The sequence below is a fragment of the Streptomyces sp. NPDC056987 genome, assembly GCF_042673865.1.
Classification (GTDB): domain Bacteria; phylum Actinomycetota; class Actinomycetes; order Streptomycetales; family Streptomycetaceae; genus Streptomyces.
In genome coordinates this window covers 114,145-155,404 of record NZ_JBHURV010000025.1, presented here as the reverse complement: position 1 = coordinate 155,404, position 41,260 = coordinate 114,145, and the positions used below count along the sequence as shown (strand labels likewise).

At 71.6% G+C, this 41,260-nt stretch carries 36 protein-coding genes and 1 pseudogene (1 of these 37 cut by a window edge); 15 read left to right on the top strand and 22 right to left on the bottom strand.

Annotation, left to right across the window (positions count from 1 at the left end; translation table 11 throughout):
* Positions 1-760 precede the first annotated feature (760 nt).
* On the top strand, positions 761-1,789 hold the full coding sequence (gene trpS, locus ACFTZC_RS26680) for a tryptophan--tRNA ligase (protein WP_382893858.1): 1,029 nt from the start codon (positions 761-763) through the stop codon (positions 1,787-1,789).
* A gap of 17 nt (positions 1,790-1,806) precedes the next feature.
* On the opposite strand, the gene proC is transcribed toward trpS, so the two are convergent.
* The 6 genes from proC to ACFTZC_RS26650 form a co-directional block, all read right to left on the bottom strand.
* Positions 1,807-2,616, bottom strand: coding sequence for a pyrroline-5-carboxylate reductase (gene proC / locus ACFTZC_RS26675; RefSeq protein WP_382893856.1), 810 nt, complete (start codon positions 2,614-2,616; stop codon positions 1,807-1,809).
* Between the two features lie 115 nt (positions 2,617-2,731).
* Positions 2,732-3,625 (bottom strand): ABC transporter permease, encoded by an 894-nt coding sequence (locus tag ACFTZC_RS26670; protein ID WP_382893854.1) that lies wholly within the window; start codon positions 3,623-3,625, stop codon positions 2,732-2,734.
* The gene (locus ACFTZC_RS26665) at positions 3,622-4,389 is read right to left on the bottom strand and encodes an ABC transporter ATP-binding protein (protein WP_382893870.1); all 768 of its coding nucleotides are present in this window, start codon (positions 4,387-4,389) and stop codon (positions 3,622-3,624) included. Before ACFTZC_RS26665 ends, ACFTZC_RS26670 begins: the two co-directional genes overlap by 4 nt.
* 89 nt (positions 4,390-4,478) lie before the next feature.
* Complete coding sequence (locus ACFTZC_RS26660) at positions 4,479-5,300, bottom strand: class I SAM-dependent methyltransferase (RefSeq protein ID WP_382893852.1); 822 nt, start codon at positions 5,298-5,300, stop codon at positions 4,479-4,481.
* Positions 5,301-5,348: 48 nt separating this feature from the next.
* Positions 5,349-5,966 (bottom strand): hypothetical protein, encoded by a 618-nt coding sequence (locus tag ACFTZC_RS26655; RefSeq protein WP_382893851.1) that lies wholly within the window; start codon positions 5,964-5,966, stop codon positions 5,349-5,351.
* A 67-nt stretch (positions 5,967-6,033) separates the two neighbouring features.
* Positions 6,034-6,405, bottom strand: coding sequence for a hypothetical protein (locus ACFTZC_RS26650; protein ID WP_382893849.1), 372 nt, complete (start codon positions 6,403-6,405; stop codon positions 6,034-6,036).
* A gap of 125 nt (positions 6,406-6,530) precedes the next feature.
* Between ACFTZC_RS26650 and ACFTZC_RS26645 the strand changes: the two genes are divergently transcribed.
* Complete coding sequence (locus ACFTZC_RS26645; RefSeq protein ID WP_382893847.1) at positions 6,531-8,975, top strand: protein kinase; 2,445 nt, start codon at positions 6,531-6,533, stop codon at positions 8,973-8,975.
* Positions 8,976-9,035: 60 nt separating this feature from the next.
* Here the strand turns inward: ACFTZC_RS26645 and ilvD are convergent, their stop codons facing one another.
* The 4 genes and pseudogenes from ilvD to ACFTZC_RS26625 all read right to left on the bottom strand — a co-directional run bounded on the left by ilvD (position 9,036) and on the right by ACFTZC_RS26625 (position 13,720).
* Positions 9,036-10,886 (bottom strand): dihydroxy-acid dehydratase, encoded by a 1,851-nt coding sequence (ilvD, locus tag ACFTZC_RS26640; RefSeq protein ID WP_382893845.1) that lies wholly within the window; start codon positions 10,884-10,886, stop codon positions 9,036-9,038.
* A 188-nt stretch (positions 10,887-11,074) separates the two neighbouring features.
* A complete protein-coding gene (locus ACFTZC_RS26635) occupies positions 11,075-11,692 on the bottom strand; it encodes a TetR family transcriptional regulator (RefSeq protein ID WP_382893844.1) in 618 nt (205 codons plus the stop codon).
* Positions 11,693-11,868: 176 nt separating this feature from the next.
* A pseudogene (locus ACFTZC_RS26630) lies at positions 11,869-12,693 on the bottom strand (sugar phosphate isomerase/epimerase family protein); the annotation flags it as partial.
* A 97-nt stretch (positions 12,694-12,790) separates the two neighbouring features.
* Positions 12,791-13,720 carry a Ppx/GppA family phosphatase gene (locus tag ACFTZC_RS26625; protein WP_382893842.1) on the bottom strand — a complete coding sequence of 310 codons (930 nt, stop codon included), beginning with the start codon at positions 13,718-13,720 and terminating at the stop codon, positions 12,791-12,793.
* Between the two features lie 39 nt (positions 13,721-13,759).
* On the opposite strand from ACFTZC_RS26625, the gene ACFTZC_RS26620 reads away from it, so the two are divergent.
* Positions 13,760-14,584: a hypothetical protein gene (locus ACFTZC_RS26620; protein ID WP_382893840.1), complete on the top strand. Its 825-nt coding sequence runs from the start codon at positions 13,760-13,762 to the stop codon at positions 14,582-14,584.
* Positions 14,585-14,599: 15 nt separating this feature from the next.
* On the opposite strand, the gene ACFTZC_RS26615 is transcribed toward ACFTZC_RS26620, so the two are convergent.
* On the bottom strand, positions 14,600-16,522 hold the full coding sequence (locus tag ACFTZC_RS26615; protein ID WP_382893868.1) for a hypothetical protein: 1,923 nt from the start codon (positions 16,520-16,522) through the stop codon (positions 14,600-14,602).
* A 243-nt stretch (positions 16,523-16,765) separates the two neighbouring features.
* Between ACFTZC_RS26615 and radA the strand changes: the two genes are divergently transcribed.
* Together radA and disA are read left to right on the top strand one after the other, a co-directional pair.
* Positions 16,766-18,172, top strand: coding sequence for a DNA repair protein RadA (radA, locus tag ACFTZC_RS26610; protein WP_382893838.1), 1,407 nt, complete (start codon positions 16,766-16,768; stop codon positions 18,170-18,172).
* A gap of 44 nt (positions 18,173-18,216) precedes the next feature.
* Entirely contained in the window at positions 18,217-19,341 is a 1,125-nt protein-coding gene (gene disA, locus ACFTZC_RS26605) for a DNA integrity scanning diadenylate cyclase DisA (protein ID WP_382893836.1), read from the top strand.
* Positions 19,342-19,494: 153 nt separating this feature from the next.
* Here the strand turns inward: disA and ACFTZC_RS26600 are convergent, their stop codons facing one another.
* On the bottom strand, positions 19,495-20,391 hold the full coding sequence (locus tag ACFTZC_RS26600) for a hypothetical protein (protein WP_382893834.1): 897 nt from the start codon (positions 20,389-20,391) through the stop codon (positions 19,495-19,497).
* A 169-nt stretch (positions 20,392-20,560) separates the two neighbouring features.
* Between ACFTZC_RS26600 and ACFTZC_RS26595 the strand changes: the two genes are divergently transcribed.
* From ACFTZC_RS26595 to cseC, 6 genes are all read left to right on the top strand, one after another.
* Positions 20,561-21,217: a phosphatase PAP2 family protein gene (locus ACFTZC_RS26595; protein ID WP_382893832.1), complete on the top strand. Its 657-nt coding sequence runs from the start codon at positions 20,561-20,563 to the stop codon at positions 21,215-21,217.
* Positions 21,218-21,421: 204 nt separating this feature from the next.
* Positions 21,422-22,396: an A/G-specific adenine glycosylase gene (locus ACFTZC_RS26590; protein WP_382893830.1), complete on the top strand. Its 975-nt coding sequence runs from the start codon at positions 21,422-21,424 to the stop codon at positions 22,394-22,396.
* Between the two features lie 203 nt (positions 22,397-22,599).
* Positions 22,600-23,205 carry a SigE family RNA polymerase sigma factor gene (locus ACFTZC_RS26585; RefSeq protein WP_382893828.1) on the top strand — a complete coding sequence of 202 codons (606 nt, stop codon included), beginning with the start codon at positions 22,600-22,602 and terminating at the stop codon, positions 23,203-23,205.
* Positions 23,193-23,912: a hypothetical protein gene (locus ACFTZC_RS26580; protein ID WP_382893826.1), complete on the top strand. Its 720-nt coding sequence runs from the start codon at positions 23,193-23,195 to the stop codon at positions 23,910-23,912. The genes ACFTZC_RS26585 and ACFTZC_RS26580 overlap by 13 nt, the downstream gene beginning before the upstream one ends.
* Before the next feature lie 119 nt (positions 23,913-24,031).
* Complete coding sequence (gene cseB / locus ACFTZC_RS26575; protein ID WP_382893824.1) at positions 24,032-24,736, top strand: two-component system response regulator CseB; 705 nt, start codon at positions 24,032-24,034, stop codon at positions 24,734-24,736.
* Positions 24,733-26,058 (top strand): two-component system sensor histidine kinase CseC, encoded by a 1,326-nt coding sequence (gene cseC, locus ACFTZC_RS26570; RefSeq protein WP_382893822.1) that lies wholly within the window; start codon positions 24,733-24,735, stop codon positions 26,056-26,058. Before cseB ends, cseC begins: the two co-directional genes overlap by 4 nt.
* Positions 26,059-26,156: 98 nt before the next feature.
* On the opposite strand, the gene ACFTZC_RS26565 is transcribed toward cseC, so the two are convergent.
* Positions 26,157-27,848 carry an MDR family MFS transporter gene (locus tag ACFTZC_RS26565; RefSeq protein WP_382893820.1) on the bottom strand — a complete coding sequence of 564 codons (1,692 nt, stop codon included), beginning with the start codon at positions 27,846-27,848 and terminating at the stop codon, positions 26,157-26,159.
* A gap of 145 nt (positions 27,849-27,993) precedes the next feature.
* Between ACFTZC_RS26565 and ACFTZC_RS26560 the strand changes: the two genes are divergently transcribed.
* Positions 27,994-28,575: a TetR/AcrR family transcriptional regulator gene (locus ACFTZC_RS26560; protein ID WP_382893818.1), complete on the top strand. Its 582-nt coding sequence runs from the start codon at positions 27,994-27,996 to the stop codon at positions 28,573-28,575.
* A 65-nt stretch (positions 28,576-28,640) separates the two neighbouring features.
* On the opposite strand, the gene ACFTZC_RS26555 is transcribed toward ACFTZC_RS26560, so the two are convergent.
* Positions 28,641-29,315: a M23 family metallopeptidase gene (locus tag ACFTZC_RS26555; RefSeq protein ID WP_382893816.1), complete on the bottom strand. Its 675-nt coding sequence runs from the start codon at positions 29,313-29,315 to the stop codon at positions 28,641-28,643.
* A gap of 363 nt (positions 29,316-29,678) precedes the next feature.
* On the opposite strand from ACFTZC_RS26555, the gene ACFTZC_RS26550 reads away from it, so the two are divergent.
* Entirely contained in the window at positions 29,679-30,062 is a 384-nt protein-coding gene (locus ACFTZC_RS26550) for a trypco2 family protein (protein ID WP_382893814.1), read from the top strand.
* Positions 30,059-33,289 carry an NACHT domain-containing protein gene (locus ACFTZC_RS26545; protein WP_382893812.1) on the top strand — a complete coding sequence of 1,077 codons (3,231 nt, stop codon included), beginning with the start codon at positions 30,059-30,061 and terminating at the stop codon, positions 33,287-33,289. The genes ACFTZC_RS26550 and ACFTZC_RS26545 overlap by 4 nt, the downstream gene beginning before the upstream one ends.
* 106 nt (positions 33,290-33,395) lie before the next feature.
* Here the strand turns inward: ACFTZC_RS26545 and ACFTZC_RS26540 are convergent, their stop codons facing one another.
* Positions 33,396-35,918, bottom strand: coding sequence for an ATP-dependent Clp protease ATP-binding subunit (locus tag ACFTZC_RS26540; protein ID WP_365806116.1), 2,523 nt, complete (start codon positions 35,916-35,918; stop codon positions 33,396-33,398).
* 460 nt (positions 35,919-36,378) lie between these two features.
* On the opposite strand from ACFTZC_RS26540, the gene ACFTZC_RS26535 reads away from it, so the two are divergent.
* Positions 36,379-37,134, top strand: a complete 756-nt coding sequence (locus ACFTZC_RS26535) for an SCO3374 family protein (protein ID WP_382893811.1) — start codon at positions 36,379-36,381, stop codon at positions 37,132-37,134.
* On the opposite strand, the gene ACFTZC_RS26530 is transcribed toward ACFTZC_RS26535, so the two are convergent.
* The 7 genes from ACFTZC_RS26530 to nadC form a co-directional block, all read right to left on the bottom strand.
* Positions 37,113-37,448 (bottom strand): Lsr2 family protein, encoded by a 336-nt coding sequence (locus tag ACFTZC_RS26530; RefSeq protein WP_365806118.1) that lies wholly within the window; start codon positions 37,446-37,448, stop codon positions 37,113-37,115. The genes ACFTZC_RS26535 and ACFTZC_RS26530 overlap by 22 nt on opposite strands.
* 143 nt (positions 37,449-37,591) lie before the next feature.
* A complete protein-coding gene (locus ACFTZC_RS26525; RefSeq protein ID WP_365806120.1) occupies positions 37,592-38,146 on the bottom strand; it encodes an amino-acid N-acetyltransferase in 555 nt (184 codons plus the stop codon).
* A 9-nt stretch (positions 38,147-38,155) separates the two neighbouring features.
* The gene (locus tag ACFTZC_RS26520; protein ID WP_382893808.1) at positions 38,156-38,674 is read right to left on the bottom strand and encodes a BlaI/MecI/CopY family transcriptional regulator; all 519 of its coding nucleotides are present in this window, start codon (positions 38,672-38,674) and stop codon (positions 38,156-38,158) included.
* A gap of 176 nt (positions 38,675-38,850) precedes the next feature.
* The gene (locus tag ACFTZC_RS26515; protein WP_365806124.1) at positions 38,851-39,036 is read right to left on the bottom strand and encodes a hypothetical protein; all 186 of its coding nucleotides are present in this window, start codon (positions 39,034-39,036) and stop codon (positions 38,851-38,853) included.
* A gap of 14 nt (positions 39,037-39,050) precedes the next feature.
* Positions 39,051-39,761 carry a hypothetical protein gene (locus ACFTZC_RS26510; protein WP_382893866.1) on the bottom strand — a complete coding sequence of 237 codons (711 nt, stop codon included), beginning with the start codon at positions 39,759-39,761 and terminating at the stop codon, positions 39,051-39,053.
* Positions 39,762-39,970: 209 nt separating this feature from the next.
* Entirely contained in the window at positions 39,971-40,768 is a 798-nt protein-coding gene (locus ACFTZC_RS26505; RefSeq protein WP_365806125.1) for a type III pantothenate kinase, read from the bottom strand.
* On the bottom strand, positions 40,768-41,260 hold the 3' portion of the coding sequence (gene nadC / locus ACFTZC_RS26500; protein ID WP_382893805.1) for a carboxylating nicotinate-nucleotide diphosphorylase. The gene runs 569 nt beyond the window's last position; 493 of the gene's 1,062 nt are visible here — the last part of the coding sequence; the start codon falls outside the window, past its right edge — the gene reads right to left on this strand; its stop codon occupies positions 40,768-40,770. The genes ACFTZC_RS26505 and nadC overlap by 1 nt, the downstream gene beginning before the upstream one ends.

Below are 41,260 nucleotides of genomic sequence, written 5' to 3'. Positions count from 1 at the left end.
AACATTCCGGGAGGTCGGGGTATCAACATATCTGGCGTTGACTTTTGGCACGCTGTTGAGTTCTCAAGGAACGGACGCTTCCTTCGTACTCACCCGCAGACCGTGTCTGGGGTTTTCCTCCGGGCGCTTCCCTTCGGTGTTTCATTTTGTTCTGTACTTCGTTCTTGCGTTTCCGACTCTATCAGACTCTTTCGTGTCCGATTCCCCGTCGGAGCGGGGTTCGCTTTCCAGTTCTTCGCTTTCGCGTTTCCCTTTCCGGCGGTTCCGACTCTATCAGATCCTTTCGGGCCTGATTCCCAGTCAGTGGGGCTTGTCCTCCCGGCCCTGCGGCCGTTCCGACGAGTGAGACTTTAGCGGAATCCTGGGCTCCGACGCTAATCGGGGCTTCGGTGCCGACGTTCGGTTCGAGCGTCGATTCCTCATTTCGCATAGGCGTACGCAAAGCAATGCGACACGGAGTCGCTCACTCGTCGTAGGTCCTGCGGAATGACTGTCCGGGGACCGGCACAGGGCCGTTGCTCACGTCGGACAGCTCGGAGAACACTACGTTCCTGTGTGGGGCGTGTCAACTTGAGGGGTTGGGCCGGTAGTCTGCGGGGCATGACAACGCATGCGTGCGTCCTTCAGTGGTGGGCCGCCTGACGGCGGCCGCCTCACACGTATGCGTTCAACGGCCGCCGCTTCGGCGGCCGTTCGCATTTTCCCAGCTCGGGGACCGGCCGCGAGGAGTGGCTGCTCCTACCGAGAGGGTGAATCAGAGATGACGCGGATCTTCAGCGGGGTCAAGCCGACCGGGCCCCTGACGCTGGGCAACTACCTCGGGGCCGTACGCCGGTGGGTCGAGGTCGATCAGCACCGGGCCGACGCGCTGTTCAGCGTCGTGGATCTGCACGCACTGACCGTCGAACACGATCCGGCTCGCGTGCGCCGGCTCAGTCGTCAGGCCGCGACGCTGCTGCTCGCGGCCGGGCTGGATCCCGCCCTGTGCACCCTGTTCGTCCAGAGCCATGTGGACGAACACACGCGGCTCTCCTATCTGCTGGAGTGCACGGCCACCGACGGGGAGCTGCGGCGCATGATCCAGTACAAGGAGAAGAGCGTGCGGGCCCTAGCCTCCGGGGAGAGTGTGCGGTTCTCCCTGCTGTCGTATCCGGTGCTGATGGCGGCGGACATCCTCGCCTATCCCACGGACGAGGTACCGGTCGGTGACGACCAGGCTCAGCATGTGGAGCTGACGCGGGATATCGCCACCCGGTTCAACCAGCGGTACGGGCGCACCTTCTCCGTGCCGAAGGCCACCCGTCCGGCCGTGGCCGCGCGGGTCATGGATCTTCAGGAGCCGACGTCGAAGATGGGAAAGTCCCATGAGTCGACCGCCGGGATCATCTATCTGCTGGACGACGCCGATGTGGTGCGGAAGAAGATCATGCGTGCGGTGACGGACAGCGGCCAGGAGGTCGAGTACGACCCGGAGACGAAACCGGGTGTGGCCAATCTGCTGGAGATCCTGGCCGGGTGCGGGGACCCGGGTGGCGCCACCGGCGGGGAGAAGCCCGCGGATCCGGCGGCGCTGGCCGAGACGTTCACGTCGTACGGGGAGTTGAAGCGGGCCACCGCCGACGCCGTGATCGAGCTGCTGCGGCCGGTGCAGGAACGGCACGCGGTGCTGGCCGCGGACTTCGGCCAGGTGGACGTCGTACTGAAGGAGGGAGCCGCGCGGGCCAGGAGCATCGCCCGGCCCGTGGTCGACGCCGCGTACCGGGCGGTGGGCCTGCTGCCCGCCGACTGAGCCTGGGGTTCCCTGCCTCAGCCGTTGCCCGAGGCCAGGGCGCGGCTGCGGTCGCGGGCGGCTTCCAGCGCCGCGATGAGGGCGGCGCGTACCCCGTGGTTCTCCAGCTCCCGGATGGCGCTGATGGTGGTTCCGGCCGGGGAGGTCACGGCCTCGCGGAGCTTCACGGGGTGCTCGCCGCTGTCCCGCAGCATGACGGCGGCGCCGATGGCGGCCTGGACGATCAGGTCGTGGGCCTGGGCGCGGGGCAGGCCCAGGAGGATGCCCGCGTCGGTCATGGCCTCGACCAGGTAGTAGAAGTACGCCGGGCCGGAGCCGGAGAGGGCCGTGCAGGCGTCCTGCTGGGACTCGGGGACGCGCAGCGTCTTGCCGACGCCGCCGAAGATCTCCTCGGCGTGGGTGAGATGGGCCGGGAGCGCGTGGCTGCCGCCCGAGATGACGGACATGCCCTCGTCGACCAGGACGGGGGTGTTGGGCATGACGCGTACGACGGGTGTGCCGGGGGCGAGACGTTCCTCGATGAAAGCCGTGGGGATACCGGCGGCGGCGCTGATGATCAGCCGGTCGGCGGTGAGGTGGGGGGCGAGTTCGTCGAGGAGCGTGCCCATGTCCTGGGGCTTGACCGCCAGGATGAGGATGTCGGCGCGCTTGGCGGCGTCGGCGTTGGTGGCGGGCTCGACGCCGTACCGGTCGCGGAGCTCCGCCGCCCGGTCCGCGCGGCGCGTGGTGACCAGCAGGTCGCCCGCTCGCCAGCCGGCCCGGATCATGCCGCTGAGCAGGGCCTCGCCGATCTTTCCGGTGCCGAGGACTGCGACGGTCTGGGTCATGTGCGGAGTCACCTCGCCGTAAGGGGTGGGCTTTCTCCCCATCGTCGCACCGGAGGCGGTCGGCGTGCGTGCGGTGTCCGAGGGGCGGTCGCCCGAGCCGGTCTCCGCCGCGTGGTCAGGCCGTACGGCGGCGGAGGGTGGCGGCTCCCAGGCCGAGGACGAGGACGGCGCACCCCGCGACGATCACGGCGTCGCGGACGAAGTCGCCCGTGATGTCGGGGTGGCGCAGGACCTGGTTCATGCCGTCGACGGCGTACGACATGGGCAGCGCGTTGGAGATGGCCTCCAGGACGGGGTGCATGGCGGACCGGGGCGCGAAGAGTCCGCAGAGCAGGAGCTGCGGAAAGATCACCGCGGGCATGAACTGAACGGCCTGGAACTCGGAGGAGGCGAAGGCCGAGACGAAGAGGCCGAGCGCCGTGCCGAGCAGGGCGTCGAGGAGCGCGACCAGGAGGAGCAGCCAGGCGGAGCCGACGACCTCCAGGCCGAGGGCCCATACGGCGAGGCCGGTGGCGAGCACGGACTGGACGACGGCGATGAGCCCGAAGGCGAGGGCGTAGCCGGCGATCAGGTCGCTCTTGCCCAGGGGCATGGCGAGGAGGCGTTCGAGGGTGCCCGAGGTGCGTTCGCGCAGGGTGGCGATGGAGGTGACCAGGAACATCGTGATCAGCGGGAAGATGCCGAGCAGCGAGGCGCCGATGGAGTCGAAGGTGCGCGGGCTGCCGTCGAAGACGTAGCGGAGCAGGAGGAGCATCGCGCACGGGACGATGATCATCAGCCCGATCGAGCGCGGGTCGTGGCGGAGCTGGCGCAGTACGCGGGCGGCGGTGGCCAGGGTGCGGGCGGCGGAGAACGGGCGGGGGCGGGGCGCCGGGGCGAGCTGGGGCCTGGTCCCGGCCCCGGTCCCGGTCTCAGTGCCGGTCCTGGTCCTGGTCCCGGTCTCAGTGCCGGTGTCCGTGTCGGTGCCATTGGCTGTGGGGTCGCTGGTGCTGGAGTCGGCGGTCGTCATCGGGGGGTCCCCTGGAGTGCGTTGGCCTCGTCGACCAGGTGGAGGAAGGCCGCTTCGACGGTCTCCGTGTGCGTACGGGTGCGCAGGGCTTCGGGCGTGTCCTGGGCGAGGATCTCTCCCTCCCGCATGAGGAGGAGCTGGTGGCAGCGTTCGGCCTCGTCCATCACGTGGGAGGAGACGAGGATCGTCGCGGCGCGGTCGGCGGCGATGCGGTGGAAGAGGGCCCACAGGTCGCGGCGGAGTACGGGGTCGAGGCCGACGGTGGGCTCGTCGAGGACGAGGAGTTCCGGCGCGCCGAGCAGGGCGACGGCGAGGGAGACCCGGCTGCGCTGGCCGCCGGAGAGCCGTCCGGCCAGCGAACCGGTGTGGGAGGCGAGGTCGACGTCGGTGATGGCGCGGTCGACGGCCTCTCTGCGGGCGGTACGGCGGGCACGGCCGGGGTCGAGGACTGCGGCGAAGTAGTCGAGGTTCTGGCGGACCGTCAGGTCGTCGTAGACGGAGGGCGCCTGGGTGACGTAGCCGATACGGGCGCGCAGCGCGGGGTCGCCCGCGGGGCGGCCGAGGACGTCGAGGACGCCGGTGACCTGGGCCTGGGTGCCGACGACGGCGCGCATCAGGGTGGATTTGCCGCAGCCGGAGGGACCGAGGAGTCCGGTGATCCGGCCGGGCGGTACGGAGAAGTCGATACCGCGCAGGACGGCGCGGTCGCCTCGGTGGACGGTGAGGCCGCGGGCGTGCACAGCAGCGGCCGCAGGCAAATTCATCATGTGATGAATAATGGCCCCGGTGGACGGACTCGTCAAGCGCCGCACGGGGGATGGGGGACGCGTCTCTTCCGGGGCGCGGATCGACGTCAGGGGCGGCGGATGAGGGTCAGCTCCACCACGTACGCCTCCTCGACGCTCCCGTCGGGGAAGAGGGTGAGCAGCCGCGCGCGCTCGGCCGCCAGGAAGGCGGCCGTGGCCGCTTCGCCGCGCATCCGGAAGATCGAGTGGCTGCCGAGGTGGGCGAGGTGGGTGTCGAGCGGGACGCGGCGGGTCCACGTCACCCGTCGCTCGGCAGGGCGCAGCTCCGCCGGCAGGTCTCCGCCCTGGCCGGGGAGGCTGTGCGCGCCGTGGGCGCCGTCGTCGGCCCAGCGGTGGATCCGTTCGTCCTGGCCGGCGATCCAGGGGACCCCGGCGTCCGCGACGTTCCACCACAGGGCGAGCGCGCCGCCGGGCCTGAGCACGCGCAGCGCTTCGGGCAGGGAGCGGGCCGGGTCGGTCCAGTGCCAGGCCTGGGCGTACGTGATCAGGTCGGCGCAGCCGTCGGCGAGGGGCAGGGCGTCGCCGAGGCCGCGGATGAGGGGGACGTCCGGCTGGGTACGGTGCAGCCGCGCCGCCATGCCGGGGCCCGGTTCCACCGCGGTGACCCGGGCCCCCCGTGCGCGCAGCAGGCGGGTGGCGATACCGGTGCCGGCGCCGATGTCGAAGACGCGGGAGCCCCGGAGCGGGCGGCCGGTCAGTTCCTCGACCGTGTCGAAGAGGGCCGGCGGGTAGCCCGGGCGCGCCTCGTCGTACTGGTCGGCGACGGCGTCGAAGGAGAAGGCGCGCGCGTTCGGACCGGGGGAAGTGGCAGTAGGGCTATCGGCGGAGCTGTTCGCGGAGCTGCCGGCGGGAGGCGTCTGGGGAGTCATGTCCCCATCGTGGTGCCCGGGACGGGGAACGGGCCAGATGCGGTCGGGTCACGCGCGCTGGGGGTTCCCGCCCTTGTTCCCGCCTTTGTTCCTGTCGTTGCCTTTCTTCTTGGCCGCGGCTCGGGCCGCCGGGTTGCCGGCGCGGGCGGTGCGGCGGCGTTCGTACTGCGCCAGGGCCGTTTCGTACTCCTTGCGGCGCAGCCCCTCGCCCGGGGCCTCGGCCAGGGAGCGCAGGAAGTAGGCGATCAGCGAGCCCATGAAGCCGATCGCCTTGACGCTGCGCAGCGACTCCTCGTGGGCGAGGTCGGCCGGGCGGCGGGTGAAGCCGTCCCAAGTTCTGCGGAAGGCGATGGCGCTGCACACCGCGAGCATCACGACGAGGAGCAGGCCGACGAAGGAGCCCACCTTCGCGATCTCCAGGCCCTCGTAGGCGAAGCGGAGGACGAAGCAGGCGGCGACCGCGGTGGTGAGGGAGCCGAGGGCGACCGCGACGCGGCGGGCGACGTACCCGGCGCCGCGGGCGAGCCAGGTCGTCCCGAAGAACACGATGGCCTCGGGCTCCGGGCCGCCGCGGCCACGTCCGCCCCGTACGTTCCTGGTGGAGGCGGCGGACGCGGTCGCGGTGGCGTCGGCGGGGGGCTGGGAGTGCTCGGGGTGCTCGCTCACGGGGCGATTATCCCCGGCGCCTGGAGCGGGGGTTCAGGCGGAGCGAGGGCTGAGGCGCGGCGGGGGCTCAGCCGCAGCGGGGAGCGACGTAGCCGCTGCTTCCCGTGTAGACGTACGCGTCCGAGATGAACTCGCCGTTGGCGATGTTGTCCCAGAGGTTCGTCGTGCCGTACGGGCCCGTGATCCGCTCCCCCGGCTTCTGGCAGTTGATCGGCACGGTCGCGCCGTACTGGAGCACCCTGACGAGCTGGTAGTTGGTGCCCGGGCCGCTGCGGACGTTCACCCGGTAGTCCGGGTGGACCGCGTAGCGCTTGGCCGCCAGGGTCCCCACTTCCGCGGCCGTGGATGTAGCCGTGGCCGTGGCCGTAGCTGCTTCTGTCGTGGTTGTCGCGGTTTCTCCCCCGGATCTGACGGTGTTGTCAACCTCTTCGACTGCCATGCGGTCCTCCCCCATTGACGGTGTGTGCTCTGCGCCGCGCAGGCTAGCAACCCATGGCTGGATAGCACGCACCATCGACTAGGCTCCGTGCGTCGCGCTTGCGCACGAATACACGGGGGTGGGCGATGCCACCACTGCGCAACACCGGGTCGGCCCCGGAAGCGGAGCGTCCGGAGTACGCCGGGCGGTATCTGCTCGAATCAGCCCTGGGCTCCGGCGGCATGGGCGAGGTCCATCTCGCCACCTCCGCCTCGGGGCTGCGGCTCGCCGTCAAGGTCATCCATGCCAACCACGCCTCGGACCCGGAGTTCAGGGCGCGCTTCCAGCAGGAGGTCGCCGCGGCGCGGCGGGTGAGCGGGGCGTTCACCGCGCCTGTCGTGGACGCCGATCCGGAGGCCGTACGGCCGTGGATGGCGACCCTGTTCATCGACGGGCCCACGCTCTCCGAGCGGGTGAAGCGGAACGGGCCGCTGGGCACCGAGGAGTTGTTCCGGCTCGGGGCGGGGCTCGCCGAGGGGCTGCGGGACATCCACCGCGCCGGGGTCGTGCACCGTGATCTGAAGCCCAGCAATGTCCTGTTGGCGTCGGACGGGCCCAAGGTCATCGACTTCGGCATCTCGCGCCCGGCCGACAGCGATCTGCGGACGGAGACGGGCAAGCTGATCGGCACGCCGCCGTTCATGGCGCCGGAGCAGTTCCAGCGACCGCGCGAAGTCGGTCCCGCCGCCGATGTGTTCGCGATGGGCGCGGTCCTGGTGCACGCGGCGACCGGGCGTGGTCCCTTCGACTCGGACAGCCCGTACATCGTGGCCTATCAGGTGGTGCACGACGAGCCGGATCTGACGGGCGTACCAGAGCGGATCGTTCCGGTGATCAGCGGGTGTCTCGCGAAGGACCCGGCCGACCGGCCGACGCCGGACGAGGTGATGGGCGCGCTGCGTACGTCGCGGTCGACGCCGGACGGGTCTGCGCCGGATGGTGTGCTGCCGTCCACCGCGTACGACCTGCGCGGGCCGTACGGGGCGAGTGCGCTCGTACCGGCGCAGCGCGGGCCGGATCCCGTCGAGAGCGCGGGGCCGGGCGCCGGCTCCGGGCAGGGCTCGGGCGCGCGTCCTGGCGCGGGCGGCGGCGCCGGCTCCGGTCCGGGCTCCGTACCGACCAATCACGCGCGGGGCTCCGAGGCCGTCCGGTCGCCGGAACCCTCTCCTTCTCCTTCTTCTCGCGCTCCTTCTCCTTCTCCGTCTCCGTCGCCGGCGCCGTCGTCGTCCCCCGCGCGGTCACCGCGCCGCGTGCGCACGGTGGCGGGCGCGGTGGCGCTGGTGGCCGTGGCCTGTGCGGGATTCTTCGGCGTACGGGCGATGGGGGACGGCGCCCCCGCCACGACGGACGCGAGGCCATCCCGGACGTTCACGCCGTGGGAGACGACGCCGGCCGACGGTTCCGACCAGGTGCCCGTCTGCGCGGCCGACACCGCGGCCGTCTACTGCGTCGGCCCCGGTGGCACGACCACCCGGCTCGACCCCCTCGACGGCCGCACCGCCTGGTCCGTGAAGGGCGCCACGGGAGTGAAGGGCGCGAAGGGAGCCGAGGCGGCGGACGCCGAGTCGGAGGCCGACGCCGCGCCGGTCCTCTCCGGCGGGCTGCTGCACGTCGTCGCGCACGGCGCGGGCGGTAAGAAGCGGCTGGCCGCGCTCGACCCGGTCTCGGGCGCCGAGCGCTGGGGCGTCGACGTCTCCTCGTACGCCACGGTCCGGCACAGCGGTGGCTCGGTCCTCCTCGTCTCGTACGACGGGCGGGTACGGTCCCTGGACGGCGCGACCGGCGACGAGCGCTGGACGAAGGGGCTCGGCGGCACCGGCACGGTCTGGACGGCGGCGGGCGGCACCGACGGCACGCTGTTCGCCGCGACGCCCTCCGGGGACGGCTCGGCGACCGAGGTGCGTGCGATCGACCCGGCCACCGGCGTGGTGCGCTGGGAGGAGCGGCTGACGGGCGGGCTGTCCCCGGTGGGCGCCTCGGACGACGCGCTCTTCCTGCTCGCGAACGATGTCGACGGCTTCACGGAGGCGGTCGTACGGCTGGACGCGTCGAGCCGTACGGAACGGCGGGTGCCGCTGGGCGCACCCGTCGACCAGGCCCAGGCGGCCGTCATGGGCGACACCGTGTACGTCATCGGCTACTCGGGGTCGCTGCTCGCCGTCGACACGGGCGCGGAAGCTGCGGGCGCGAAGGGCTCGGGGACGAAGGACTCGGGCGCGAAGGACTCAGGGGCGAAGGCCGGCGGTGTGCGCTGGCGGCTGGAGACCTCGGTGACGCGCGCCTCACGCCCCGCCGCCACCGAGGAGCGGGTCTATCTGAGCGCGGGCGACGGCCGGCTGCTCGCCGTGGACGCGCGGCGCGGGGTGCTGCTGGGGCAGACGAAGCCGCGGATGGCCGCGGGGCCCGACACGCTCGTCCCCACGCTGCCCGCGCCCGTCCTCGCCCCCGGCTCCGACGGGACGACGGTCTTCGGGAGCGCGCCCGACGGGTCCGTCTTCGCCGTCGCCGGCCGGGACCCCGCGTCCTGGTGACACCCCGGCCCTCCGTCGTGAGGGCCGGGGCACGGGGTGTGGTGTGAGGGCGTAAGGGAGTCAGCCGAGGCGCGAGATGTCCCGGACCGCGCCCTTGTCCGCGCTCGTCGCCATCGCCGCGTACGCGCGCAGTGCCACCGAGACCTTGCGCTCGCGGCCGGCCGGCGCGTACACACCGTTCAACGCCTCGCGGCGCGCCGCGAGTTCCGCGTCGCCGACCAGCAGCTCGATCGAGCGGTTCGGGATGTCGATCCGGATCCGGTCGCCGTCGTTCACCAGCGCGATCGTGCCGCCCGAGGCCGCCTCCGGCGAGGCGTGGCCGATCGAGAGCCCCGACGTGCCGCCGGAGAAGCGGCCGTCGGTGATCAGCGCGCAGGCCTTACCGAGGCCGCGGCCCTTCAGGTACGACGTGGGGTACAGCATCTCCTGCATGCCCGGGCCGCCGCGCGGTCCCTCGTACCGGATGACGATCACATCGCCCTCGGTGATCTCCTTGCGGAGGATCTTCTCGACGGCGTCCTCCTGCGACTCGCAGACGACGGCCGGGCCCTCGAAGGTCCAGATCGACTCGTCGACACCCGCGGTCTTCACCACGCAGCCGTCGACGGCCAGGTTGCCCTTGAGGACCGCCAGTCCGCCGTCCTTGGAGTAGGCGTGGGCGACATCGCGGATGCAGCCGCCCGCGGCGTCCGTGTCGAGTGTGTCCCACCGCTCGGACTGCGAGAACGCCTCGGCGGAGCGGACGCAGCCGGGGGCCGCGTGCCACAGCTCGACGGCCTCCTCGGAGGGCGAGCCGCCGCGCACGTCCCAGGTCTGCAGCCACTCCTTGATGCCGGGGGCGTGGACGGTGTGGACGTCCTCGTTGAGCAGACCGCCGCGGTACAGCTCGCCGAGGATGGCGGGGATGCCACCGGCCCGGTGGACGTCCTCCATGTAGTACGTGCCACCCGGGGCGACGTTCGGCGCGACCTTGGCGAGGCAGGGGACACGACGCGAGACGGCGTCGATGTCACTGAGGTCGTAGTCCAGCTCGGCCTCCTGGGCGGCGGCGAGCAGGTGCAGGATCGTGTTGGTGGAGCCGCCCATGGCGATGTCGAGCGCCATGGCGTTGTCGAAGGCCGCGCGGGTGGCGATGGCGCGCGGCAGGACCGACGCGTCGTCCTGCTCGTAGTGGCGCCTGGTGATCTCGACGACCGTGCGGCCCGCGTTCTCGTAGAGCGCCTTGCGCGCGGTGTGCGTGGCGAGCACGGAGCCGTTGCCGGGGAGGGAGAGACCCATGGCCTCGGTCAGGCAGTTCATCGAGTTGGCGGTGAACATGCCGGAGCAGGAACCGCAGGTCGGACAGGCGTTCTCCTCGATACGGAGGATGTCCTCGTCCGAGACGTTCTCGTTCACCGCGTCGGAGATCGCGTTGATCAGGTCGAGCTTCCGGACCGTACCGTCCACGAGCGTCGCCCGGCCGGCCTCCATCGGGCCGCCGGAGACGAAGACCGTCGGGATGTTGAGGCGCATCGCGGCCATCAGCATGCCCGGGGTGATCTTGTCGCAGTTGGAGATGCAGATCAGCGCGTCCGCGCAGTGCGCCTCGACCATGTACTCGACGGAGTCGGCGATCAGGTCGCGGGACGGCAGGGAGTAGAGCATGCCGCCGTGGCCCATCGCGATGCCGTCGTCCACGGCGATCGTGTTGAACTCGCGGGGCACCGCGCCCGCGGCCTTGATGGCCTCCGAGACGATCCGGCCGACCGGCGCGAGGTGGGTGTGCCCGGGCACGAACTCGGTGAAGGAGTTGGCCACCGCGATGATCGGCTTGCCGATGTCCTCGCTCGCTACGCCCGAGGCCCGCATCAGGGCGCGTGCGCCCGCCATGTTGCGTCCGTGGGTGACAGTGCGGGACCTCAGCTCGGGCATCGTCTCTCGCTCCTTCAGCAGATCCTTCGGCCGAGTCCTTCGGCAGAAATGACTTCTTCGAGCGTACGCCCCGGATCCAAGATCTGGACATGCCGTCCGAGATACGGGACGCCTGTTCACCTTTCGGGCAACCGGTGCGGCTGGTGGCCCGGAACCTGGTGGCAGGGTCACGCCTCGGTGCGGCAGGGTCACGCCTCGGTGAGGTAGCGCTGGAGCGTGGGCGCGACCATGGTGATGATCTGCTCCATGTCCACCGACGCCAGCGGCTCCGCCCTGATCACGTACCGCAGGAGCGCGATCCCGACCATGTGGGAGGCGCAGAGCTCCGCGCGGAACTCGGGATCCGGTACGTCGAGCCGCTCCGCGACCTGGCCGAGCAGCCGGCGCAGCACGAACGTACGCAGCACCGCCGCCGCGGCGTCGTGCGTGAGCGCGGAACGGATGACGGCCAGCAGCGGGGTCCGGGTCGCCGGGTTCTCCCAGACGGCGAAGAACTGGCGGGCGAGCCGTTCCCCGATCGTGCCGGGGTCTCCGGCGACCACCTTGGCGGGCACCGTCAGTGCGGGTTCGAAGGAGATCTCGACGGCGGACGCGAAGACCTCGTCCTTCGTGCCGAAGTAGTGGTGGACGAGCGCGGGGTCGACGCCGGCCGCCTTGGCGATGCCGCGGACGGACGTCTTGTCGTAGCCGCGCGCCGCGAACTCCGCGCGGGCGGTCTCAAGGATCTTCTGCCGGGCGCTGGGACCGGACTCCGCGTCCTTGCGGGCGGGGCGGCCCCGGCGGCGGGGGGTGGCGCCGGTGGTCATGAGGGGCGCGCTCCGGAGGCGTCCGAGGTGCCGGTGGAGCGGGACGTGCGGGACGTGCGGGACGTACGAGGCGTACGGGGCCCCCGGCCGGCCGGCGCGCCCGCGTCGGCCGCCGCGCCCCCCGCCGCGCCCTGGGACCGCGTGGCAGAGGCAGAGGAAGCGGTTGCGGTGGGAGGAGACGGGGCCGCGGAGGCGGGGCGCGACGCGAGGTGCAGCCGCGCGAAGGCCAGCGCCTCCGCGAGGTCCGCCTCCCGCTCCGCCGCCGACATCGCGCGCCGGGTGTTGACCTCGATCACGACATGGCCGTCGAAGCCGCTGCCCGCGAGCCCCTCCAGCAGCTCGGCGCACGGCTGCGTACCGCGCCCCGGCACCAGGTGCTCGTCCTTCGCCGAGCCGTTGCCGTCCGCGAGGTGGACATGGCCCAGCCGGTCACCGATGAGGCCCGCCATCGCCACGGCGTCGCTGCGGGAGGTCGCGGTGTGCGAGAGATCGAGGGTGAAGTGCCGGTAGTCGTCCTGGGTGACGTCCCAGCCGGGCGCGTACGCGGGCATCTCGCGGTCGCGGTAGCGCCACGGGTACATGTTCTCGACGGCGAACCGGACGTCCGTCTCGTCCGCCATCCGCCAGATACCGGAGACGAAGTCGCGCGCGTACTGGCGCTGCCACCGGAACGGCGGGTGCACGACCACCGTGGAGGCGCCGAGGCTCTCGGCCGCCGCCCGCGCCCGCTGGAGCTTCACCCACGGGTCCGTCGACCAGACGCGCTGGGTGATCAGCAGACAGGGCGCGTGGACGGCGAGCACCGGGACGCCGTGGTAGTCGGAGAGCCGGCGCAGCGCCTCGATGTCCTGGCTGACGGGATCCGTCCAGACCATGACCTCGACGCCGTCGTAACCGAGGCGGGCGGCGATCTCGAAGGCCGTCGCCGTGGACTCCGGATAGACCGAGGCCGTCGACAGCGCGACCTTCGTATCCGGGATGCGCACCACTGGATCTGCCACGAGGACAGCGTACGGGCCCCGGCGGGGCGGTCGTCGGCCCGGCCGTACGGTCGACCGCGTCCGGGCGCCGCTCAGCGCCCGGTCCCCACCCGTACGGTCACGGCGCGAGCTGGTCGAGCCTCCGCAGGATCACGCCCTCGCGCAGCGCCCACGGGCAGACCTCCAGCGTCTCGACCCCGAACAGGTCCATCGCGCCCTCCGCGACCAGCGCGCCCGCCAGCAGCTGGGCCGACCTGCCCTCGGAGACCCCGGGGAGCCCGGCCCGCTGGACGGCGCTCATCGTGGCGAGGGTCGGCACCCACTCCTCCAGGGCGGTGCGGCTCAGCTCGCGCTGCACGTACAGCCCCTCGCCGGACCGGGCCGCGCCCGCCAGCCGGGCGAGCTGTTTGAAGGTCTTGGACGTGGCCACCACGTGGTCCGGGCTGCCGAACCGGGCGAACTCCCCGACCGTACGGGCGATCTGCGCCCGTACGTGGCGGCGCAGCGCCTTCACGTCGATCGGGTCGGGCGGGTCACCGGGCAGCCAGCCCGCCGTGAGCCGGCCCGCGCCCAGGGGGAGGGAGACGGCCGCGTCCGGCTCCTCGTCGATCCCGTACGCGATCTCCAGCGAGCCGCCGCCGATGTCCAGGACGAGGAGCTTCCCCGCCGACCAGCCGAACCAGCGGCGGGCGGCGAGGAAGGTCAGCCGGGCCTCCTGCTCGCCGGTGAGGACCTCCAGATCGACCCCGGTCTCGCTCCTCACGCGGGCGAGGACCTGGTCGGCGTTGGTGGCCTCCCGTACGGCGGAGGTGGCGAAGGGGAGGACGTCCTCGCAGCCCTTGTCCTCGGCCGCCTGGAGGGCGTCCGCGATCGTCGCCACGAGACGGTCGACGCCGTCGGGGCCGATGGCTCCGTCGGGGTCGAGCAGTTCGGCGAGGCGCAGCTCCGCCTTGTGCGAATGTGCCGGCAGCGGGCGGGCACCACGGTGGGCGTCGACCGCCAGCAGGTGCACGGTGTTGGAACCGACGTCCAGGACTCCGAGTCTCATGAGCGGAACGCTACTGCGATCCCCGCATACGCTGGGCATGTGCCGAAGACGAAAAAGACGAAGCCGGGCAAAGCCAAAGGCCCGAAGAACCCCGACGAGAACCGGGCCGTGCCCGACGAGAAGGGCCTGGACTTCGCCCGTGCCTGGGTCGAGTTCCCGGACCCGGCCGACGACGAGCAGGTGTTCCGCTGCGATCTGACATGGCTCACGTCACGGTGGAACTGCGTCTTCGGCAGCGGCTGCCAGGGCATCCAGGCGGGCCGCGCCGACGACGGCTGCTGCACGCTGGGCGCGCACTTCTCGGACGAGGACGACGAGGCGCGGGTCGCGGAGCATGTGGCGCGCCTCACGCCCGAGCTGTGGCAGTTCCACGAGGAGGGGACGGCCACGGGCTGGACGCAGACCGACGACGACGGGGAGCGCCAGACGCGGCGCTGGGAGGGGTCCTGCATCTTCCAGAACCGGCCCGGCTTCGCGGCGGGCGCGGGGTGCTCGCTGCACATCCTGGCGCTGCGCGAGGGCCGCGAGCCGCTGGAGACGAAACCGGACGTCTGCTGGCAGCTGCCGGTACGGCGTACGTACGACTGGATCGACCGGCCCGACGACACGCGTGTCCTCCAGGTGTCGATCGGGGAGTACGACCGCCGCGGCTGGGGGTCGGGCGGTCACGATCTGCACTGGTGGTGCACGTCGGCGACCTCGGCGCACGGCGCGGGTGAGCCGGTGTACAAGACGTACGGGCCCGAGTTGACGGAGCTGATGGGCAAGGAGGGGTACGACCGGCTGGTGGAGCTCTGCGAGCGGCGCCTGGCGAGCGAGCTTCCGCTGCTGGCACCGCACCCGGCGGACCCGCCGCGGAGCTGACCCGGCCGACGCCGGTCAGCGGGGTTCGGGACCGGCGCTGGGAGTGGCGGCGGGACTCGCATCGGAGCTGCCGGTGGGGCGCGGATCGGGCGGGTCCGGGTCGGGGGGCGGCTGCGTCGGACCGCCCGGCCCCGGCCCCGGGGCAGAGGATCCGCTGCCACTGGTCGGACCGCCGGGGCCCGGGTGCGAGGAGGCCGAGGGGCTGCCGGGGCCGGAAGGGCTCCCCGCGCCGGAAGGGCTCGCGGGGCCCGGGGTCGCGGGGCCCGGGGTCGCGGGACCGGCCCAGGTCGGCCCGCCGGGCCCGGGGCGGCCCGGGTGTCCGGGGCGCGCGGGCCTGGCCCCGTACCCGTGGATCCGTACGGCGGCGCCCGCCGGGTAGAGCGCGACCCGGGCGCTCCACGGGCCCGCCGGTTCGCGCCCGTGGTCCACGGAGACGCGGACGGTGACGGACTCGCCGGGCGCGAGCGTGCCGTAGTGGCGGCTCAGCGTGAGCCAGGGGGCCCGCGTCCCGGCCGTCCAGGCGACGCGCTCGCCGCCGGTGGCCCGCAGCGTGATCAGGGTGGCGGCACCGGCGGGCCGCGCCTCGACGGTGAGCGGGCCGGGGCCGGGGCGGCGCTCACCGGGCGGCGGCGCGCCCGTACCGTCGCCGACGATCTCGACCGGGACACCGGGCGCGCGGCCGCCCCCGGGGAAGCGGGCGCCGGGCCGGTCCTGGGCGCTGCCCGCGTTCGCGTAATGCTCGTAGCGCTCGTGGCGCTCATAGGGGGCGTCGTGCGGGTGGTCGTAGATGCCGTCGGTGCCGTCGGTGCCGTTCGGGGGATGGCCGCCCAGGACGGGCGGGCCCGCGGTCTCGGCCGCGGTGACGGAGGCGCCGTCGCGGCCCTCGCCGGTCCCCGGCGCCCCGCGGTACGCCGCCCAGAGGGCGAGGACGGGCGCGGCGACGACGGTCGCCACGACGGTGGTCGTCACGGCCCGCGCCCGCAGCCGGTCGCGGCGGGCGGCGCGGTCCTTGGGGTCCATGGGGAAGCCGTTACGGCCGAAGCGCGGGGCGGTGGCGCGGGCGCGCGGCGTCTGGATCATGGCGGTGTAGGCGGCGCCGCGCGGCGCCTCGACGAGTGGCAGCGGGGACGGCGCCTCCCCCGCGCCGGACGGGCCCGCCGGGAAGGGCGGCGTCGTGCGCGAGCCGGGCCAGGGGCCCGCCGCCTCGGCGCGCTCCGCGGCGCGGCGGCAGCGCGGGCAGTCGTCGACGTGGCGGACCAGTTCGCGGCGGAGCGCGGCGGAGAGCAGCACATGGTGGTCGCCGGTGAGCCGGGCGACGGAGGGGCAGCCGCCGGTGTCCACGACGGCGAGCGCGGCGCGGGTCCGCTCGACCTCGCAGGCGGCGGAGGCGAGCAGCTCCCGGGTCGCGGCGGGCTCCTTGGAGAGCACGGCGGCGACATCGTCCGGGCCGAGCCCGTGGCGTACCGCCAACTCCAGGACCTCGCGCTGCTCGGGCGTCGTACCGGCGGCCTCGGGCCAGGCCAGCAGGGCCAGTTCGCGCCGCCGGCGCTCGGCGGTCTCCGGCGCGACCGCGGGAGCCGGCAGGGGGGCCTGTGCAGGGGGCCGCGCGGGAGCGTGTGCGGGGGTGCGGCGCTCTGCGGTGAGCTTGCGCAGGCAGGCCCAGCGGGCGAGGGCGTAGAGCCAGGCCCTGCGCTCCCCGGCGCCGGAGGGGCAGCGGCCGTACTGGCGCTCGGAGATGGCCAGGACGTCGCCGAGCACCTCGGTGGCGGCGTCGTGGTCGCAGAGCACGGAGAGGCAGTAGGTGAACAGGCCGTCCAGATACGGCTCGTACCGCGCCGGAGGGCGCTGCGCCACCGCGCGGGGCGCCCGACGGAGCGCACGCTCTGCGCCGGTGTGTGCGCCGGTGGTGTCCGCGGAGGTTTCGGGGCTGCTGCTCATCACCTGGCGACGGTAGACACGGTCGCCCGCACCCTTCACACCCCTTGAGCACATTTAATCCTTACGGGTGAAGCTATCCCTCGAAGGGGGACACGGTTGTCGTGTTTCGATGAGTCGGAAGTGGTACAGAGCCCTCCCTTGTACGACTTACTTCGCCCGCGCACTGTCCGGGTCGCACGACGGCCGCGGCACCGCCCCGGAGGCCGGGCCCCGGGTGTCGGCGGGTCCCTATACGGTGACGCCATGGCTGCCCGTACGAAATCCAAGGACCGGCCGTCCTTCCGCTGCACCGAGTGCGGCTGGACGACCGCCAAGTGGCTCGGCCGCTGCCCCGAATGCCAGGCGTGGGGCACGGTCGAGGAGTACGGCGCGCCCGCGGTGCGGACGACGGCGGCGGGCCGGGTCTCCACGGCCGCGCTCCCGATCGGCCAGGTCGACATCCGTACGGCGACGGCGCGCTCGACCGGTGTGCCCGAGCTGGACCGGGTGCTCGGCGGCGGGCTGGTGCCCGGGGCCGTGGTGCTGGTCGCGGGCGAGCCGGGCGTCGGGAAGTCCACCCTGCTGCTGGACGTCGCGGCGAAGGCGGCCAGTGACGCGCACCGGACGCTCTATGTGACCGGCGAGGAGTCCACCAGCCAGGTCCGGCTGCGCGCCGACCGGATCAACGCGATCAGCGACCATCTCTACCTCGCCGCCGAGACGGACCTCTCCGCCGTCCTCGGCCATCTCGACGCGGTCAAGCCGTCCCTGCTGATCATGGACTCCGTACAGACCGTCGCGTCCCCCGAGATCGACGGGGCGCCGGGCGGGATGGCGCAGGTCAGGGAGGTCGCGGGGGCGCTCATCCGGGCGTCGAAGGAGCGCGACATGGCGACGCTGCTGGTCGGGCACGTGACGAAGGACGGCGCGATCGCGGGCCCCCGGCTGCTGGAACACCTCGTGGACGTCGTGCTCTCCTTCGAGGGCGACCGGCACGCGCGGCTGCGCCTGGTCCGCGGCGTGAAGAACCGGTACGGCGCGACGGACGAGGTCGGCTGCTTCGAGCTGCACGACGAGGGGATCACCGGCCTCGCCGACCCGTCGGGCCTCTTCCTGACCCGGCGCGACGAGCCCGTACCGGGTACGTGTCTCACGGTCACCCTCGAAGGGCGCAGGCCGCTCGTCGCCGAGGTGCAGGCGCTCACGGTCGACTCGCAGATCCCCTCGCCCCGGCGCACCACCTCGGGCCTGGAGACCTCCCGGGTCTCGATGATGCTGGCCGTGCTGGAGCAGCGCGGCCGGATCAGCGCGCTCGGCAAGCGCGACATCTACAGCGCGACGGTGGGCGGCGTGAAGCTGACGGAGCCCGCCGCGGACCTGGCGGTGGCCCTCGCGCTGGCGTCGGCGGCGAGCGACACCCCCCTGCCGAAGAATCTGGTCGCGATCGGCGAGGTAGGTCTCGCGGGCGAGGTCAGACGGGTCACGGGCGTCCAGCGCAGACTGGCCGAGGCACACCGTCTGGGCTTCACACAGGCGCTCGTGCCGACCGATCCGGGCAAGGTCCCGGCCGGGATGAAGGTCACGGAAGTGGGCGACATGGGGGACGCTCTGAGGGTGCTGCCGCGCCGAGGTCGGGCGGACGCCCCACGGGACGACAACGCTCGCCGGTAGACTTTGCCCTGGTCTCGCCCATCCGTACGAGCCGGAGGAGTGCAGTGGCAGCCAACGACCGGGCATCAGCACCCGGAAAGTCCGGCGCGGGCTCCGGCAACGAAGCGCTGATGCGCGCCTCCCTGAGCGCTGTCGCGCCGGGAACGGCGCTGCGCGACGGGCTGGAGCGCATCCTGCGCGGTAACACCGGCGGTCTCATCGTCCTGGGCATGGACAGGACCGTCGAGTCGATGTGTACGGGCGGCTTCGTGCTGGACGTGGAGTTCACCGCGACGCGGCTGCGCGAGCTGTGCAAGCTCGACGGCGCGCTCATCCTCGACAAGGACATCACGAAGATCCTCCGCGCGGGCGTGCAGCTCGTCCCCGAGTCCTCGATCCCCACCGAGGAGACGGGCACCCGGCACCGCACGGCGGACCGGGTCTCCAAGCAGTGCGGCTTCCCGGTCGTCTCCGTGTCGCAGTCGATGCGGCTGATCGCGCTGTACGTCAACGGGGAGCGCCGGGTCCTGGAGGAGTCGGCGGCGATCCTTTCGCGGGCGAACCAGGCGCTGGCGACGCTGGAGCGGTACAAGCTCCGCCTGGACGAGGTCGCGGGCACGCTCTCCGCCCTGGAGATCGAGGACCTGGTGACGGTCCGGGACGTGACGGCGGTGGCGCAGCGGCTGGAGATGGTGCGCCGGATCGCCACGGAGATCGCCGAGTACGTGGTCGAGCTGGGCACCGACGGCCGGCTTCTCTCGCTCCAGCTGGACGAGTTGATCGCGGGCGTGGAGCCGGAGCGGGATCTGGTGGCCCGCGACTACGTCCCCGAGCCGACCGCGAAGCGGGCCCGTACGGTCGACGAGGCCCTGGTCGAGCTGGACGCGCTCACCCACCCGGAGCTTCTCGAACTGCCCATCGTGGCGCGGGCGCTGGGCTACAGCGGCTCTCCGGAGACGCTCGACTCGGCGGTCTCGCCGCGCGGTTACCGCCTGCTGGCGAAGGTGCCGCGGCTCCCCGGGGCCATCATCGAGCGGCTGGTCGAGCACTTCGGCGGGCTGCAGAAGCTGCTGGCGGCGAGCGTGGACGACCTCCAGACGGTGGACGGCGTCGGCGAGGCCCGCGCGCGGAGCGTCCGCGAGGGCCTGTCGCGGCTCGCGGAGTCGTCGATCCTGGAGCGGTACGTCTGACGGCGGTACGCCAGGTTGGGTACGTCTGACGGCGGTACGCCAACTTGGGTACGCCTGACGGCGGTAGGCCTGACCGCGGTTACGCCTGGTCGGTCAGGCCGCGTACGCCCGTCGGCCCTGATGGTCCGACCGCGGCGCGGTCCGGCTCCGGGGTCAGTCCTTCTCCAGGCGGATCGACTGCTGCCCCTGCTTCACCGTCGCTCCCGGGGCCGCCGCCTCCACCAGATACGTTCCGGGGCCGACCGGGGCGGCGGGCGGGGTGGCGCACCGGGCCGCGCTGCGCTTGCGGTCCCACTCGACGGTGCGGGTGACGGTGTCGCCCGCCGGGACCTGGAAGAACGCGCGGCCGGCCTGGGGGCAGTCCTCGGAGGACCACACCTGCTCGTCGTCGGAGTCCGTCACCGTGAGCACCACGGCCTTCGGCCCGAAGTCCGCCTTGCACGTCGTCTCGGAGGTGTTCTTGGCGACCAGCCGGAACACGGGCTTCTCGCCCGGGCCGTACCCGACCTTCGTCGTGGAGAGGGTCAGCGTCAGGGAGCCGGGCACGCAGTCCGGCAGCGCGGAGCCCGCGGGCACCTGCCGGCCGGAGGTGGTGGTGCCGCCCCCGCCGGAGCCCGCGCCCCCGCCCGACGAGCCGGCGGAACCGCCGCCGTCCGACGCGTCGTTGCCGCCGCCCGAGCCGGCGCCGCCGCTGTCGCCGCCGGAGCCCGGGGCGCCGGTGTCGCCGTTCTTGCCGCCGTCGGCACCCGCGTCCGTACCGCCCTGGTCGCCGTCACCGTCAGCGCCACCGTCGCCGGAACCGCTCGATTCATCGCGGCCGCCCGGCTGTTCGCTGATGGCGGGGCCGGAACCGGAGGGGCCCGGGGTGATGGACGTGACGGGGTTGGCGCCGTCGCCCTTGCCATCTGTCTTCTTGCTGCCACCCCCACCGGAGGTGACGACCCATACGACCAGCAGAGCGAGCAGCGCGATCAGCGTCGCCGCTACTGCCCTCCGACGCCAGTAGATGGTGGAGGGAAGCGGCCCGACCGGATTGCGCAAAGATCCCACGGCGCAAACTGTACGAGAGATCCGGGCCAACTCCCGCCCCACATGCCGCTCATGCGCGCAAGTTTTCCGGATCATCATCCCGGAGGCGCGAGCTGGGCCGCTTTCTTCGACTGATGCGTATTCAGGTAGCGGTTGGGGGAACTCCCGGTGGCATCGGTACGTTCTCCCCATGAACAGCAGCGCAACCAGCGGCCTCTACAGCGATGTCCTCGACTTCGCGCATACGACCCCTTCCTGGTTCCAGTCCCTGGCGGAGCTATGGACGGAAGCCGGACTCCTCTTGTTCGGCGCCCTCTTCGTCATGGTCTGGTGGCAGGCCAGACCGTCCGGCTCACGTGCCGTGGCGGTCGCGGTGCTCGCCCCGCTCGGGACCGCCTTCGCCTATGTCTGCAGTGAACTGTCCAAGTCGGTGATCCAGGAGGACCGCCCCTGCCGGACCGTCACGGGATCCGTCTCCCTCATACCGTGCCCGCCCGTGGGCGACTGGTCCTTCCCCAGCAACCACGCGACGATCGCCGGGGCTGCGGCGATCGCCCTCGTCGTCGCACGCCCCGTACTCGCCTATCTGACGGTGCCGATGGCGCTGCTCATGGCGTTCTCCCGGGTCTTCGTCGGCGTCCACTACCCGCACGACGTGGCGGTCGGCCTGGTGGTGGGCGGCGTCGTGGCCCCGCTCTTCATCCTGCTCGCGGCCCGTCCCCTGCAACGACTGGTCGAGACGATGCGTTCCTCGAATTCGGGGGCGGTGCTCTGGCTGGCGGGCCCGGGACCGGGCGAGGCCGAGCCGGTGGTGGCGCGCGGACGCCACAGCGCCGGACGGAACTGACCACGGACGGAGCCGAGCACGGACGGAATTGAAGCCCGGACGGAAGGGCGTACCCCTGGGGCACGCCGGACCCGGACCCGGACACATGGCACCGCCCCGGGCGCGCAGCGCTGACCCGGGCGCGTGGTGCTGTCCGGCGTACTCCGGCGTGCGCCCGCCTGCTGCACCGTCCGCGCTCCTGCACATGTCAGGATCGGTGCTGCCATGACTGCTACCTCCGCGCACTCGACGCCCCCGACCCCACCGTCGACCCCGTCGACCCCGTCAGCTCCGTCGTCTCGGTCGACCCCGTCGCTCCAGTCCTCCCACTCCGCCCTGCACACCCCCGTCATCGCGTGGTTCGAGACGCACGCCCGCGATCTGCCTTGGCGCCGCCCCGAGGCGGGCGCCTGGGGTGTGATGGTCAGCGAGTTCATGCTTCAGCAGACCCCCGTGAGCCGGGTCCTCCCGGTGTACGAGCAGTGGCTCGCCCGCTGGCCGCGCCCCGCCGACCTGGCCGCCGAGGCGCCCGGCGAGGCCGTACGCGCCTGGGGCCGGCTCGGCTATCCGCGCCGCGCGCTGCGCCTGCACGGCGCCGCGCAGGCGATAACGGAGCGGCACGGCGGTGACGTACCCCGCGAGCACGCGCAGTTGCTCTCGCTCCCCGGGATCGGCGAGTACACGGCCGCCGCGGTCGCGTCGTTCGCGTACGGACAGCGGCACGCCGTGCTCGACACGAACGTGCGCCGCGTCCTGGCCCGCGCCGTGAACGGCGTCCAGTACCCGCCGAACGCGACCACCGCCGCCGAGCGGAAGCTCGCGCGGGCGCTGCTCCCCGAGGACGCGGCGACGGCCGCGGCCTGGGCGGCGTCCTCCATGGAGCTGGGCGCGTTGATCTGCACGGCGAAGAACGAAGGGTGCGCGCGCTGCCCGATCGCCGCGCGCTGCGCCTGGCAGCTCGCCGGGAAGCCCGCCCACGACGGGCCGCCGCGGCGCGGCCAGACGTACGCGGGCACGGACCGCCAGGTGCGCGGCAAGCTCCTCGCCGTCCTGCGGGAGGCCGTCACACCCGTACCGCAGGCCACGCTGGACGCGGTGTGGGACGAGCCGGTGCAGCGGGCGCGGGCGCTGGACGGACTGGTCGCGGACGGGCTGGTCGAACCCCTGGAGAACGCCCTGTACCGGCTGCCGCAGGGCTGACCGGGACCGGGCCCCCGGACCAGGCCTCGGGACCGGGAAGGACAGGGCGCCCGCCGGATCGCCGTTACACAACCGATGGACAGCCGTGCGTCCACCGACGGCTGTCCCGCACAGCCCCGTGACAACAGCTCCGTAGTTTCTGTGACGTCAGGGAGGCGCCGTCGGGGACGGCGCGGATGGTCACGGGGTCGGAGGCGATTGGCATGGCGCAGGGTGAGGTGCTCGGATTCGAGGAGTACGTGCGTACCCGGCAGGAGGCACTCCTGCGGAGCGCCCGTCGTCTCGTGCCCGATCCCGTCGACGCGCAGGACCTCCTCCAGACCGCGCTGGCCCGTACGTACGGCCGCTGGGACGGCATCGCCGACAAGTCCCTCGCCGACGCCTATCTCCGCCGCGTCATGATCAACACCCGTACGGAGTGGTGGCGCGCCCGCAAGCTCGAAGAGGTCCCCACCGAGCAGCTGCCCGACGCGAGCGTCGAGGACGGCAGTGAGCAGCGGGCCGACCGGGCGCTGCTGATGGACATCCTCGGGGTGCTGGCGCCCAAGCAGCGCAGCGTCGTCGTGCTGCGACACTGGGAGCAGATGAGTACGGAGGAGACCGCCGCGGCGCTCGGTATGTCGGCGGGTACCGTGAAGAGCACGCTCCACCGCGCGCTGGCCCGGCTCCGTGAGGAGCTGGAGAGCCGCGCGGCCCAGAGCCGGGAACGGGATGTCCACGCGCCGGAGAAGCCGGTGGTGGTCCGTCGTGACGCACGGGGCGGCCGGGGTGGCCGTCAGGAACGGGGGCGGGAGAGGTGCGCGGCCTGAGAGGCCCCGACCGGTCGGGCGGGAAATCGGTGGGGCGGGGTTCCCCGGCATCGGGAGGTACGGCCTCCCTGACGGGGGGTACGGTCCTGGCCGGGCTGGCCGGACTCGCCGCGCTCGGGCTGCTCGCGGCCGGCTGTTCGACGGGCGGTACGGGGACCCGCGACGAGGGCGCGGCCGTGACCGCGCCGGTCGAGCGGGGCGCCCCCACGCCCAAGGCCTCGGTGGTGACGCCCGCGACGACCGTCGACGCGGTGGCGCTGCTCAGGACGGACCCCAAGGTCAGCCGGCGGATCAAGGCCGACCTCAAACCGTGCGCCGAGGACACGTACCCGGTGGACACGTCGTACGGGAACCTCACCGGCGGCGCCGCGCCCGACCTGGTGGTCAACGTGATGACGTGCGGCGACGCCGTCGGCATCGGGACGTTCGTCTACCGCGAGAAGAACCGCGCGTACGAGAATGTCTTCACGGCCGAGGAGCCCGCGGTGTACTCCACGATCGACCGCGGCGAACTGGTCGTCACCCAGCAGGTGTACGGGAAGGGCGACCCCGTGACGTACCCCTCGGGCGAGGACGTGGTCACCTACAGGTGGAGCGACGGCAGGTTCACCGAGCGGTACCGCGTACGCAACGACTTCAACCGGGCGGTGGGCAACGGCGGCGACAACGGCCCGAAGCCCGCGCCCACGGTGGCCGACGGAGACTGACCCGCGCCGCCGGGCAGACACCGCCTGTCAGGCAGGACACACGCCGACGGCGAAGCCCCACGTGAGACCACGACCGACGACCGAGAACACCGAGAACACCGAGAACTGAGAGCCGCAGGATGGCAGAGACCCATGTCCTGTTCGTCGAGGACGACGACGTCATCCGCGAAGCCACCCAACTCGCGCTGGAGCGCGACGGCTTCGTGGTCACCGCCATGCCGGACGGACTCTCCGGCCTGGACGCGTTCCGCGCCGACCGGCCCGACATCGCGCTGCTCGATGTGATGGTGCCGGGCCTGGACGGCGTGAGCCTGTGCCGGCGGATCCGTGACGAGTCCACCGTGCCCGTGATCATGCTGTCGGCGCGCGCCGACTCGATCGACGTGGTGCTGGGCCTGGAGGCGGGCGCCGACGACTACGTGACCAAGCCCTTCGACGGCGCCGTGCTCGTCGCCCGGATCCGCGCCGTGCTGCGCCGCTTCGGCCACGCGTCCCGCCCGGCCGGGGAGCCGGACGGCCGGGACGGGCCCGACGAGCAGGGCGTGCTCTCCTTCGGCGACCTGGAGGTCGACACGGAGGGCATGGAGGTGCGCCGCGGCGGGAAGCGGGTGGCACTGACCCCGACGGAGATGCGGCTCCTCCTGGAGTTCTCGGCCGCGCCCGGCACGGTCCTCTCCCGCGACAAGCTCCTGGAGCGGGTCTGGGACTACGGCTGGGGCGGTGACACCCGCGTCGTGGACGTCCATGTCCAGCGGCTGCGCACCAAGATCGGCCAGGACCGTATCGACACCGTCCGCGGCTTCGGCTACAAGCTCAAGGCATGAAGCGCCTCGCCCTGCGCACCGGCGTCCGGTGGAAGATCAGCATCGCGATCGCGGGGGTCAGCGCGCTCGTCGCGGTCGCCCTGAGCCTGGTCGTGCACAACTCGGCCCGGGTCTCGATGCTCGACAACGCGCGCGAAGTCCAGCTGGAGCGGCTGCTGTTCGCGCAGCGGATGTACGACAGCACCAAGGAGGCGAAGTTCGGCACGAAGGTCGACGACCCGAACCTGCCGCACTCCCTGGAAGGGAAGATGAAGCAGGGGCGGCGCGCGACCTTTGTGCAGGACGGGCCGAACGGGGTGCCCGATGTCTGGGCGGCCGTCCCGCTCGGCAACGGCACCGTGCTCTCGCTGCACAGCCAGTTCGCCGACCGCTCCACCACGATCATGAAGGACCTGGACCGGTCACTGATCATCGGCTCGGTCTCGGTGGTCTTCGGCGGCTGCGCCCTCGGGGTCCTGGTCGGCGGCCAGCTCTCGCGGCGGCTGCGCAAGGCCGCGGCGGCGGCGGGCCGGGTCGCGCAGGGCAACACGGACGAACGGGTCGGCGAGGCCGTGGGCGGTGTCGTACGCGACGAGACGGACGAGCTGGCCCGCGCGGTGGACGCGCTCACGGACGCGCTGAACGAGCGGATCGAGGCCGAGCGCCGGGTGACCGCGGACATCGCCCATGAGCTGCGCACCCCGGTGACGGGGCTGCTCACGGCGGCGGAGCTGCTGCCGCCCGGCCGCCCCACGGAGCTGGTACGCGACCGGGCCCAGGCCATGCGGACCCTGGTCGAGGACGTCCTGGAGGTGGCGCGGCTCGACAGCGCGTCGGAGCGGGCCGAACTCCAGGAGATAGCCCTCGGCGAGTTCATCGTGCGGCGGGTGGCCGTCCTGAACCCCGACATCACGGTCCAGGTGGTCCACGACTCGCGGGTCAACACCGACCCGCGGCGGCTGGAGCGCATCCTGGGCAATCTGCTGGCCAACGCCGCCAAGCACGGCGGGACACCGGTCGAGGTCACCGTGGAGGGGCGGGTCGTACGCGTACGGGACCACGGCCCCGGCTTCCCCGAGGAGCTGCTCCGCGAGGGTCCCAGCCGCTTCCGTACGGGCGCCACGGACCGCGCGGGGTACGGGCACGGCCTGGGCCTGACCATCGCGGCCGGCCAGGCCCGCGTGCTGGGCGCCCGTCTCACGTTCCGTAACGCGACCCCCGAGGGGATGGTCGAGCGGGATGGTCTCCACGTCACCGGCGCGATCGCGGTCCTCTGGCTCCCGGAGCACGCCCCGACGAACACGGGCAGCTTCCCGATGCTGCTCAACCAGCCGGACGACTAGCCAGGACCACTGTCCGGTCCGTACGGTCACGCCCCGGAGCCGCCTCCGGCCCCGCCCCGCGGTGCGGGACAGGGCCGGAGGCGAGGGAAGCGGGCAGGTCAGGCGGCCTGCGGGACCTTGCCGTCCACCGCCTGGGCCTCGGCGGGCCCCTGCGGCCCGGCGCCCCGCAGCGGCACCTCGCGGACGAAGAACGCCGCCGCGAATCCGATCACCGCGATGCTCGCGCCGAGCATGAACGCCGAGTGCGTACCGGCGGAGACCGCCTGCTGGTACGCCTCGCGCACCACGTCCGGCAGCTTCGCCAGGCTCGCGGCGTCGAGCTGCGCGGACTGCTGCGTGGCACCGGCACCGCCGGAGCCCACGCGGGCCGCCATCTCGTCCTGGACCTTGCTGGTGAAGAGCGCGCCCATGATCGCGGCGCCGAAGGAGCCGCCGAGCGTGCGGAAGAGCGTGGTGGTGGACGAGCCGACGCCCATGTCCTTCATCTCGACGCTGTTCTGCGCGACGAGCATGGTGATCTGCATCAGGAAGCCCATGCCGGCGCCGAGCACCGCCATGTAGAGGCCCGAGGTCAGCCGCGTGGTGTCCGTGTCCATCCGCGCGAGGAGGAAGAGCCCGGCGACCATCAGGCCGCCGCCGACGATCGGGAAGATCTTGTACTTGCCGGTGCTGGTGGTGATCCGCCCCGCGACGAGCGAGACGACCATCATCGAGAGCAGCATCGGCAGGAGCAGCAGCCCGGAGTTGGTGGCGGAGGCGCCCTGCACGGCCTGCTGGTAGAGCGGGAGGAAGAGCACCGCGCCGAACATCACGAAGCCGGTCAGGAAGCCGACGACGGACATGATCGTGAAGTTGCGGTTCCGGAAGATGTGCAGCGGCATGATCGGCTCGGGGGCCCTGGTCTGGACGGCGACGAACCCGACGAGCGCGGCGACCCCGATGAAGATCAGCAGCAGGATCATCGAGGAGGTCCACGCGTACTCCGTACCGCCCCAGGTGGTGACCAGCACGATCGAGGTGATGCCGACGGTCAGCAGCCCGGCGCCGAGGTAGTCGATCTTGACCTTCTTCGACCGGTCCTTGGCGGGCAGGTGGAGTACGGCGGTGATCATCGCGAGCGCCACGGCGCCCAGCGGCAGGTTGATGTAGAAGCTCCAGCGCCAGCCGAGGTGGTCGGTGATCGTACCGCCGACCAGCGGTCCGCCGATCATGGCGAGGGCCATGACACCGGCCATCATGCCCTGGTACTTGCCGCGCTCCCGGGGCGGGATGAGGTCACCGATGATGGCCATGACGCCGACCATCAGACCGCCCGCGCCGAGCCCCTGGACGGCCCGGAAGCCGATGAGCTGGCCCATGTCCTGGGCCATGCCGCTGAGCACGGAGCCGATCAGGAAGACGACGATCGAGGTGAGGAAGACGCCCTTGCGTCCGTAGAGGTCGCCGAGCTTGCCCCAGATCGGCGTGGACGCGGCGGTGGCGAGGGTGTAGGCGGTGACGACCCAGGAGAGGTGCGCGAGGCCGCCCAGCTCGCCGACGATGGTCGGCATCGCGGTGCCGATGATCATGTTGTCCAGCATGGCGAGCAGCATCGCGATCATCAGCGCCAGCAGGACGACGCGCACGCTGCGCGGCTGCCGCCCCCCGTCCTGCGCTTCGGCCGCCTTCGCGGTCCCTACCTCAGTCGCTGGGGACCCGGCGGTCGCTATGGACCCCGCGTCCCCCGGGGCGTCGCCCGCCCCTGGTGCCGCGTCCGCGGCCTTCCCCGGCTTTTTCCCGCTCGAACTCATCGTCCCCACCGTTCCCCTGGTACGCCCTGATGCCTGATGCACATGCCGCCGCGGGCCCTTACTTGCCGCCCGGCTAGCTGACTACACTGCGGTAAGGTAGACCTCTACTTGCCGGGCGTCAAGTAAGTTATTTGGGAGAGCACCCATGGGCAGCACGCAGCACCCGCGGCGCGGGAACACCCGCCAGCGCATCCAGGACGTCGCGCTGGAGCTGTTCGCGGAACAGGGGTACGAGAAGACCTCGCTGCGGGAGATCGCCGAGCGGCTGGACGTCACGAAGGCGGCGCTCTACTACCACTTCAAGACCAAGGAAGACATCCTGGTCAGCCTCTTCCAGGACCTGACCCGCCCGGTCGACGAACTGGTCGCCTGGGGCCGCGAGCACCCGAAGACGCTGGAGAACAAGCAGGAGATCCTGCGCCGCTACGGCGCGGCCCTTACGAGCGCGGCGCCGATGTTCCGCTTCATGCAGGAGAACCAGGCGACCGTACGCGAACTCAGCATCGGCGAGAACTTCAAGGGCCGCATGATGGGCCTGCTCGACCTGCTCAGAGACCCCGACGCGTCCATGACCGACCAGGTCCGGTGCGTGAGCGCGCTCTTCACCATGCACGCCGGGATGCTCGCCCTCAAGGACGTCGAAGGAGACCCCGAGGAGAAGCGCGAGGCCATCCTGGAGGTCTCCGTCGAACTGATCACCAAAGCACACCACGGGGCCGCGTCCTGAGACGCGGCCCCGTGCGGGGTCACCCCCGGTGCCCGGGCGTCACACCGTGACGCCTACGCCCGGTGTCACACCTTGACGCCGACGGAGCGCAGGAAGGGCACCGGGTCGACGGCCGAGCCGTAGTTCGGGGTCGTACGGATCTCGAAGTGCAGGTGCGGACCACTGGAGTTACCGGTGTTGCCGGACAGGGCGATCTTCTGACCCGTCGTGACCGGCTGGCCGATCCGCACGTCGATCTTCGACAGGTGCGCGTACTGCGAGTACGTACCGTTCTTGTGCTTGATCACGATCGCGTTGCCGTACGCGGGGCCGTCACCGGCGCCGTAGGGGCCGGCCTTGACCACGGTGCCCGTGTGGGCGGCGTGGACGGCGGTACCGACCGGCACGGCGAAGTCCTGGCCGGAGTGCTTGTGCGCCCACATCGAGCCACCGCGGCCGAACTTCGCGCTCAGCGTGTACTTCTTGACGGGGTCGGTCCAGGAGGCGGCCTGCTTGGCGGCGGCCGCGGCCTTGCTCTGCGCGGTGTCGGCGGCCTTGGCCTGCACGGCGGCCTGGTGATGGACGGCGGCCGAGCTCACGACCGAGGCCGAGGAGCTCTCCGGGGCGGCGTGACCACCGGTCGCGGCGAACGCGGCCCCGGTTCCGGCCACCATCGTCACTCCGAGTCCGGCAGCCAGAACGCCGGCACGGGTACGAAGGGCGGACGGGCGGGCCAGGCGGGACAGGTTGCGCTGCGACATACGGGATGAACCTCCAGGCATGAACGGACCCGGCACACACGCGCCGGGCTGGCCACACCTTGGTAACCCGGACCCACCCACATCCCAAAACACCCCATCTACGACATTCCGTCGTAGCGCTGCCCTCCGGCCCTCAGCCTCTTGACGCCCCGCAGGTCCCGCCCGCCACACAGCCACCACAGACCCGTGGCTCCCCGTCGACCGCGGGCCCCGCGCACTATTCCGGCTAGTAGCGCCGGAAACGCCTGTGCGCCTTGTCACGGCCACCGGGCAGGAAGACTGTCCGTTTCGGGACCAAAGGCCCGGGGCGCCCCCTAGTCTCGGAAGCTTCCACGAACAGGACTTCGCCCACGGGGGACCACCATGACCGCACCGGCCCACGCCCGCCCCGACGACCACGGGCGCGACCACGACCACGACTTCGACGGCATCGAACTGGCAGACGCGATCCAGTCCGTACGCGACCAGCTCCTCGACGCCGCCACCCGCGCCGCCGGCGCCCCCGTCGCCTTCGAGGTCGGCGACATCCAGATGGAGTTCACCCTGGAACTGCGCAAGGAGGTCAAGGGCGGCGCGAAGGTCAAGGCATGGGTGGTCGAGGCCGGCGCGGACGCCTCCCGCGCCTCGGGCCACACCCACAAGGTCGCCTTCACCCTGAAGCCCCGCAACGCCCGCACCGGCGCGCCCTGGAAGGTCGGCAACGAGGACCACGGCAGCACGTCGGGCTTCGGCGGCGGCGCGCGGTGAGCGTCACCCGGGTCGTCGCGGTCCTCGGGGAGCTGCAAGGGTCGGGCGTCCTGCTCACCCCGCGCTCCGTGCTGACCGCCGCGCATGTGGTCGGCGACACGGACAGGCCGGCGATCGCTCACCCCGGCCGGGCGGGCACCGTCACCGCCGAGGTCCAGTGGCGGGACGACGTCCTGGACGCGGCCCTGCTCGTCACCGACCACGACATCCTCGCCCCGGAGGCGGCGGCCCCGCTCGGCCGCCTCCGCGTCGGCGTACTCGCCACGGAGGCGCCCCTGCCCCACTGCGAGATCATCGGCTTCCCGGACATCCAGCGGTACGGGGCGGACGGCGCCCTGGAGCTGGACCAGTACCGCGCGACGGTCCTCCCGGCGGCGGGCACGCTCCGTTCGGCCCTGGTCTGCGAACTGGCCCACCCGGCGGCGGCGGAACGCGCCGACCACACCACCCCTCTCCAGGGCCTCTCCGGCTCCCCGGTCTTCGCGGGGGCGGTGCTCCTCGGCATCGTCACCGAGGTGCCCCGGGGCCGCGACCACCTGCGGGTGAAGGGCGTGCCGATGATCCAGATCCTGGAGGCGGGCGTCCCCGTCCGTGACACGTTCCGGATCGCGCCGCTGGCCGATGTCCACCCGCAGGACGAACGCTTCGAGAAGGGGTACGCGAAAGCCGTCAGGGCGCGCTACCGCAAGACCCGGATCTTCGGCATCGACGAGCTGGGCACGAATGAGTCGACCTGGGACCTGGACACGGCGTATCTGAGCCTGGAGGCGGGCGGGCGGGAGCGGCCGGGCGGCCTGGACAGGCTGGAGCCGCACCGGCCGCCCCCGGTCCAGCCGAGCCGTATCGACAGCCTTCTGGCGGGCCGCCCCCGGACGCTCCTGCGCGGCGAGGCGGGTGCGGGCAAGACCACCCTGGTCTGGTGGCTCGCGGCCCACGCGGCCTGCGGCACTCTGGGCCCCGAACTGACCGACCTCAACGGCCTGGTGCCGTTCGTCGTCCCCCTGCGCGCGGTGCACGCCCGGGGCAACGGGCTGCCCGTACCCGCACAACTCCCCTCCGTGGCCCAGATCCTGGCGGACGACGCGCCCCCGGGCTGGGCGCAGCGGGTACTGGAGTCCGGGCGGGGCTTCCTCCTGGTCGACGGCGTGGACGAGGTACCTCCCGACGAACGCGAGAACACCCGGGTCTGGCTGAACGAACTGCTCGACCTGTATCCGAACACGCGCTGCCTGGCCACGGTCCGCCCGCTCGCCGTCGAGGAGGAGTGGCTGCGCTCCGAGAGATTCGACGAGCTACAGCTCCTCCCGATGCGCCGTGAGGACATCCAGGCGTTCGTCGTGGCCTGGCACCGGGCCGCACGCCTCGAATGCGACACCTACGCGGACGAGGGGCGCGCCAAGGCGGAGCGTGCCGAACTGGCCACGCTGGAGACCGAGCTGCGGGCCCAGTTCAGGCAGAACGGCGCCCTGCGCACCCTCGCCCAGACCCCGTTGCTCTGTGCCGTCATCTGCGCCCTGCACCGCCGCAGGGGCGGCCTGCTGCCGGACACCCGCTGGGAGCTCTACCGCTCCACGCTCGCGATGCTGCTCGGCACCCGGGACAGGCAGCGCGGCATCGCGGACCCGGACGGCATCACGATGGGCTTCGAGGAGCATCAGGAGCTGTTGCAGTCCCTCGCGGTCTGGCTGGTACGGGCCGGACAGGCGCAACTCTCCCGCGAGGTGGCGGAGCGGCAGATCAGTGTGGCGATGCGACGGCTGCCGCAGGTCGGCAAGCAGGGGTCGGCGGCAAGGGTCCTGACGCATCTGCTCAACCGAAGTGGCCTGCTCCAGGAACGCGGCGACGACGAGATCCAGTTCATCCACCGCACGTTCCAGGACTATTTGGCGGCCCGCGCCTTCGTGGAGGGCGGCTCGCTCCCGGAGTTGCTCCGGAACGCCCACAACGAGCAGTGGCAGGACACCGTCCGGCTGGCGGTGGGCCACTGCCGCCCCCAGGAAGTCCGCGAGCTGATCGAGGGGTTACTGAAGAACGGGGCAGACACCACGGACCGGACGGAGCGCGTGACCCTGTACACACTCGCGGCCCGCTGCCTCCTCGGCACGGTCGTGGTCGACGAAATCGTCGGTCAGTCGGTCGCCGCCCGTATCCGCACACTGTTCCCGCCCGAGAACAGCGCGGAGGTGGAGGCGGTGGCATCGCTCGGGAAGTACGTACTGCCCCTCCTCCCTGCACCGTCCCAGCTGAACTCTGACGGGGTCGTGCGCATGGCTGGCCTTCTGTGCCACATCGGAGGCGCCGATGCCACTCCCTACGCGAAACAGCTCGCCCGGCGTGGGAGCCGGGCAGCTCGGAGGGTACTCGTGGAGGGCTGGGGAAACTTCCCCGTGGAGGCGTACGCCCGTGAAGTGCTCGCCGGCATTCCGCTCGCGGAGGAGGCCGTCCTGGTGGACAGCGTCGACCAACTGCGCATGCTCAGAGGGCTCGCCCCCTTCGGCACCCTGATGCTCCAAGGTGACTTCTCGGAACTTCAACTGACCTGTCATCTGGCCGAAGTGGAGGTCCGCCATCTGTCCATCTCGAAGAACACCACGCTGACCGATCTGGCGTTCGTCCACCGGCTGCCGCTCCTGAAAGAACTGTCCGCCCTCTACAACCCGGCGCTCACCAAATTCTCCTCGCTCAAGAAGACACACATCGAGCTGCTCAACCTGAGCCTGGACGGCGTCACCCAGGCGCAACTGGCGCCGATCAGACATATCCCCGAACTCGCCGCACTGCTTCTCGAGTACCCGAGCACGCTTTCCACCAGCAGTCTGCCCCGTGCCCACCCCGGCGTGGTCGTCCTCGACGTCCTGTGCGGCAAGCGGATCGATCTCTCCACGCTGAGGCTGTGGCCCGCACTCCGCGCCCTGACGTTGCATCTCGATTCCTGCACCTGGCTGGTCCACGGCAGACGCGGCACCACCACTCCGGCACCGCAGATCACCAGCCTGGACCTGCACATCGGATCCGACTACGCCGGGCTGGAACATGTCGCCGAGGCATTCCCCTCCCTCACGGAGCTCACCCTCAGCTCCCTGGTCCCGGAGAGCGAAGACCTGGATCTGACGCCCCTGCACGGTCTCCCCGGGCTGCGGATCACCGTCTCGGCCAAGTGGCCCGGCAGCCTGCCCACCCTCCTCGGCACCGAGCCCTTCGGCGACCGCCTGACCATAGAAGCCTAGGCCGCGAAAAGGGGCTGCCCCGGACCCGTAGGAAACGGTCCGGGGCAGCCCCTTCAAGCGCTCAGGCGCTCAGCCCAGCAGCGTCACGCACGCGGTATCCGCGACGTCACGCCTCCTTCGTCAGGTTCGGGCCGCCGCCCGCCGCCTGCTCGATCGGGGGGACGTCCGGCAGCGGGGACTTCTCCTCGCCGCGGAAGGTGAACTTCTTCGTGTCACCCTCGCCCTCCGTGTCCACGACCACGATGTGACCGGGGCGCAGCTCACCGAAGAGGATCTTCTCGGAGAGGATGTCCTCGATCTCCCGCTGGATCGTCCGGCGCAGCGGCCGGGCGCCCAGGACCGGGTCGTAGCCCTTCTTCGCGAGAAGCGACTTGGCGCTCGGGCTCAGTTCGAGGCCCATGTCGCGGTCCTTGAGACGCTCGTCCACCTTGTGCACCATCAGGTCGACGATCTGGATGATGTCTTCCTCGGTGAGCTGGTGGAAGACGACCGTGTCGTCGACACGGTTGAGGAACTCGGGCCGGAAGTGCTGCTTCAGCTCTTCGTTGACCTTGTTCTTCATCCGCTCGTAGTTCGTCTTCGTGTCGCCCTGCGCCGCGAAGCCCAGGTTGAAGCCCTTCGAGATGTCCCGCGTCCCGAGGTTGGTCGTCATGATGATGACCGTGTTCTTGAAGTCCACGACCCGGCCCTGGGAGTCGGTCAGGCGACCGTCCTCCAGGATCTGGAGAAGGGAATTGAAGATATCGGGGTGGGCCTTCTCGACCTCGTCGAAGAGAACGACGGAGAACGGCTTCCTGCGGACCTTCTCGGTGAGCTGGCCGCCCTCTTCGTATCCCACGTATCCGGGGGGAGAACCGAAGAGGCGGGAAACCGTGTGCTTCTCGCTGAACTCCGACATGTCGAGAGCGATCAGCGCGTCCTCGTCGCCGAAGAGGAATTCGGCGAGCGTCTTGGACAGCTCGGTCTTACCGACACCGGACGGACCGGCGAAGATGAACGAGCCGCCGGGGCGCTTCGGGTCCTTCAGGCCGGCTCGCGTACGGCGGATCGCCTGGGAGAGCGCCTTGATGGCGTCCTTCTGGCCGATGACGCGCTTGTGGAGCTCGTCCTCCATGCGGAGCAGCCGGGAGGACTCCTCCTCCGTGAGCTTGAAGACCGGGATGCCCGTGGCCGTCGCCAGGACCTCGGCGATCAGCTCTTCGTCCACCTCGGCGACGACGTCCATGTCGCCGGCCTTCCACTCCTTCTCCCGCTTGGTCTTCGCGGCGAGGAGCTGCTTCTCCTTGTCCCGGAGAGAGGCGGCCTTCTCGAAGTCCTGGGAGTCGATGGCCGACTCCTTGTCGCGGCGGACTCCGGCGATCTTCTCGTCGAACTCGCGGAGGTCCGGCGGCGCGGTCATCCGGCGGATACGCATCCGGGAGCCGGCCTCGTCGATCAGGTCGATCGCCTTGTCCGGCAGGAAGCGGTCCGAGATGTAGCGGTCGGCGAGCGTCGCGGCGGCGACCAGCGCGGAGTCCGTGATGGACACGCGGTGGTGCGCCTCGTAACGGTCGCGCAGCCCCTTCAGGATCTCGATCGTGTGCGGCAGCGACGGCTCCGCGACCTGGATCGGCTGGAAACGGCGCTCCAGGGCCGCGTCCTTCTCCAGGTGCTTGCGGTACTCGTCGAGCGTCGTCGCACCGATGGTCTGCAGCTCACCGCGGGCCAGCATCGGCTTGAGGATGCTGGCGGCGTCGATCGCGCCCTCGGCGGCGCCGGCACCCACCAGGGTGTGCAGCTCGTCGATGAACAGGATGATGTCGCCGCGGGTGCGGATCTCCTTCAGGACCTTCTTCAGGCGCTCCTCGAAGTCACCGCGGTAGCGGGAGCCGGCGACGAGCGCGCCGAGGTCGAGGGTGTAGAGGTGCTTGTCCTTGAGGGTCTCGGGCACCTCGCCCTTGACGATGGCCTGGGCCAGTCCCTCGACGACCGCCGTCTTGCCGACGCCGGGCTCACCGATGAGGACCGGGTTGTTCTTCGTACGGCGGGACAGCACCTGCATGACCCGCTCGATCTCCTTCTCGCGCCCGATGACCGGGTCGAGCTTGGATTCGCGGGCGGCCTGGGTGAGGTTCCGGCCGAACTGGTCGAGGACCAGGGACGTGGAGGGCGTGCCCTCGGCAGGACCGCCCGCTGTGGCGGCCTCCTTGCCCTGGTAGCCGGAGAGCAACTGGATGACCTGCTGCCGCACCCGGTTGAGATCGGCGCCCAGCTTCACGAGGACCTGGGCGGCGACGCCCTCGCCCTCGCGGATCAGGCCGAGCAGGATGTGCTCGGTGCCGATGTAGTTGTGGCCGAGCTGAAGGGCCTCGCGGAGCGACAGCTCCAGGACCTTCTTGGCACGGGGGGTGAAGGGGATGTGCCCGGACGGGGCCTGCTGGCCCTGGCCGATGATCTCCTCCACCTGCTGGCGGACCGCCTCGAGCGAAATCCCGAGGCTCTCCAGGGCCTTAGCGGCGACACCCTCACCCTCGTGGATAAGGCCCAGGAGGATGTGCTCGGTGCCGATGTAGTTGTGGTTGAGCATCCGGGCTTCTTCCTGAGCCAGGACGACAACCCGCCGCGCGCGGTCGGTGAACCTCTCGAACATCGTTAATCGCTCCTCAGAGCGGTCAGGCAGTAAAGGGGTCGGTCCCCTCCCTGTCCTTCCGCAGCTTAGTCCCGCAAGCGGGGACCGCTCATTCCAACTGCCGACTACCTGTCCCAGGCTCCCAGCCCCGAACGCCGGACAACAGCTTCAACCCGATGGTGCGAGACGATGTTCCCGCAGGCCAGGCAGATACCCCACGCATCACTACGCCGATGGCGAACGTGAGGCGTCCTGAACCGCGTGTCGCCCCTTCCCACTAGGAATGTCTTACCCGCAAGCACTGACACTCCATGCGGCGCACCCCGGTTCCCTCCGCTACGGGCGAACACCCTTGCGCTCCTGAACGCGCCCGCACGCCCCCGGATCGGGGACTGTGAGCGACAGGGGTGCGACTCAGCGTAACTCCGGGCGGGCGTCGGGAGTTGCCCGGAGTATGGCTCCGACTGTTCCGCCTCCCCGCGTGCCGTCCGAAGAGCGGTGCGCGGAGCGGCGCGAGGACCGTGAGGACCGCGACGCGCGGCGGTACGCGGAATGGTACGAGGACGGGCTCGGATGGCCGACGGTGCCCAGGGTGCCCGGTGTACCCGGTGTGCCCGGGGTGCCGCTGCGGCTGGTTATCGGGGTCCGTTTCGACGTACTGGAGCTGCCCGCCGACGCGGGCGCCGCGCTGCTGCGGCGGATCGGCCCGGCGTGCGGCCCGGTGGCGCTCAGCGGCTGCGGTGGCCTCACGCGGCTGCTGGTGGCCGAGGGGAGCGCGGACGAGTTGCCCGGCCTGCTCGACTGGCTGGACTGGGGCGGGATCGCCCTGGGGCTGGCGGCGCTCGGCGCGGGCGGACTGATGACCGCCCCCGTACCGGCCGTCGCACCGGCTGCCGTACCCATGGCCCTGCCCGCGACCGTGCCCGTTGCGGCACCCGCGGCCGCACCCGTGGGCGTCACCGTGCCCGTACGGTCCCCCGCTTCCCCGCGGCGGGCCGGCGGCGCCACCGCGCAAGGGGCCGCCGTATGGCTGCGGCCCCCCGTGCCGGGACGCGAGGTGGAGCCGACGCTGCCGGCTCTCACCCTCTCCGGGCGGGGCGACGGCAACGGGGGCAGTGGTGGGGGTGCCCCCGATCTCGTACGGCTCGTGGACGCGGCGGCCACAGAGTGCCACCGGGCCCGCTTGCTGCGCGGAAATATGTTCCGTACGAATACTCAGCCGTTGGCCTTCTCGTAGGCCTCGCGGATCTCGGCGGGAACACGGCCGCGGTCGTTGACGCTGTAGCCGTTCTCCTTCGCCCACTTGCGGATTTCGGCGGTGTCCTTGTTGCCACCGGCCGCCAGGCGCCCCTTGCCACGGCTGCCCGCGGCACGGCCGCCGGTACGCCGGCCGCCCTTGGTGTACGGATCGAGGAGACCCCGCAGCTTGTCCGCATTGGCCGTGGTGAGGTCGATCTCGTAGGTCTTGCCGTCCAGAGCGAACGTCACGGTCTCGTCCGCCTCGCCGCCGTCGAGGTCATCGACAAGAAGGACCTGAACCTTCTGTGCCACCGGATTTCCTTTCATCGAAAATGCAGTACGCGGAAAGGAAACCGCTTTTCTCAGGAAAACACAAACCCCCGGGAGAGGTTCACAGACGCAACAGGACGGGAAACGTACGCGATTCGGACATAGAGCGCTGCGGAGTCGGACGATCACAGATGCAGAAGCATCCGGCTGTTGCCCAAGGTGTTCGGCTTCACCCGTTCGAGACCGAGGAACTCGGCAACACCCTCGTCATAGGAACGGAGCAGCTCTCGGTACACATCTCGGCCGACCGGCGTCTCACCGATCTCCACGAAGCCCCGCTTCGCGAAGAACTCGACTTCGAAGGTCAGGCAGAATACCCGGCGCACTCCGAGCCAGCGGGCCGTCTCCAGCAACTTGTCCAGCAGAAGATGTCCGGCACCGACCCCCTTGACCGCAGGATCAACGGCCAGTGTGCGCACTTCGGCGAGGTCTTCCCACATCACGTGCAAGGCGCCGCAGCCGATGACGGTCGCGTCCGCGTCGCGTTCCGCGACCCAGAACTCCTGGATGTCCTCGTAAAGCGTCACCGGCGCTTTGTCGAGCAGGATGCCTTCGCTCACGTAAGCGTCCACGAGACGCCGGACCGCCGGTACGTCCCTGGTCCTGGCCCGCCGTACGGTGAGGGCATTTGCTTCGGCATTGGGAACGGGCGGCACGGTATCGGGAGGCACTGAGGGCATGACCGGACGCTATCGCCCCGGTCCGGAACCCTCGTCGCCGCCCTCTCCCGGCCGGCTCTCCCCCGCTTCCGGCCCCGCTTCCGGGGCTTCGGGAGCCGCGGGGGCTCCGGGGACTTCGGCGCCTTCGGGGACCGCGAGAGCCTCCGGGACATCCGGCGCGTCCGCGCTGTCCACACGGACCATACGGACGGCGTCCTCAAGGGCCCGGCGCTGCGCGGCCGACATCATGCCGAAGAAGGCGACAAGGGCGGCGGCCGGGTTGTCACTCTTCGACCAGGCTTCGTTCATCAGTGCCGCCGCGTAGGCGGCGCGGGTGGAGACCGCCGTATATCGATAGGCACGGCCGTCCACTTCCCGGCGTACCCAGCCCTTCTGATGGAGATTGTCCATTACGGTCATGACGGTGGTGTAGGCGATGGACCGTTCCCGCTGAAGGTCTTCGAGGACTTCCCGGACGGTGACCGGACGGTTCCATTGCCAGACGCGTGTCATGACGGCGTCTTCCAGGTCTCCCAATTGACGGGGCACCCGGCCACCGTAGTACGAGATGCCCGAATGGCCGGTTATTGACGTGACAAAAAGGACGTACGACCGGGTTCCGATCGTACGTCCGACGAGGCGATGGATTCTGCGGCCCGGAAGGTGGCCGGGGGCTGATGGCCCGGGAGGCCGGCAGCCCGGGGGCCGGTGACTCCGGAAGTCGCTCAGGCGCCGCGGGCGTCCGGGGCGGCGCCCGTCCTGGCGGCTTCCGCGCGGGCCAGGGCCGCGTCGACCGCCGCGTCCTCCTTGGCCTTGTTGGGGCCGCCCTGGCTCTTGACGATCGTCCGTACCAGGAGGGTGAAGAACGTGGCCATGACCACGGGGGGCAGCAGCGCGGAGACGTAGTCCATGCCGTCCAGAGTAGCTATCCGGCGGCGAGCCGTTCCGGCGGGGGCGCGGGTCTGCGGCGCGGCGGAAAGACCTCGGACGGCTTGGGCATCGGCTTGTCCGGCGCGGGGCGACGCGGTTCGGCGGGCTCGCCGGGGCGCCGGGGCTCGGGGTGCTCGGCGGGTTTGCCGGGCTTGGCGGGCCCGGGGTGCTCGGCGGGTTTCGCGGGCTTGCCGGGCTCGGCCGGCTTGGCGGGTTTACGGGGTTCGCGGGGTTCGCGGGGGTGCGCCGGTCCGTCGGCCGCCCGGCCGCCGGGCAGCGCCAGCAGCCGGGTGCGGGGCGCGGGAGCCGCCGGGACCGTACGGCGAGGGGCGCCCACCCCCGCGAAGCGGGCGCGCACCGAGCGCTCGGCGAGCCGTCGGCAGTGGTCGAGCAGGGCCGCGGCGGCCTGATTGCCCCGCAGGGCGCGCAGCGCGGCGAGGTCGTCGGGACCCGGCGGGTAGCCGGTGGCCAGGGCGTCCTGGAGCAGTTCGAGATAGCCGGAGACGGAGCCGGGGAGCGCCTGCCGGTACCGGGCCAGATCGGCGACCAGGAACGCCCGCATGCGCCCCGCCTCGCGTACCGCCTCGTCCACGGACTCGGCGAGCCGCAGACAGTCCTGGGCGTCTTCGCGCGGGAGCGGGGCGGGGTGCAGGGCGGCGGCGAGGGCGCGTCGGAGCACACAGAGCTCGTCAGCGCCGAAGGCCATGCCGCCGCGGGATCCGTAGGGCGTGGGCATGGGGGCGACAGTACGCGCCAAAGGGACAAAATCCGCTTAATACCCTACTCCGGGCGTGCCCGGAGTGGGGTACGCGCGTCGCCGGGCCGCGCGAGGGGCCTCTCCGGGCCCGCCGTACCGCCCTCCGGGCCCGTGAGGGCGGTACGGCGGGCCCGAGGGCGGCCGTACCGCCCTCCGGGTCACATGCGGGAGACGTTGCGTTCGTACACCAGGCGCAGGCCGATCAGGGTCAGCCACGGCTCGTGCTCGTCGATCACGGACGCCTCACCGAGGACCATCGGCGCGAGGCCGCCGGTCGCGATGACCGTCACCTCTTCCGGGTCGTCGGACAGCTCGCGCGCCATGCGCGACACCACGCCGTCGACCTGGCCCGCGAAGCCGTACAGGATGCCCGACTGCATCGCCTCGACCGTGTTCTTGCCGATCACGCTGCGCGGCCGGGCCAGCTCGATCTTGCGGAGCTGCGCGCCCTTGACGCCGAGCGCCTCGACCGAGATCTCGATGCCGGGGGCGATGACCCCGCCCGTGTACTCGCCGCGCACGCTGACCGCGTCGAAGGTCGTCGCCGTACCGAAGTCGACGACGATGGCGGGGCCGCCGTACAGCTCGACCGCCGCGACCGCGTTGATGATGCGGTCCGCGCCGACCTCCTTCGGGTTGTCCATCAGGATCGGCACGCCCGTCTTGATGCCGGGCTCCACGAGCACGGCGGGCACGTCGCCGTAGTAGCGGCGGGTCACCTCGCGCAGTTCGTGCAGGACGGAGGGGACCGTCGAGCAGATGGCGATGCCCTCGATGCCGTCGCCCAGTTCCTCGCCGAGGAGCGGGTGCATGCCCATCAGGCCCTGGAGGAGGACGGCGAGTTCGTCGGCGGTGCGGCGGGCGTCCGTGGAGATGCGCCAGTGCTCGACGATCTCCTCGCCGTCGAACAGGCCGAGGACGGTGTGGGTGTTGCCCACGTCGATGGTGAGCAGCATCAGGCGCCGACCTCGCGCAGGTCCAGGCCGATGTCGAGGATCGGGGACGAGTGCGTCAGCGCGCCGACCGCGAGGAAGTCGACGCCCGTGTCCGCGTAGGCGCGCGCGTTGCCGAGCGTGAGCCGTCCCGAGGACTCCAGGACGGCGCGGCCCGCGACGACGGAGACGGCCTCGGCGGTCTCGGCCGGGGTGAAGTTGTCCAGGAGGATCAGATCGGCGCCCGCGTCCAGGACCTCCCGTACCTGGTGCAGGGTGTCGACCTCCACCTCGACGGGCAGGTCGGGCGTGCCCCTCTCCTCCAGGGTGGCCCGTACGGCCTTGAACGCCTCGGCGACACCGCCCGCCGCGACGACGTGGTTGTCCTTCACCAGGGCGGCGTCGGAGAGCGACATGCGGTGGTTGACGCCACCGCCGCACCGCACCGCGTACTTCTCCAGCGCGCGCAGCCCCGGGGTGGTCTTACGGGTGTCGCGGACCCTGGCGCCGGTGCCT

Excerpts from the sequence above, each read along its gene's own strand:
- trpS (WP_382893858.1), top strand. The coding sequence starts at position 761 with ATGACGCGGATCTTCAGCGGGGTCAAGCCGACCGGGCCCCTGACGCTG.
- proC (WP_382893856.1), bottom strand. The coding sequence starts at position 2,616 with ATGACCCAGACCGTCGCAGTCCTCGGCACCGGAAAGATCGGCGAGGCC.
- ACFTZC_RS26670 (WP_382893854.1), bottom strand. The coding sequence starts at position 3,625 with ATGACGACCGCCGACTCCAGCACCAGCGACCCCACAGCCAATGGCACC.
- ACFTZC_RS26665 (WP_382893870.1), bottom strand. The coding sequence starts at position 4,389 with ATGAATTTGCCTGCGGCCGCTGCTGTGCACGCCCGCGGCCTCACCGTC.
- ACFTZC_RS26660 (WP_382893852.1), bottom strand. The coding sequence starts at position 5,300 with ATGACTCCCCAGACGCCTCCCGCCGGCAGCTCCGCGAACAGCTCCGCC.
- ACFTZC_RS26650 (WP_382893849.1), bottom strand. The coding sequence starts at position 6,405 with ATGGCAGTCGAAGAGGTTGACAACACCGTCAGATCCGGGGGAGAAACC.
- ACFTZC_RS26645 (WP_382893847.1), top strand. The coding sequence starts at position 6,531 with ATGCCACCACTGCGCAACACCGGGTCGGCCCCGGAAGCGGAGCGTCCG.
- ilvD (WP_382893845.1), bottom strand. The coding sequence starts at position 10,886 with ATGCCCGAGCTGAGGTCCCGCACTGTCACCCACGGACGCAACATGGCG.
- ACFTZC_RS26635 (WP_382893844.1), bottom strand. The coding sequence starts at position 11,692 with ATGACCACCGGCGCCACCCCCCGCCGCCGGGGCCGCCCCGCCCGCAAG.
- ACFTZC_RS26625 (WP_382893842.1), bottom strand. The coding sequence starts at position 13,720 with ATGAGACTCGGAGTCCTGGACGTCGGTTCCAACACCGTGCACCTGCTG.
- ACFTZC_RS26615 (WP_382893868.1), bottom strand. The coding sequence starts at position 16,522 with ATGAGCAGCAGCCCCGAAACCTCCGCGGACACCACCGGCGCACACACC.
- radA (WP_382893838.1), top strand. The coding sequence starts at position 16,766 with ATGGCTGCCCGTACGAAATCCAAGGACCGGCCGTCCTTCCGCTGCACC.
- ACFTZC_RS26595 (WP_382893832.1), top strand. The coding sequence starts at position 20,561 with ATGAACAGCAGCGCAACCAGCGGCCTCTACAGCGATGTCCTCGACTTC.
- ACFTZC_RS26590 (WP_382893830.1), top strand. The coding sequence starts at position 21,422 with ATGACTGCTACCTCCGCGCACTCGACGCCCCCGACCCCACCGTCGACC.
- ACFTZC_RS26585 (WP_382893828.1), top strand. The coding sequence starts at position 22,600 with ATGGCGCAGGGTGAGGTGCTCGGATTCGAGGAGTACGTGCGTACCCGG.
- cseB (WP_382893824.1), top strand. The coding sequence starts at position 24,032 with ATGGCAGAGACCCATGTCCTGTTCGTCGAGGACGACGACGTCATCCGC.
- cseC (WP_382893822.1), top strand. The coding sequence starts at position 24,733 with ATGAAGCGCCTCGCCCTGCGCACCGGCGTCCGGTGGAAGATCAGCATC.
- ACFTZC_RS26565 (WP_382893820.1), bottom strand. The coding sequence starts at position 27,848 with ATGAGTTCGAGCGGGAAAAAGCCGGGGAAGGCCGCGGACGCGGCACCA.
- ACFTZC_RS26560 (WP_382893818.1), top strand. The coding sequence starts at position 27,994 with ATGGGCAGCACGCAGCACCCGCGGCGCGGGAACACCCGCCAGCGCATC.
- ACFTZC_RS26555 (WP_382893816.1), bottom strand. The coding sequence starts at position 29,315 with ATGTCGCAGCGCAACCTGTCCCGCCTGGCCCGCCCGTCCGCCCTTCGT.
- ACFTZC_RS26550 (WP_382893814.1), top strand. The coding sequence starts at position 29,679 with ATGACCGCACCGGCCCACGCCCGCCCCGACGACCACGGGCGCGACCAC.
- ACFTZC_RS26540 (WP_365806116.1), bottom strand. The coding sequence starts at position 35,918 with ATGTTCGAGAGGTTCACCGACCGCGCGCGGCGGGTTGTCGTCCTGGCT.
- ACFTZC_RS26525 (WP_365806120.1), bottom strand. The coding sequence starts at position 38,146 with ATGCCCTCAGTGCCTCCCGATACCGTGCCGCCCGTTCCCAATGCCGAA.
- ACFTZC_RS26515 (WP_365806124.1), bottom strand. The coding sequence starts at position 39,036 with ATGGACTACGTCTCCGCGCTGCTGCCCCCCGTGGTCATGGCCACGTTC.
- ACFTZC_RS26510 (WP_382893866.1), bottom strand. The coding sequence starts at position 39,761 with ATGGCCTTCGGCGCTGACGAGCTCTGTGTGCTCCGACGCGCCCTCGCC.
- ACFTZC_RS26505 (WP_365806125.1), bottom strand. The coding sequence starts at position 40,768 with ATGCTGCTCACCATCGACGTGGGCAACACCCACACCGTCCTCGGCCTG.